The sequence below is a fragment of the Paenibacillus tengchongensis genome (assembly GCF_008973665.1).
GTDB classification, from domain to species: domain Bacteria; phylum Bacillota; class Bacilli; order Paenibacillales; family Paenibacillaceae; genus Paenibacillus_AQ; species Paenibacillus_AQ tengchongensis.
The window spans coordinates 1-57671 of the sequence record NZ_WACP01000007.1; the positions used below are offsets into that span (position 1 = coordinate 1).

The window sequence follows — 57671 nt, forward strand, 5'->3', positions numbered from 1 at the left end:
ACCGAACGACGTGGCCGGCGTGCTGGAGAACGGCGGCGAAGGCGTCGGCCTGTACCGGACGGAGTTCCTGTACATGGGCCGCGACAAGCTGCCGTCCGAAGACGTGCAGTACAATGCGTACCGCACGGTGCTGGAGAGCATGAACGGCAAGCCGGTCGTGGTGCGCACGCTCGATATCGGCGGCGACAAGGAGCTGCCGTATCTGGAATTGCCGAAGGAGATGAATCCGTTCCTCGGCTTCCGGGCGATCCGGCTGTGCCTGGACCGGCAGGACATCTTCCGCACACAGCTGCGGGCCTTGCTGAGAGCCAGCGCGCACGGCGATCTGCGGATCATGTTCCCGATGATCGCCACGCTGGGCGAGTTCCGCGCGGCACGCGACCTGCTGCTGGAGGAGAAAGCCAAGCTGCGCGCAGAGGGTCACGAAGTGTCAGAGAGCATTCAGCTCGGAATCATGGTGGAGATTCCGTCGACGGCGGTACTGGCCGACCAGTTCGCCAAGGAAGTGGACTTTTTCAGCATCGGCACGAACGATCTGATCCAGTACACGATGGCGGCGGACCGGATGAACGAGCAGGTATCGTACCTGTACCAGCCGTACAACCCGGCGATTCTGCGCCTGGTGAAGAACGTCATCGACGCGGCTCATGCGGAAGGCAAATGGGCGGGCATGTGCGGCGAGATGGCCGGAGACGCTACGGCGATTCCGCTGCTGCTGGGCCTGGGGCTCGATGAGTTCAGCATGAGCGCGACCTCGATCCTGCCGGCGCGCAGCCAGATTGCGAAGCTGTCGGCCGCCGAGATGAAGGAGCTGGCCGCGAAGGCGCTGCAGCTCGGCACCGCCGAGGAAGTCGCCGCGCTGGTGCAGAGCATCACACAGTAATTTTTGCATGGAACGATGGTTCCTTGCTGAAAATGTTAAAGTTGTGGTGCGGTAGGCATGAATTCGTTTTCGTTACCGCAGGTTCCCTTTTCCAACTACACTTGCCGGTCTCCCCGAAGGGAGGCCGTTTTTTTTGGGTTTAAACGTTTGCGGGGAATGATTGCGCAAGCCTGGAACAGCCGCCGGAGAACGTCTATAATTCTGCTGGCCGTTGCGCCGGATTTTGCCTGGGCTCTGGTGTCTGTATTAGCTCTGGGCACTCTGCAGGAGATTGCTGCACCCGTGCATACCGCCTGGCTGAACCGGAGGCTGGAAAGCGGCAGCAGGGCGACCGTGCTGTCCATGGTCAGCGGGGCCGATGCGCTGGGACAGGCCGCCGGGGGACCGGCGGTCGGCTGGATCGGCACCCGGTTCTCGCTTCGTGTCTCTTTGCTGGCCGCCGGTGTGCTGCTGGTGCCCGTAGCTGCACTCTGCGCCAGGGGAATGCACAGGGAAAAATAACTATAATGCAGTAATTTAGAGTTGTTGTCTGCCTCAAGCGGCGCTATACTGCGTACATGCTGTCAATTTCATGTCGTTATTTGCCGATATACAGGTTAGGGAAGGCGGAAATGCCGCGATACCCAAACCTGTGAACATCGTGTTACATATTATAGAATTGTAACGAAGATAGACAGGACTCTATGGACTTGGCTTGCAGACAGAGGCAAGTATGCTACTGGACGAATGTGGAAATACCTTTAGACAACGTAAGGCGAACCGTTTTCTGCAGCAGTCCGGCAGAAAGCACAGGATGGTGATTAAATGATGAATGGAAATTATAGAAATGCAGAACCGCTGATAGAAACCTATGATGGCAATGATCTTGGTCTTACCTACACCCCCGGGTCCAGCCAGTTCAAGGTATGGGCGCCGACTGCGTTCGCGGTCTCGCTGGTCCTGTATGAGACGGGCGGGAACGGAGAGGATGCAGGCAGTCTGGGGTACCGGGACAGCGGGCGTGTGGTGCCGATGCAACTGCAGGCGGGCGGAATCTGGTCCGTGTGTTTTCCCGGCGATCTGCAGGGCCGGTATTATATGTACCGTGCGGTGTATGCCGACGGCAGCATCCGTGAGGCTGCAGATCCTTATGCGAAGGCTGTATCGGCCAACGGGATGCGTTCGGCAATCATTGATTTGCGCGCTACCGATCCGGACGGTTGGGCTGAAGACAGCTGTCCCGTTCTGCCGCATCCGCTTGATGCGGTCCTTTACGAGCTGCATGTCCGCGATTTCTCCGTTCACGAGAGCTCCGGGCTGCAGGCAAAAGGCAAATATAAAGCGTTCACCGAAGGCGGCGTCAAGGATTCCTCCGGCCATGCACTTGGCATTGACCACCTGGTTGAGCTCGGCGTAACGCATGTGCATTTATTGCCGGTATTTGATTTTCAGACGGTGGATGAATTGAAAGCGTCTCCTGACGACGGCTTAGGTGCAAGTGCTGACAACAGCTATAATTGGGGGTATGATCCGCAGCATTACAATGTTCCTGAAGGCTCCTATAGCAGCGATCCGGCAGACCCAGCAGTCCGCATCCGCGAGTTCAAAGAGATGATTCAGGCCCTGCACAGCCGTGGAATCTCCGTCATAATGGATGTGGTGTACAATCACACGTACTCTGTGGAAGAGGGGCCGTTTGAGCCGCTGGCGCCCGGATATTTCTACCGCCGTGACTACTCGGGCAAGCTGTCCGACGGCTCGGGCGTCGGCAATGAGCTGGCGACGGAACGCCCGATGGTGCGCAAATATATCAAGGACTCTCTGGCATACTGGGCCCAGGAATATCATATCGACGGCTTCCGCTTTGATCTGATGGGGCTGATCGACAGTGTCACGATCCGCGAAATCACGGAAGAGCTGCGGCTGCAGGTTAACCCTTCGCTGCTGATTTACGGGGAGCCGTGGACGGGCGGAGATTCTCCGCTGGTCTCCAAGACGCTTAAGGGCGTACAGCGCGGTAAGGGCTACGCTGTATTTAATGATCATTTCCGCTCTGCGCTCAAAGGCGACAGCGACGGATGGGGCAGAGGCTTCGCCACAGGCGAGCCCGGCAAAGAGGGCGCCGTCGCCTCCGGCATCATGGGGGCGATTCATGAATTCACCGATTCGCCGGCGGAAACGGTGAATTATGTGACCGCGCACGACAATCTTAACCTGTGGGATAAAGTGCTGGCTACCCAAGGGCTGCGGCAAGCGGCCGGGCTGCCGGTTCTCGACAACGGACGGCTCAAGGACGGCGGGAATCTTGAAGCGGCGCTGGCTGCCGCTGATCCGTATTTCGCCGTCGACCCTGCGGATGTGCTCGGGAATGAGACGGTGCGCCGCAGCCTTCTGGCCAACGGGGTGATCCTGACCTCCCAGGGCATACCGTTTCTGCACGCCGGAGATGAGCTGCTGCGCAGCAAATTCGGCGACCATAACAGCTACCGCAGCGGAGATGCCGTCAATGCCATCCGCTGGGGGAACAAGGCCGGCTTTGCACCGGTGTTTGCCTATTACAAAGGGCTTATCGAGCTGCGGCGCAAGCATCCGGCGTTCCGTCTGCGCGGCCGGCAGGAGATCGAGCGCTCGCTGGAGTTTCTCCGCTGCGACGGCGGCGTGGTTGCCTATCGCCTGAAGGATCATGCCGGGGGCGATGCCTGGAGCAATATCGTCGTGATCTTCAACGCCAATCGGGAGCCGGTATCCCAGCCGCTGCCGGATACCGGCCGCTGCTGGAACATCGTGGTCGACCATACGCGGGCCGGCAGCGAGGCCTTCCGCTTGGCCGAGGGCAATGCTGTTGTATTGGAAGGCCTGTCGATGATGGTCCTGTATGACAGCTACGGGGAGCCTGGACCTGCGCGCAAGACTGTGGAATTTCTGTATGAGCGCCAGGACGGAGATTACCGGGGCTGGAACCTCTGGGTTTGGGGTACAGGCATTCAGGACGGCCAGCATGATTTCAAGCAATTGCAGAAAGGGCGTGCGGTTGCCAAGATTGACGTTCATCCCGGCAACACGCTGGTCGGCTATATTCTGCGGCGGAATGACTGGGAAGAGCGGGCCGGCAGCGAGGACCGTTTTGTCGACTGTTCCGGGGAAGCACAGTCCGTCCGGGTGCTGCTGAGTGAGCAGGAACGCAGCGGAACGGCAAGAAATCCATTGGAGCTGACCAGCTAAACCAGCCCCACAAAGTGGGGTGACACGGAGAAGCAGATTCAGGTACTTTGCGGGGACCCCGAAACCGAAACAGCCCCACAAAGTGGGGCAACACACAGAATGGGATTCAGGTGCTATGAATTATTCTGGCAGATCTAATTAAAAGGCTGTACCCGGGAGTGCTGCTTACCGCAGCTTCCGGGTACAGCCTTTTGCCGTTTAGCCTTCACGATGGCCTGCGTATTCTTCATCCAGAATTTCATTGTAGAGGCTTGCCTGATTGCCGCCGTGTTTCTTGGAATGGTACATGGCCAAATCCGCTGCATGAAGCAATTCATTGATGCCGGTGCCATGCTCGGGGTACAGGGCGACGCCGATACTGGCCGAAGTGTGGAAGCTTGCCCCGCCGGTGACCGACCACGTCTTGCTGAACAGACGGAGCAGCCGGTCCAAAATTTCATGCAGCATGTCCAGGCTGTCATAATGGTGCAGGACTACGGCAAATTCGTCGCCGCCGATGCGGAAGGCCTGTCCGAAGCCCTTCACGGTCTGCTGCAGCTCTCTGGAGAGCAGCTGCAGGAACTCATCCCCGGCCAGATGCCCCAGCGTATCATTAAGCTGCTTGAACCGGTCGCAATCCAGCAGGGCCAGCGCCAGGTGATGCCGGCGTTCCTCCGGCTGGGTAATCAGGTTCTCCATATACATTTTGAAATGTGCCCGGTTGGGAATGGAGGTAAGATGGTCGTAGAAGGCAAGCTTGTGGAGCCGTTCCTCGTATTGCTTGCGCTGGGTGATTTCACGTGAGACGAGCATGAATTGAACAGGCAGTGCGCCGCTGCCGCCGATCTGCGATATCTTTGTCTCCAGCCAGACCCAGTAGCCTTCTTTGGCGCGCATCCGCAGCTCCACAATGCGCGGCGCATCCTGTAGCTGATTCTTCAGTTTGCCCCAGGAGATCTCTGCTTCGCGGATGTAATTGGAGAGCGGAGCACCCTTCTGCGGAACGTAGCCGAGCACACTTCCATGCGACGGGGACGCGTACTGGATGAATCCGCTCGGATTCGTCAGGATAATAAAGTCGGACATGGTCTCGCCGATCAGGTGGTAATGCGACTTCTCCTCCAGCATTTCATTCTGCTGTGCAGCCAGCTTACGGCACAGATAAAGAATGACCAGGAAGAGTAGGGACAGTAAGATGGTATAAAGCGCGTATAGTGAGCTCTTATGCTCCGTTAGCTCAAGATTATGCTGCCGCGCGTAATCATCCAGGAGCAACCCGGAGCGGTCCAGATGGTTGTGAACCTCGTCAATCCTGCCCTGAATCAGATCTGTGCGGGCATCGCCGGGGTCCCAGCCGCTTTGCGACCGCAGTGTTAACAGCTCCTGGCCGGCGCTTCTCCATTCAACGAGTCTTTGATGCGCGCGCTCCATCTCCTGGTGCAATTCGGAAAGAATCCGGCGGGCGGGGACAGAGCCGCTGTTACTCTCCGCCAGCCCGGCGATAGTGTAGCCGGCCATATCAATACGCTGCTGAGCCTGGCTTGTATTATCACCAAAGTCCTGCGCATGGCGGAGAACATCGCTGCCTGTAGCCTCCGCATCCAGTGCCTCCCGCAGGGCAAGCGCCGCCTGGTACAGATCGCGGTCGGCATTCAGAATCAGCTCGGAATTCTGATAGACACCGTTATACAGGGAACGGGTCAGCTTGTTGGTTGAATGATCCAGATACAGCAGGCAGGAGACGCTGATCCCGATCAGAAGGATAGAGCTCGAAACAAAGCACATAATCAGTCTGCGTGTTTTTTTTCTCTCGGATGAACCTGCCATGAAAATCCTCTCCCCGCATCGTACTTTACGAAACCATCGTTGCTGTTATGTGTCTGGCATGCGGAAGCAGGCCTGCCATAATCATTCCAATGCCTGTGGGAGACCGGTGAAGATGCTTCATCTATTCGCTTCTGCCGCCTTCTGTCTGCCTATTTCCCGAATCGAGCAGCAGAAGAAGGAGATGCCTTACTGATACCCAGGTCAAACATTATGTATGTCCCTGCAACTGAACAGGATGAAATTACGGCTCTTAAATGCTATTACCCAACTTTTTCGCAAACGATACCGCTTTTTGAGAGGTGTAAAAAAAACAACAAGCCGCAAATCTCCTTGTGGAAGACTTGCGGCTATATTACTGGGCACAGTGATGAAGTTTAGGGATGGGCTAATCGTTGCGAAGCGCGTTGATCGGACGCATCCGGGCTGCTTTGTTAGCGGGCATCATGCCGAACACCACGCCAATAAAGAGGGAAAAGATAAAAGAAATCGCAACCATGTTCCAGTCGGTCGCCACGTTCATGGTGCTGTAATGTCCGACAGCCCAGCTGATAAAGAGGCCAAGACCTACACCGATGAGGCCCCCGAATCCGCTCAGAACTACGGACTCAATCATAAACTGCAGCAGAATGTTAAGCTTCTTGGCGCCGATCGCTTTGCGGATGCCGATTTCGCGGGTGCGTTCATTGACGGAAACAATCATGATATTCATGATGCCGATGCCGCCGACCAGCAGAGAGATGCCGGCAATGCCCGCCAGAGCCATGGAGAGGGTATCGCTGGTCTCCGATACGGTCTCAAGCATTTCCTGCGAGTCAAATACGGAATAGGAATTATCCGCGTAATTGAACTTCTTGTCCAGCGAGGCTTCCAGTCTGGCTTTGACATCGGTTACGATGTCGGCTGAGTCTGTCGTGACGGTAATCGAACGGACACCCTTGCTCTGCAGAAAACGTTCGGCGGTCGAAATGGGAATCAGAATCTTCTCATCGTTGGAACCGCCGAGGCTGGAGCCTTTGGATTCCAGCAGCCCGACAATCTTGAAGCTCCTGCCGTTAAGCTGGACGTTTTGCCCCACCGGGTCCTCGGTGCCGAACAGCGTCTCGGCGGTGTCCGAGCCGATCAAGGCTACCTTCTGCCGGTATTCGGTGTCGATATCCAGCAGGAAGCGGCCGGACTGCACATGGAAGTCCTGAACGGTCTCATAGGACGGTGTGATACCTTCAACGGATACTGTAGTGTTCTCCGTACCTTTCTTGGCCGTCACATTGCCGCTGATGACCGGAGACACACCGTCCACACCCTCAATCTCTCCCAGCGCCAGCGCTTCCTCGTAGGTGAGCGAAGTGGTAGCCCCGCGTCCCGTTATATTAACGGTCAACTGGTTGGTGCCGAGCGAATTGAGCGATTCGGTTATTTGCGAGGTGGTTCCCTGGCCGATCGAGACGAGGGCAATCACCGAGGAGACGCCGATGATGATCCCCAGCATGGTTAAAAAGGATCTGATCTTGCTGCTGAGGATGCTCTTCATGGCCATTTTCATGCTTTGGAACAGCATCATAGGGCATTCCTCCGGTCCTCTACCAGATTGCCGTCCTGGATGCGGATAATCCGCTTCGCCTGCTGGGCGATTTCCAGATCATGCGTAATCAGGATGATCGTGTGGCCCTGCTGGTTCAGTTCGCGGATCATCTGCAGTACTTCCTGGCCGGTCTTGGTATCCAGTGCTCCCGTCGGCTCGTCAGCGAGCAGGATCGGCGGGGTGCCCGCCAGCGCCCGCGCGATGGCGACGCGCTGCTGCTGGCCCCCGGACAGCTCCGAGGGGCGGTGGTCCATCCGCTCCTCCAGGCCTACCCGGATCAGGGAGTTACGTGCGGCCTCCCGCCGCTCTTTATGGGTCAGCCCGCGATAGATCAGCGGGAGCTCCACGTTCTCGATGGCCGACAGCTTCGGCAGCAGGTTGAAATTCTGAAAGATAAAGCCGATCTTCTCATTGCGGATCTGGGCCAGCTTATTGTCCGACAGCTTGCGGATCTCCTGGCCGTCGAGAAAATAGTCGCCTTCATTGGCCACATCCAGACAGCCCAGCATATTCATTAACGTGGATTTGCCGGAGCCGGAGGGGCCGATGATGGCGACAAATTCGCCATGCTCGATGGTGAAGCTCAGTCCCTTGAGAATAGTCATAGATTCACCGGCCATTGTATACCGGTGAATCATATTCTCGACCCGGATGAGCGGTGCAGCACTGCTCATGGTCTGCCACCTCCGCCTCCGGGCATGCCACCTCCGCCGGAGAAGCCGCCTCCGGCACCGCCGCCTGTAATGCCACCGCCTGTAAAGCCGCCGCCCATGCCTCCCATACCGCCCATTTGTCCTTGCACGGCCTGGGATGAGGATGAATTAGTGGAGATTACAGTAGGAATGACCACTTCATCGCCTTCGCTGAGACCGCTGACGATTTCAATGGTGCTCTCATCATGGATGCCGACCTCTACGGCAACCCGTGTCTGGCTGGTTGCGGTGCTGGTTCCGCTGCCGCCGCTGCGTCCGCCGGCTGCGCGCGTGCCCCGTCCGCCGCCGTAGCCGCCTTCGCCGCCATAACCGCCGCCCGTGAACCCGCTTGGCATGTCGCCACTAGGCATGTCGCCGCCTGCCGGAAAATCCCCGCCCGGCATGTCGCCGCCGCCCGGGAATCCGCCCTCCGGCATATCACCTTGTGCCGGAGCCCCGCCCTGCGCTGTATCGCCGGACGCCGGGGCTTCGCCTTGCCCTGCATCGCCCGCCGGAGCTGCACCTTCCGGCGCCTGCCCGCGTCCGGCTGCATCGCCGGCGGCTGCTTTGTCTGCGCTGCCCTCCGCACTGGCGGGCACGTTGACGTAATATTTGCCGTTCACTTCACTCACCGCCTCGATCGGCACGGTAAGCACATCCTTTTTCTCCTCAATGGTAATGGCCACTTCCGCAGACATGCCGACAAGCACGCCGTCCGATTCGTCGAGGCCCACAGTGACATCAAACAGGGATACCCCATTGCTTGAGGAGCCTTCTTTGGCGATTTCGATGACCTTGCCGCTGAACTCCTGGTCTTCCAGGGCATCGAGCGTAATTGTGGCCGCCTGGCCCAGCTCGACGCTCGGAATGTCCAGCTCATCGACCTGAACGGTGACGCTCAGGTTCTCGTAGTCGGTCATGGTGAAGAGCTCGGCGCCGTTCTGAGCCTGCTCGCCGTCTGTTATATTGACCGCAGTAATCGTTCCGCCGATCGGGGCGGTCAGCGGATCAGGAGGCAGCATATCCTCTTCGAGATCAGCGATGGATTCCTCCTGGTCGGCAATGTCGCTCTGCGCTTTTTCAATCGCTTGCTTGGCGTTCTTCAGCTCCTCTTCGCTGGCATTATTCATGGCGAGCGTCTTATAGCTCTCCTGTTTGTCAGCAAGCTCGGTCTTCAGGCTCTCCAGCGATTTCTCGGCTTGCTTCATCTGATCGCTCATGTCGTTTGGGGTAAAGGTGATCAGCACATCGCCGGCCTTGACGACATCGCCTTTCTTCACCATTACCTGATCGACTTCTCCGGCTTCTTTGGTGCGGACCGATTCGGAGTTGATGGCCGATACCGAGCCGGAGCCTGAGACACCGACCAGAATATTGCCCCTCGTCACCCTGGCGGTATTCAGTTGTACCGCTCCAGCCGTGTTGTTCTGGTCAGGCCACAGCACATAGGTTAGTATTCCGGCAACTGCAGCGACGACAACGATACTTGACGTCCAAATCACTTTCTTCTTGTTCATTCCGATCCTCCATCTTGCTAAAATAATAATATGAGGCATGACTTTTGCCTGCTTAAGAACCGTTGCCAGAACCGCTGCCGGAACCGTTATCTGTACCGCTTTCCTCTGTATCGTCTGCTGCCGGTGTTGTGGTTTTTACCGTCACGTTAATGGCATAGGTCTGGCTGCCGAGCAGAACGCGCTGGCCCTGGAACTCGTCGTACAGCTCCAGCCTGTAAGATCCGCCGCTCAGGCTCTTGAACAAGGAATTGCTGAGCGTTGTTGTATAGGTGTTATAACTGCCGGCTGTAAGGTCTGTGCCCAGAGTGAGTGTTTTATCAAAATATTGGCCGAACGGATCGATTACACGCATGACAAGCTTATGCTGGTAGGTTCCCATTTGATAGGTGGTATCCTGATCAAGCTTGTAATTAAACGAAATGGCCAAGCTGCTGCTGCCAAGGGTCATTTCGCCGGATGAACTGTTGATAGCAAGCGTGTAAGGATACATGGAAACGGATGTGAGCGCAGACGCGGCGGTGATCTCTGCCGGATTCAGCGTCAGCGCGGAAGTGTTGACATAACCGGTAGCTTCCGTCCCTGCGTTAGTCAGCTTGCCGCCCGCAATGGCTTGGCTGACATAGAGCTGCAGGCCCGAGGTTCCCGCCGAAGCCGGGATTTTGGCCCAGAAGCTGACAATCGTCTTGCCTCCAGGACTGGTGGCGGCCTCCGACTGGTTGACTGCTGCTTCATACACTTTGCCGTCCGCAGTTCTGAACTGCGCATACAGCCGCGATAAATCCGCTTGCCGTGTTTCCTGGCTGTTCATTTCAAATTCGGTGTAGACGACATTGGTGTCGGTTCCCTTATAAATGGTCGTCAAACGTTCTTTCACTTCCGCCTTCTTACCGGTGGAGGCAATCGTGAAGGATGAGCCCGCTGCCAGCGGCGCAATGCCGGTTACAGCACTGTCGGAGGTGCTGAGGGACAGGAACGGCTTCGTTTCGCTGCCGCTTGCGGCCTGCAGAAGGATTTTGGCCTGACCGAAGCTTAGGGTATACGGCATGCTGGCCAGGACAGTGAGCTCCGTAGTCGCTCCCGGCGACAATGTTGTGCTTGAATCACCAGTGTAGACCTGGGAGGACGAAGTGAGATCCGTCTGGTCAACCTTCAGAATGCCGGTCAGTTCGGGCAGTGTTACTGTCTTGGCGGTGGAATTCCGGATGGTCAGCTTGGCTTGGAGCAGATCCTTGCTGCCCCACGGCAAGCGCTGCAGCGAATTCAGGGTAACGCCGAAGGTGCCGTAACTGTTGGTCACGCTGGTCTCTGAGGCCACATGGGAATTGGTCTGCAGAGTATAAGGAATGCTGAAATAGGCGACAGGCAGGACCATTTTGTTTGTACTGGCACTGTCGGTACCCGCCGGAGGAACAACCTGAAGCTGCAGCTTGTCCTGGTTCAATTCCAGCGGGATGCTGGCGTCCAGGGCGATAACCTGCTCTTCCAGCGGTTTCAGTGTCAGATTGCTGAAGGCTGTGGTTGTGACCGGGAAAGTGTAGCCCTCGGCCGATTTTACAGAGAATTCATAGGCCGGTACCGCAACAGCTTTGCTGCCGGTATTCTTGATGCGAAACTGGTAGCTCCACATGGCATTGCCGTTATCCGCAGAGACCTCCGATTTCAGCAGCTGCATCTCCACAATGTTGCTGTCGATGGAGACCTTTTTCGTGTAGCCGGCCGCAACGGTGAAGGAAGCGGTGCCTGCGGCCGGCAGCGCATAAGAGACTACAGGCAGGTACAGCTTCAGCGTTTCATCCAGCTTGGCGATCTGCAGGGTCATGTTCTTGGTATTCATGTATGCCGGAATTTCGGTCATGAAATAGAGGGTCTTCTTCTCCTGCGGCTGGATTTTGAATTCGGAGCTGCTCTCGTCAAGAGCCAGTGTGAACACGGAGCCGCCGGCAGATTTCAGATACAGGCTGTAACCGGGATCGGTCAGCACCTTGGTGCCCTGGTTGGTAATGGTAAGGCCCACTTTGGCATAGGCTTTGCCGTTATAATTGTAGATTTGCAGCCCAGAGGCTTGAGTGGCGGCCGCAACACTGCCCAGCGAGATTTTCTTGCTTTCTCCCTGCAGTGCGGCAAGCGAATAGTTGGCCGGCACCGTGAACGTTCCGATCCGCTGCTCGTAATCGGCTGCATTGAAGTTCCAGCCATACATATTGACTTTGAGCCCCTTAACACTTGAGGCCTGTCCGATATTGGCGTAATATGTAATGCTTTTCGTTTCCTTGCCGGCAATCTTCTTCGTCTGGGCATCCGCCGATACGGTGACCCCTTTAATAATGCTGCCGCCAGGGGTGACCACTTTGGAGAAGTAGTTGGCCAGATTGACGCTGGTGCCGGCTGTATTGGTGTATGTCAATGTATACGTGAGGATATTTCCGCCCTCCTGGGCAAAAATGCCGACATCGCTCAGCTTTACGCTGAACGAAGAGCCCAGCTTCATGGCGCTAAGGCCCGCCAGCGTAGAGACCTGAGTCTGCACCGCCGATTGGACTGCGGCGGCTGACGCGGCTTCGGCTACTGTCCCGGTGGTCAAGCCCGGGAATGGACTGACGGCAAATGTACTGAGCAGCAGCAATACAAATGCCTTACTTCGTTTGTGCATGAATTTCCCTCCCTGTTAACAAGCCTTTGCTATCCGGAGCACAGTGTGCATTGTGCGGATCATCCGGCTTTTTCCATTTCAAAAAATAGCAAAGCCGGCTGAACGTAAGCTGAAAAAAAGCCGGCGTACGTCTTCTGAAACTTAAAGGGAGCTTAAAACCAGATAAAAAATGCTTTAAATTTTATTAGGGCAGCTATAATACGGTCAAAAATACAAGTTAGGAGCCTCTTGAAGGTGTCTAGGGGAGAAACGCCGCATGGGACGGCAATTTACTTGTCAAACCGGTGTTTTTTGCATATAATGAGTAGCATATCTTAAACTGCTTTGTCCGCTCCTGGCGGACAATATCAAATACATGCAGTGATGGAGACAAGTACGCAGCGACTGGCCCGACAGGGAGGAAACGCCGGAGATTGAGAGCGTTTCTGGGCAATAAGCGCTGCCGAAATTCACTCCGGAGCAGTTCCCTGAACCCCGTTCAGCAGTAAGCTTGAAGGTGTAAAGTAGGGGATACCGGCCGCAGACCGTTATTTCTGGCAAAAGTGAGACAGGTGCATTTTCGTAAGGGCGGCCATTTGCTCTTAAGGTGCAAGAAGCCTGTCTAATTAGGGTGGTACCACGGTCTCTTCGTCCCTTTGCGGATGAAGAGGCCTTTTTGCTTTTTAACGGATAGATGAAGATGCGGTTGCCTGCGGAGCGGTTTGTAGGTGTGGAAATTTACAAATGGATAGAAGGGGGCAGAACAAAAGTCATGAAAGAAAAGCTGGAAGCACTAAAAGTGGAGGCGCTGGCGAAGCTGCAGGAAGTTACTGATCCGCAGACGCTGAATGATCTGCGCGTCAAGTATTTGGGCAAGAAGGGTGAGCTGACTGAGGTATTGCGGGGAATGGGCGGACTGAGCGCCGAGGAGCGTCCGGTTATCGGCCAGGTGGCGAACCTGGTGCGCAGCGCCATAGAAGACGTAATCGCCGTCAAGCAGGAGGCATTTGTCCAGCAGGAAACGCAGGCGCGTCTGCAGGCGGAGAAGGTGGACGTTACGCTGCCGGGGCGCGCTTTGCCGCAGGGCGGGCTGCATCCGCTGAGCCGGGTCATCCGCGAAATCGAGGATATCTTCATCGGCATGGGCTACAAAGTTGCTGAAGGCCCGGAAGTGGAGACGGATTACTATAACTTTGAAGCGCTGAATCTGCCGAAGAACCACCCGGCGCGCGATATGCAGGATTCCTTCTATTTAACTGAAGACCTGCTGATGCGCACGCAGACTTCTCCGGTACAGGTCCGCACGATGCTGGAAATGAACGGGGAAACGCCGGTCAAGATCATCTGCCCGGGCAAGGTATTCCGCCGCGACGACGACGATGCGACACATTCCTTCCAGTTCCACCAGATCGAAGGCTTGGTGATCGGCCGCAATATCCGCATGAGCGATCTGAAAGGTACGCTGCAGCAGTTCGTCTCCGAAATGTTCGGTCCGAACACCCGCATCCGTCTGCGGCCGAGCTTCTTCCCGTTCACGGAGCCGAGCGTAGAGGTTGATGTCAGCTGCTTCAAATGCGGCGGCGACGGCTGCCGGCTGTGCAAGCAGAGCGGATGGCTGGAAATTCTCGGCTCCGGTATGGTGCATCCGAATGTGCTGCGGGCGGGCGGCTATGATCCGGAGGTTTACAGCGGGTTTGCCTTCGGCATGGGCGTGGAGCGGATTGCCATGCTGAAATACGGCATTGACGATATCCGTAACTTCTATATCAACGATATGGGATTCGTGAAGCAATTCAAGGGAATTTGAGGCGTAATACCAAATACAGGAATGTAAAGGAAGTGTGCGGACATGAAAGTATCAACCGAATGGCTCGGTGATTATATATCGCTGGAAGGCGTCGCCACCGAGGAGCTGGCGGATCAAATCACTTCTGCCGGCATTGAAATCGACGGTGTGGAACGCCGCAATAAAGGGCTGTCCGGCATTGTAGTCGGTTATGTCAAGTCCAAAGAGAAGCATCCCGACGCCGACAAGCTGAATGTATGTGTGGTCGATGCAGGCCAGGGCGAGGATCTGCAAATTGTGTGCGGCGCAAAGAATGTGGCGGCGGGCCAGAAGGTTCCGGTCGCACTCGTCGGCGCCAAGCTGCCGGGTCTGGAGATCAAGAAGGCCAAGCTGCGCGGCGTATTGTCCCAGGGCATGATCTGCTCTGCCAAAGAGCTGGGCCTGAACGACAAGCTGCTGCCCAAGGAGCAGCAGGAAGGTATTCTTGTGCTGCCCGAGAATACACAGATCGGCCAGGATATCCTGAACGTGCTGGGTCTGGGCGATGAGGTTATGGAATTCGATCTGACGCCGAACCGCTCTGACTGTCTCAGCATGATCGGGGCTGCTTATGAAGTCAGTGCGATCCTGGGCCGCGACCTGAAGCTGCCGGACCCGGCGGCAGAACTCGTGGAAGCCGGCGGACCGGCGGCGGAGCTGGCCGGTGCCAAGATTGAAAGCGAGGACCAGTGCACACATTACGCGCTGCGCTATATCTCCGGTGTGAAGCCTGCGCCATCCCCGCTGTGGATACAGAACCGCCTGATGGCTGCCGGTGTGCGGCCGATCAACAACATCGTGGACATCACCAACTATGTGATGCTGGAGTACGGCCAGCCGCTGCATGCGTTCGATGCGGATAAAGTAGCCGGCGGCGTGCTGGGTGTGCGTCTTGCCCGTGTAGGTGAAACGCTGGTCACACTGGACGGCCAGGAGCGTAAGCTAGAGCCGCATATGCTGGTCATTGCCGATGCCGAGAAGGCGGTTGCCCTCGCAGGTGTGATGGGCGGACAAGAGACGGAAGTAACTGCGGAGACAGTGAACATTATGCTGGAATCCGCCAGATTCGACGGAGGCACGGTCCGCAAAACTTCGCGTCAGCTCGGCTTGCGCTCGGAGGCTTCGTTGCGCTTTGAGAAGGAAGTAGATCCGAACGCAGTCATTCCGGCCCTCAACCGCGCGGCGGCGCTCATCGCCCGTTATGCCGGAGGCTCGGTGCACGAGGGTGTCGTCCAGGCTGGCGGCGCCGGGGTGCAGGAGAAAATTCTGACGCTGTCGCTGGAGAAGCTGAACAACTATCTGGGTACACAGCTGTCGCTTCTGGAAGTGAAGACGCTGTTTAACCGTCTGCATTTCAAATGCGGCGATGCGGCCCAGGGAGTAATCGAAGTGCAGGTTCCGACCCGGCGCGGCGATATTACGGCGGACGTTGATCTGATTGAAGAGATCGCCCGGTTGTACGGCTATGACAACATTCCAACGACGCTGATTGAAGGAGTGACCACTCCGGGGGCGCTGTCGCGGGAGCAATCGGTGCGCCGTGAGCTGCGCAAGCTGCTGGCAAGCGGCGGATATCAGGAGGTTATGGGTTATTCCTTCATCCAGCCGGAGCAAAGCAAGCTGTTCCCGGCTCTGCACCAGGGCCATCACGCTGTGAAGCTGGCCATGCCGATGAGCGAGGAGCGCAGTGTGCTGCGTACGACGCTGATTCCGCAGCTGCTGGATATCGCCCTCTACAACAGCAACCGCCGGCAAAGCGATCTGGCGCTCTTCGAGATCGGCAATATCTTCTTCTCCGAGGCGGAGGAGCTTAAAGCCCAGCCGCAGGAGCATCCTGTGCTGGGACTGCTGCTCACCGGCAGCCAGGCGGCGAAGCAATGGAACGGCACCGTGCGCCCGGTGGATTTCTTCGACATCAAGGGCGCTCTGGAAGCTGTGTTTGCTTACCTTGGACTGGCGGACCGGATCGTCTACGAAGGCGATGCGCCGCAGGACTATCATCCGGGCCGCTCGGCCTCCGTATACCTGCTCGGCGCGCAAGGCCGCCTGAAGCTCGGAACGGTCGGCCAGGTGCATCCGGAGCTGACCCGCAAGCTGGACCTCGAGGATACTTATGTGGCCGAACTGCTGCTGCAGCCGCTGTATGATCATGCGCGGACGTCGCTCCAGTACAGCGAGCTCTACCGCTTCCCGGGCATGGAACGGGATATTGCGGTGGTGGTCGGTTCGGAAGTGCCGGCAGGCCACTTGCTGGCGGCGATCCGCGAGCATGGCGGGACGCTGCTGCAGAATGCCCAGGTGTTCGACGTGTATACAGGCGGTAAGATGGAAAGCGGCAAGAAGAGCGTGGCGATCTCGCTGCTTTACCGTCATACGGAGCGTACCTTGACCGATGAGGAAGTCGGAGAGGTGCATGACGGCGTGGTCGCGGCGCTTGAGCAAACTTTTGGTGCGGAATTGAGAAAATAGCAGGAAAAGGGCAAAGCCGCAGCGAATCCTTAACAACCGGGATTGCTGCGGCTTTGTTTGCTTATGTTTGACGCCGGACCTATCCTGGCGAATGCCATTTTTGCCAAAACTTCAGAATTGACGCTACAATAGAAAAGTATAAGACAGCTTAGAATCCGCACACATCTAAAGGAGGGCACAACTGTGGCTATGGACCGGACCAGTGTCGCCGTGGAGATATACGGAACTTCCTATAAACTTGTCGGTAGCAGTACAGAATATATGAAACAGGTAGCCCGCTATGTGGACGAGCACATGCGGACGATTTCGAAATCCCATTCCAGACTGGACACCCCGCGCATTGCCGTGCTGGCTGCGGTGCATATGGCCGAGCAGGCGATCCAGGTTCAGGACTTGCGGAATGAGCTGAATATGCTGACCGGCGAGCGGACGGAGCTGCGGACCGAGGTGTCACGCCTCCAGGAAGGGCAGAAACAGCGGCAGGAAGAGATGGAGCGGCTCAACGCAGCCGCCAAAGAAGAGGCGGCGCGCCTGATCGCCGCTGCCGAAGAAGAGCGCAAGGTTTATTTGAATGAGCAGGAGCAGGCTCGCAAGCTGCATGCCCAGCAGCTGCGGGAAGCGGAGCTTGCCGCTGCCGCTGCGCGTGACAAGCTGACCGCCGACCTGCGGTCACGGGAGGCGGAGGTCAGCGAGCTGCGTGCGGATGCGGAGAGAGAGCAGGCGGAACTGCGCGAATCCCACCGGCAAGAGCTGAAATCGCTTGAAGAGAAGCGGCTCCGGCAGCTGGAGGAGCTGAAGGCGGCGCATGCTGCGGAGCTGGAGCAGCTGCGCACAACGCTGGAACAGGAGAAGGCGGAGCGGGTCAACCTGCTGGAGTCGGAGCTTACCGGGACGCGCGAGACGCTCACGTCCGAGCTGGTGGAGACCCGCAGCGCGCTGAGCAAGGAGCTTGCGGATACCAAGACAGCGCTGGAGAAGGAGCTCGCGGACACCAAGGCGGAGCTGGACAAGACGCTTGCCGAGGAACGGGAGGCGCTGGCCAAGGAACAGGCGAAGAACCGGGAGCTGCGCCAGTCCCAGGGCAACCAGGAGCACCGGCACAAGCAGCAGCTGCAGGAGCTGGAGAAGCAGCTCGGCGAGCTGCGCGGCGGAAGCAGCCAGCTGCAGTCCCGCCTGCGCGCGGCAGAAGCGGCGCTGAAGAGCGAGCGCGAGGCCGGAGCGACGCTGCTGGCGCAATACGAAGCGGTGCTGCAGCGCGAGGAGCAACTGACTCAGCAGGCGCAGACTGCAGAAGGCCGGGAGGCGCTTCTGCAGGAAGAGCTTCAGGGGCTTACCCGCAAGTACGGAGAAGCCCGGTCGGAGGCGGACACGCTGAGACTGGCATTGCAGGAGGCGCAGGACAGCCTGGCCGGACTGAAAGAGGAGCTGCACACCAGCGAGGAGCTTGGCGCTCTGCTGAGCGAGGAGCTCGAAGAGCTGCAGCAGCGGCAGGAGCAGGCGGAGCAGGAAGCCGCTTCGCTGCGCGCACAGCTTGAGGATAGCCGCGGGAAGCTGCGTCAGGCGCAGGAAGAACTGCAGGCAGCCGGCGAAACCGCCGGCCAGCTCAGCGAAGAGCTGGAGGGGCTGCGGCTCCGCGCCGGCGAATCGCGGCAGGAAGCGGAGGCTCTCCGCGCGGAGCTGGAGGACAGCAAGGAGCTGCTGGAGCGGATGCGCAGCGAGCTGACCCAGGCGGCCGCCGATTCGGCCCGCTGGCGCGAGCAGGCGGAGCGGCAGCTCGGCGATATCGGCGAGCTGGAAATGAGCCTGCTGGAAGCGGAAGAGAAGGCTTCGGGCCTGCAGCGGGAGCTGGAAGAGCTGCAGAAGGCCGCCGCCGAGGGAGCGGAGCACCTTGCGCGGGAAACGGCGCTGCGCGCCGAAGCCCAGCGCGAGAGCGAAGTCCACGCAGCCGCGGCGGACCAGGCGCGGGCAGAGCTTGCCGGTCTGCGCGGGCGCTACGAAGAGCTGATTGCGCAGTATGACGAGGTGCTCCAGGAGGGTGAACGGCTCAAGGAGCGGTATGAGCTGCTGGAGGCGGACAGCGAGGAAGCGGCCCGCCGGATGGAGGAGCTGGCCGAGGCCGGCCGGGAAGCGGCCGCAGCGGCTGCAGACCAGCAGGAAGCGCTGCGGGAGAGCCGGCAGCTTGAAACGGCCTGGAAGCAGCAGGTGGAGGAGCTGAAGCAGCGGGAGCGGCAATGGAGCGAGGCCGAGGCCAAGCTGCGCGAGGAAATTGAAATCTGGCAGGAGGAAGCCAGCGCGGCCGAAACCGAAAGCGAATCGCTGAGCCGTGCCCGCAGCGATGCCCTGCAGCAGCTGGCGGAAATCGGTGAGAATTTCGAGCTGGCGCAAGGCCAGCTGCGGCTCCTGCAGGCGCAATTTGAGCTCCGCGAAGGCGAATTGGAGCAATTGACCCAGGAACACCGCAGCCTGCAGGCGGAATATGCCAAGCTGCAAACGGAATATAATGAATGGATTCAACTGATCGAACAGGACAGTTGAATGGCGGACGCAGGACAGTTGAGAGCGGCCCCGGCAGTGAGATACTGCCGGGGCCGCTTTCACTTAGCGCTGATTCTGATGAGTCTCGGGGACGGGAAGCGGTCCTAAAGCCCTGGTTAGCTGCGGTCATCCCGTGTCCAAATCACCGGCATTACAGGAGCAGGACCAAAGAACGAAGTTTGTCGAAAAATGAAAAATGTTGATGCGGTAATACTTAAAATTCATTATAATTAAAGCGATTATATCAACGGTCAGAAGTAGGGGATTTCCATCAATTTCGTTAACGAGGCACAAAATGCGGAGGTTTGGCACCGCAGGATATTAACCGGTTACTGGGTGCTGGTCATGGTGATGATGGCTGCCCAGCTTGTATTTGTGCTGGCAGGTGGAGCCGTTGAAGTGAGAACTGTTCTGGTCGCGAGCCAGGGGCATTTATTTATTGCCTGCAATGCGGTAATTATCATTGCCATGATCTCCGCAGAGATGTGGCTGCGTTCCTCCTGGCAATACCATAAGCAGGCTGTTGCCGGCTGCGGATTCGCGGTGTCGTATCTGATGTATTTTGTGCTGGAGCCCTTTGTCGACGGCGCACAAATGACCTTGATGATGCCGATTATGATCGCGCTTGTCTATTTTGACCAGAAGCTGTTAAATATTCTGGGTGTGTTCAGCCTGATGTTTTATACCGCTGTCTACTTTGGACTGGAGCGTCCGCTGCTCGGCAAATCGCTGCTGGAATTTCTGCTGGTGGAGTGCGTTTTTATTGTCTTTGTGCTGCTGGCCCAGGCCGTCATCATCCGCGCACGCGAGGTGCGCAGCCATGTGGAGCAGCTGACGAAATCGGAGCAGGAGCTGATGGTGGAGCGGGCCATCTCGGACAAGCTGCTGAAGGTGGACGCGTTGACCGGCCTTTACAATCATAAATCGTTTCATGAATACCTGGATTCGCTGCTGGAGCAGTGCGAAAGCAACGGCCTGCGGCTTCAGCTGGCGCTGTTTGATATCGACAGCTTCAAGCAGATTAATGACACTTATGGTCACTGGGTCGGAGATTTAGTGCTGAAGGAGCTCGCGGGCAAGGTGGGAGGGATGATCGCTCCCAATGATTTTGCCGCACGCTATGGCGGAGAAGAATTTGCTGTCATCTTTACGGATAAAAGCTTTCATGAAGCACTCAGCACCGCTGAAGAGCTGCGGGCAGGCATTGCCCGGATGGAGCACCCTTATGCGGGCGGCAAGCAGATCACGGTAAGTATCGGCATCTGCGACTATGTAGCCGGCGACGGCAAAGAGCTGCTGTTCCGCAAGACAGACCGCGCCCTGTATATAGCGAAGCACCGCGGCAAAAATAAAGTTGTAGCCGCCGCAGACATCCCCGATTCGGAATCGCTGATGTCTTACGCCTAGTGTACTGAAGCAAAACCCCCTGCTCTCCGCAGTTCCGGGAGCAGGGGGTTTTATTGCGTATACGGGATCAGCGCAGTTCTTATATTCCGGTATCCCGCTGGCTTGCGTGTTATCTGGACTTGCCTGCTTCAAACGGTGTGGACACCGGCAGGAAGAGGTCGATGATTCCGATGACAAGCGCCGCCAGCAGGGCGCCGAGAATCGAGACGCTTACGCCGCTGACTACAAACTGCGCGATCCAGATGACGAGGGCGCTGACCAGAAAGCCGACGATGCCGCGCCCGAAGGGCGTTGTTTTTTTGCCGAAGATGCCTTCAATGATCCAGCCGAGCAGAGCGATGACGAGGGCGAGCATCAGCGCGCTCCAGAATCCGCCGACAGTAAACTGCGGCACAATCCAGCCTACGACGAGCAGCACAATTGCTGCCACGATAAAACGGACGACATGACCGAGAAATTTCACTGTTCGTAACCTCCTTTGACCTTTCTCGCTTTAGGATATGTGCAATGGTTATTGTGGTCTGAGCGTCGCCTCTTTATGCCCAGCAATCATGCCCAAATAGCGTAAAAGGGCTATATTAGGTATAATGGAAGCATCTATGAAGGGAGCAGTGACGTTAATTGGACGATAAAATTCTGCACACGCTTGAATACCGCAAAATTTTAAATAAATTAGTACAGCATGCGCAGACCTCAATGGGAAAGCAGGCTGCGGAGGAGCTGCGCCCGTCGGGTGATTTCGAAGGGGTCAAGAAGCTGCTGCAGGCTACCGACGAAGGGGCTACAGTTGACCGGCTGAAGGGCATCCCGACGTTCGGCGGGATCAGCGATATCCGCCCTGCGCTCAAGCGGGCCTCGATCGGCGGCATGCTCGGCACGCATGAGCTGCTGGCCGTAGGGAACACCATTCACGGGGGGCGCCGGATCAAGCGTTTCGTGGCGGCGATGCACGAGGAGGAGAAGGTTGAGATCCTGTACGCTTTAAGCGATCTGCTCTCCGAGCAAAAGCCGGTGGAGGATGCGATCAAAGCGTGCATCAGCGAAGATGCCGACATTCTGGATACGGCAAGCCAGGAGCTCGCCACAATCCGCCGGGAGCTGCGCGGGGGCGAGGCCCGTATCCGCGAGAAGCTGGACGCGATGATCCGCTCTTCTTCGGTATCGAAGATGCTCCAGGATCAGCTGATCACCATCCGCGGCGACCGCTTCGTCATTCCGGTAAAGGCGGAGTACCGTTCCCATTTCGGCGGCATTGTACATGACCAGTCCGGTTCGGGGGCGACTCTGTTCATTGAACCGGAATCCATTGTGGCGATGAACAATAAACTGCGGGAGACGCGGCTGCGCGAGGAGCGCGAGATTGAGATCATCCTGCACCGCCTGAGTGCGCTGGTCGGCGGCATCGCCGAAGAGACAGCCTACGATATCGATATCCTCGGCGAGCTGGATTTCATCTTCGCCAAAGCGCGGCTGGCCCGCGAGATGAAGGCGACCCAGCCGCGGATGAATGACCGCGGCTACCTGAAGCTGCGCAAGGGCCGGCATCCGCTGATCCCGGCCGAGGCCGTCGTGCCGCTGGATGTGGAGCTGGGCAATCAATACAGCTCGATTATTGTCACCGGACCGAATACGGGCGGGAAGACCGTAACGCTCAAGACGATCGGGCTGCTCAGCCTGATGTCGATGTCGGGCTTATTCATTCCGGCCGAAGAAGGCAGCCAGATGTGCGTATTTGACGCCATCTATGCCGATATCGGCGATGAGCAGAGCATCGAGCAGAGCCTCAGTACCTTCTCCAGCCATATGACCAATATTATCTCCATTCTAAAGCGGATGACGCCGAAGAGTCTGATTCTGCTGGATGAAGTGGGCGCGGGAACCGACCCGGCGGAGGGTTCGGCGCTGGCGATTGCCATTCTGGAGCATATCCACCGTCTGGAATGCCGCATGGTGGCGACGACGCATTACAGCGAGCTGAAGGCTTATGCCTATGAACGCAAGAACGTCATCAATGCGAGCATGGAATTTGACGTAGAGACACTCAGCCCGACTTACCGGCTGCTCGTTGGCGTACCGGGCCGCAGTAACGCCTTTGCAATTGCCGAACGTCTGGGCATGCCGGGCTCCATTCTGGAGCATGCCCGCGGCGAAGTGAAGGAAGAGGATCTGCGCGTCGAGCATATGATCGCTTCGCTGGAAGAGAACCGCCTGAAGGCGGAGAGCGAACGCGAGAAGGCGGAAGTAAGCCGCCGCGAGGCGGAGGAATTCAAGCGCCGGCAGCAACAGGAGCTGGAGAAGCTGGAGAGCCAGCGCGACAAGCGGCTGGAGAAAGCCGAGAAGGAGGCCGCCGACCTCGTGGCCAAGGCCCGCAAGGAGGCCGAGGAGATCATCAGCGATCTGCGGCGTCTGGCGATGGAGGAGGGTGCCTCTGTCAAGGAGCATAAGCTGATTGAAGCGCGCCGCCGCTTGGATGAAGCGCAGCCCGCCCCGCGCCAGAAACAGCCTGTCCGCAGCTCCAAGGCTCCTCGGCAGCTGCAGCCCGGCGATGAGGTGCGGCTGCCGAGCGTCAATCAGAAGGGCTATGTGGTGGAGCTCAGCGGAACGAAGGAGGCCGTTGTGCAATTCGGTATCATGAAGATGAAGGTCAATATTGCCGACCTTGAATTTATGGCTTCGGCCCCGGACCATCCGGCGCCGGTCAAGCGGGCCACGACGCTCAAGCGCACGCGTGACGAGAATACCCGCTCGGAGCTGGATTTGCGCGGCGCGAATTTGGAAGAAGCGCTGCTGGAGACGGACCGTTTTATCGACGAGGCGTTCCTCGGCAATCTGGGTCAGATTTATATCATCCATGGCAAGGGAACGGGTGTCTTGCGTTCCGGAATCCAGGATTATCTGCGCAAGCACAAGCATGTCAAAAGCTACCGGCTCGGTAATTACAATGAGGGCGGCGCCGGTGTTACCGTCGCCGAACTGAAGTAGCGGCTGGGAATCCGGCAGAAAGAGGGAACGATGCAAGAGAATATCGACCATTTGCTGGCTCATCCGCTTGGATCGCTGCTGGGGTATTTTGCCGTGGCCGTGCTGGGGCTTGTGGTATTCCTGTCTTTTTTCGAAATGGTGACCAAATATAATTGCTGGGAAGAAATCCGCAAGGGGAACCTCGCAGTGGCGATGGCTACCGGCGGCAAGATATTCGGCATCTGCAATATTCTGCGCTTCAGCATCGAGTCGGGCGTGACGATATACGATACGATGAAATGGGCGGTGGTCGGGTTTCTGCTGCTGCTGCTGGCTTACTTTCTCTTTGAATTTTTGACCCCGGTCTTCTCCATAGACGATGAGATCGCGCAGGATAACCGGGCGGTCGGGTTGACGGCGATGCTGATCTCGGTGTCGCTGTCTTATGTGATCGGGGCCGCCATTTTTTAGAACATAGACAGATTATTTGATACGATAAATCAGAAGGAGATTATGGAAATATGGATACAACAGTATGCCCTTGGTGCCATACGGAAATTGTATGGGACGAGGAATTTGGACCTGAAGAAACCTGCCCGCACTGCAACAACGAGCTTACCGGTTACCGGACGATTACCGTCGGGCCGGAAGATCTGGGGGACGAAGACATCGAGGACGCTGATGATGACGCAGATGAGCATGAAGCTGAGGATGCCGGCGATGACAAGCTGTGGGATGACGAGGACAAGGAAGCGGTCGTACCGATCTTTAATACCGTCACCCAGTTCGGGGACGACTATGATCCGGCAGCTTATGAGCTGAATGTCGCCACTGTGCTTGCTGCCCAGCTGGAAGCTCCGGAATGCCCGCAATGCCACGAATTGATGGTGATGTCCGGAAAGCAGCCGGTTCCGTCTTTTGAGCCTGCAGCCCCGGAAGCCTTGAACGGCCAGCTTGTGCTGGAGGCCCCGTTCGCGCTGAATCTGTACGTATGCCCTTCCTGTTTCCATGTGCAGCACAGCCTGGGCCAGGAAGACCGCATCCGGTTCGTCCGTAATTTGAGCGGTAAAGGAAAAGAGTAACACATGCTTGCCTCTGCTTCAGGGCATATTAAAGCGGATATGTCCTGAAGGAAGGGGAGAAGAGTCGCCATGAAAGGCTCAAACCGCAGCCAAGCGACGCTGCTGCTCGGCGTCAACGGGCTGTTTGTGCTGGCGAATGCGCTGGCAGGCACATTTGTGAACGTATATTTGTGGAAAAGCCGGCAGGACTTCGCCATGATCGGCTGGTTTGCCGTCAGCCAGCAAATCGCCGTCGGCCTCAGCTTCTGGCTGGGCGGAAAATGGGTGAAAGAGCACAGCAAAATGAACGCCCTGCGGCTGGGAATCGCCGTTGCGGGCTTTTTTTATTTGCTGGTGCTCTGGCTGGGAGCGCATGCCGCTGCCTATGTATGGCCGCTCGGCTTTACGCTGGGCGTCTCCACCGGAATGTTCTGGCTCGCGTTTAATACCTTATATTTCGAAATTACGGACAGGGCGAACCGGGATTTCTTTAACGGCTGGATGGGGCTGATCGGTTCGTTCACCGGCATTGCCGGGCCGTGGGTCTCGGGAAGGATGATTACTTGGCTGCAGGGTGAGCGCGGCTATCGCATGGTATTTATCGTTGCTTTATGCATTTATGGCTTGGCGGCGGTGCTGAGTTTTTTTCTGAGCAAGCGCAAAACTGGCGGCGCTTACCTATGGGGCGAGCCGTGGCGTGAACTGCGCCGGAAGGACAGCCCGTGGCGGACAGCGGCGGCGGCCCTGCTGTTTGAAGGGATGCGGGAAGGCGTGTTTTCGTTTCTGATCGGCCTGCTGGTCTATATCGCGACCCGGGAAGAAAGCAAGCTGGGACAATTCGCGCTGCTGACCTCGGCGGTATCGCTTGTCAGCTATTATCTGGCCGGTAAATATTTCAAGCCCCGTTTCCGCGCTGCGGGGATGCTGGCCGGCGGGCTGCTGCTCGTTGCCGTAATCGTCCCGCTGCTCTGGAAAGTAAGCTACGCGATGCTTCTATTCATGGGCCTTGGCACCTCGCTGTTTCTTCCGCTGTACGTGCTGCCGATTACTTCGATCAGCTTCGATCTGATGGGCACGGACGCGGCAAGTGTGGACAAACGGGTGGAGCTGGTGGTCCTGAGGGAGCTCAGTCTGATGTGCGGGCGGCTGGCCGGGATGTTCATCTTTATCATCGTCTTGTCGGTTAATGACTCCCGGCAAGTCATTACGCTACTGCTGCTCGGACTGGGGGCCGCTCCGCTGGGCAGCTGGCTGGTGCTGCGGCGGCCGCTGAAAGCGGAAAAACATAATTAAACGGGCGGCTTTCTTATGAACAGACACAAGCCCGGGCGAACCTATCCGCCCGGGCTTGTGTCTGTTCTGTTCTTATCATTTAAGAAAATAGATAACGGGTATTTTATAATACCGTCTGATGCGGTGACGGTTTGGAAGTACGGGTCAGCGAGAACAGCTCCAGCTCGGGCCTGGTTTTGCCGGCCAGCGTATCGCCCAGCAGCTCGGCAGCAATCATGCTGTAGACCGTTCCGTTGCCCCCGTAGCCTTCGATAAAATAACAGTGCGGATACTCGGGATGCTGCCCGATATAGGGCAGACCGTCCCGGGTGGTGCCGAACACGGCCCCCCAGGCATATTCGGCTTCCACGCCCTTTACCTCGGGAAACAAGGCTTCGATCTCTTCAAGCAGCCGTTTGCATTGCGACAGCACACGCGCCTCCCGGCGCTCCGGAGCGGTTAAGGATTCGTCCTTGCCCCCGGCGATGATCCGTCCGTCGTGGGTCATCCGCAAATACAGGTACGGGCGTGCGGTCTCCCAAATAAGGCTGCGTTCATGCCACTTGGGAAGCACGGAGAGGGGATGGGTCATAACTGCGTATGTATTGATTAGCTCAGCCCCCCGGTCCTTCTTCATTTCCTGGGTTTCATAGCCCATGGCGAACACGATATTCCGCGCATAGATGCGTCCATGGCCGGTATGGCAGACGACGCCGGTCTCGCCGAATTCATAGCGGCGGGCTTCAGTGTGCTCATACACGCGTACTCCGGAAGCATGGGCTTTAGCGATCAGCGCATGAACCAACCGGAACGGATTGGCCTCGGCGTCGCCGCGGGAGTACAGACCGGCCGGCTTCGAAAAGGAATACCGCCTGGCAATATCGGCCTTCTCCCAGAACTCGGAGTCAAAGCCGTGGGCGAGCAATTGCTCATGCTCCTGCCGCAGCATTCCAACATCCTCCGGGGTGCTGGCGTAGAGCAAGCTTGAACGGGGAACAATATAAGGATCAATGTCCAGCTTACCCGGAAGCTCGAGAATTCCCTTAATGCTGTTCTGGCACAGACGGTAGAACAGCACTCCTCTGTCTTCCCCGAAGGTATGGATACAGGAGGTCAGCGATTTGTCGTTGGCTGTCTGCAGCAGTCCGGTATTGGCCTGCGAGCTGCCGCCGGCGACCGTTCTTTTCTCAATAACCACGGTGTTTGCCCCGCTCCCCGACAAACGGTGGGCCAGCATCGCCCCGCCCATGCCCGCTCCGACAATCAGACAATCGCAATGAATGTCTTCGTCAAGAACAGGATAAGCCGGAAATTCCGGCAAGGTGTATTTCCAAGGAAGCTGTCCGCTGACTAAATTCATCTCATCTTCTCTCCTTTGAGGCCGTTCGCTCCGGTAGTATTGGCGGCTCCTATTACTCTCATGCGTCTATGCGGGCGAGTGTTTACAGCGGCTTATACGGGCGGCTTGGCACATAAAGATGGATGCCGCGCGGCATAATAAGGGCTGCTTGAACATTTTGAAGGAGGGATTTACGCACATGCATTCTGCACAAATGCAGCCGCTAAGCGGCAAGGAGCTGGAATATATCGCCGATTCCATTTCCAACGAGGATTTGCTGATCAAGCAGCTGGCCGCAACGGCCGGAGTGACCCAAAATGCGACCGTCCACCAAATCTGCCTGCAGCAAATCAGCAGCCATACCCACCATATGAATGCTTTGATCCAGCTGATGCAGCAGCATCAGCAGTACGCGCCGACACAGCCGCAATAATCATACTCACTACACCATAGGAGGTAATCTCGTGTACGCACAAAACGGTTCCGCTTTTATGGCGGATGAAGATTTGCTCAATACGGTGCTGGCGGATTTGAAACGGACGGTACGCGAATATACAACCGCCGCTACGGAATCGAATTGTCCTTCCGTCCGCCGGACGTTCACTGATCTGACCATGGATACACTCCGTCTGCAAGGGGAGCTGTATAACCAAATGTCTCAGCTTAACATGTATACCGCTCCCGGCAAGGCACTCCGGCAGGATATCGACAAGCAGCTGCAGACCGCCCAGCAGACACAAACGAAATGCCAGCAGTTCGTCCAGCAGAAGACCGGCGGTGCCGGGGCTTATGCCCAGGCAGGCAACATTCAGGCACATCAGCCGAATGTGCACAGTCAGAACCCTTACTATATGTAACCCTGCGTCCTGCGGGGTGAAGCATTGATACTTGTTTATGAGCCGGTATTCTTGTCCGGCGTTACAGCTGAATCAACGTCCGTTCTTACCGGGAATCCGGAAAGGGCGGGCGTTTTTTGTACGCTTCCGGAGGATTCAATTGGTTAACGGCACATTGTCTAGGAGGCAGGCCGCGGCATATTTTAGTTTGCAGAGTTGCAATTTTCATGTCATATTAATAATAAACTCTTTTCGCGGTGCTGTGGTGTGGTGCAGCTCTGCTGCATGAACACAGGCGCCAAGACGAATGATCCGGAGGGAAGGCATGCGGGAAATGGATGAACTGAAGCAAAAGGTGCTGGAACTGCTCAAGGAGGATGCGCGTACCTCCACGGAGCTGATGGCGACGCTGCTTGGAGCCGAAGAAGAGGATATCAAGACGGCGGTCGAACAAATGGAGCAGGATCATGTCATCGTCAAATATACGACGGTGGTCAACTGGGACAAGGTGGACGACGAGCGCGTAACGGCGCTGATTGAGGTGCAGATTACCCCGGAACGCGGCCGTGGCTTCGAGGGCATTGCCGAACGGATTTATATGTATCCGCAGGTCAAATCAGTGTATCTGATGTCCGGCGCCTTCGATCTGCTGGTAGAGGTGGAAGGGCGCAATCTGCGTGAAGTGGCGAATTTCGTCTCCGAGAAGCTGTCGCCCATTGATTCGGTGCTCTCCACGAAGACCAACTTCACGCTTAAGAAATACAAGCAAGACGGCATTATCTTCGAAGAGCATGAAGAAGACAACCGCCTGATGATATCTCCGTAAAGGAAGTCATTCTATGATTACAAATAAATCACAACACAGCGGAGATGCGGAGAAATCGATGAAGTCCTACCTGGCTCCGCTGGTGCAGCAGATTCAGCCGTCCGGTATCCGTAAGTTTTTTGATCTGGCGGCAGGCAGCAAGGATATTATTTCACTCGGTGTCGGCGAGCCTGATTTCAAGACGCCCTGGCATGTGCGCGAAGCCTGCGTCTATTCGCTGGAGCGCGGCTTTACCGGCTATACCTCCAATGCGGGAATGCCTGAGCTGCGCGAAGGCATCGCCCAATATTTGCACAGCCGCTTCGCGGTGGATTACAATCCGGCGGACGAGATTATCGCCACCGTCGGCGGGAGCGAGGCCATTGATCTGGCGCTGCGCGCGCTGATTACGCCCGGGGATGAGATCCTGATCCCTGAACCGTGCTATATCTCATACTCTCCGATCACCTCGATCGGCGGGGGCGTCCCGGTCGGCATTGAGACCTTCGGCGAGAACCAGTTCAAGCTGAATGCTGCGGATCTGGAGGCGAAGATTACGCCCCGCTCCAAAATTCTGATCCTCTGTTACCCGAGCAATCCGACAGGGGCGATCATGAACCGCGAGGATTGGGAGCCGATTGCCCGGATTGTCGAGAAGCACGACCTGATCGTCATCTCCGACGAAATCTATGCCGAATTGACTTACGGCAGCAATCATGTCAGCTTCCCGTCGCTGCCGGGAATGAAGGACCGGACGATCCTCGTCAGCGGCTTCTCCAAGGCGTTCGCCATGACCGGCTGGCGGATGGGGTATGCCTGCGGCCACCCCGATCTGATTGCCGCCATGCTGAAGATTCACCAGTACACAGTGATGTGCGCTCCGTCGATGGGCCAGGTGGCAGCGCTGGAGGCGCTGAACAACGGCATGGAGGAGAAAGACCGGATGGTCGAATCCTACAATCAGCGGCGGCGTCTGATCGTTAAGGGTCTGCGCGACGCCGGACTGGAGTGCCACGAGCCTCAGGGCGCGTTCTACGCATTCCCGAGCATTGCCGCCACGGGATTGACCTCCGATGAATTCGCCCAGCGGCTGCTCTTCGAATACAAGGTAGCAGCGGTACCGGGCAGCGTCTTCGGCCTGGGCGGCGAAGGCTACCTGCGCTGCTCCTATGCAACATCGGTCTCGCAGCTAAACGAGGCGATTGAGCGGATCGGCGCCTTCGTGCGGAAGCTGGAGCAAGAGCGGCTGGGATGAGCTGCCGGCTCCAGGACAAATCCCTTTTATTGAAGAAAGAAGCCAGAGGAACCGCTTCACTTGGAATGGCTGCAGGAGCAGCCTTTTCAGGGCTGAAGCGGTTTTGTTTGCCTATTGAACCTTTGTGTTCATATTACATTTATTTACATTCCAGAAACCGGGAAGGCATTTGCCTAATCTCTACCGGAACGATTAAACTATATCTATGTGACTGATGTTGTGGAGGGGAAACTATGGCGATTTATACGCGAACAGGCGATAAAGGAGAAACTTCAGTGATCGGCGGCCGGGTCGGCAAGGATGACGTCCGCGTCGAAGCCTACGGCACCATCGACGAGCTGAACTGCTTTGTCGGGCAGGCCCGCAGCCTGATGGAGGGCGACGAACGGTTCGGGGATGTCCGGGAGCAGCTGCTGGAGATTCAACATGAGCTGTTCGACTGCGGCTCCGACCTCGCTTTCGTCAAGCTGAGCGAGAACAAATACAAGGTCAAAGCGGAAATGGCCGTGCGCCTGGAGGGCTGGATCGACGCGCTGCAGGCGGAGAATCCGGTGCTTGAGCGGTTCATTCTGCCGGGCGGCAGTCAGCTGTCGTCGGTGCTGCATGTATGCCGTACGGTCTGCCGGCGGGCGGAGCGCCGTGCCGTAACGCTCGGACGAAGCGCGGATATCAATCCGGAGGCTGTGATTTATCTCAACCGGCTCTCCGATTATTTCTTTGCATTGGCCCGTACGGCCAACACGCGGCTGGATGTAGCTGATGTCGAATATGTGCGCAGCAAAAAGGTGTTCCGTCACTGATATGACCTCCTACTATCCGCCCATTACCTATATTGTGCCGCCGGCCGAGGACGGCTGGCTGCTGAAGACGATCCTGCAGAAGCGGATGGATGTATCGCGCAAGCTGCTGTCCCGCCTGAAGCTGACCGAAGAAGGCATAAAGCTGAACGGAGTACGCGTCTATATCAGCGAGAAGGTCAGCGCCGGAGACCTTGTGGAGATCCGCATGGAGGAAGAGACCTCCGAGGATATTATGCCGCAGGACATTCCGTTTGAGATCCTATATGAGGATGACCAGCTGCTGGCCGTGAACAAGGCAGCCGGGATGATCGTGCATCCGACGCACGGGCACTACACCGATACGCTGGCCAACGGCGTGGTCCATTACTGGGCGGCGAAGGGGGAGCGCTACCGCTTCCGTCCCGTCCACCGGCTGGACCAGGAGACGTCGGGCGTGCTGGTCATCGCCAAGAATCCGTACAGCCATCAGCATATTTCCGAGCAGATGATTGCCGGAACGGTGGACAAGCGGTACGCTGCATTTGTCCATGGCGCGCCGCCTGCCCCGCGCGGCGACATTGACGGCCCGATCGACCGCGATCCGGCGGAGCCGCACCGGCGGATCGTGACGCCGGACGGGTATCCCTCGCTGACCCGCTATGAGGTCAAGGCCCGGTACCCGGGCGCGTCGCTGGTGGAGCTGAAGCTGGAGAGCGGGCGCACCCACCAGATCCGGGTGCATATGGGCTCGGTCGGCTGCCCGCTGGTCGGCGACCGGATGTACCGGCACCCGCTGTACAGCAAGGGGGAGCTGGTGCCGGCGGAAGAGGCACAGCTTGCCCGGGTGGCTGCGCTCGACGCCGCCATTGCCCGGCAGGCGCTGCACGCCGTGCGGCTGAGCTTCCGCCACCCGATCTCGCGGGAGCAGCTCGTGTTCGAAGCGCCGCTGCCGCCGGATATGGCGCTGCTGCAGCGCGTGCTGGAGCAGTAGCACCACGCCAATATCAACAGTTCAGTTACAGAAACGGAGTTAATATCGATGAGCCAATTAAAGGTATATCAATATCCGAAGTGCGGCACTTGCCGCAGCGCCGTCAAATGGCTGAAGGAAGCGGGCCATGAGCTGGAGCTGCAGCATATTGCCGAGCAGCCGCCGACCGTGGCGGAGCTGCGCAAGCTGGTAGCCGACAGCGGGCTGCCGCTGAAGAAGTTCTTCAACACCAGCGGGGAAGTATACAAGGAGCTGGGGCTCAAGGACAAGCTGGCGAGCCTCAGCGAAGAGGAGCAGCTTGAGCTTTTGTCGCAGCATGGAATGCTGATTAAAAGGCCGATAGTTACTGACGGCAAGAAGGTTACTGTAGGCTTTAAGGAAGAGCAGTACAGCGAGGCTTGGAGCAACGCCTGACGAACTATGGTATAGTTAAGGATAGTTGTTTTCAAAACTAATATAGATGGATTTTGGCACACTAATTTAGCCGTTTTTACGGATTGGAAACATCTAAGTGGATTACCGCATCTTAATTTGGACGATATCGGCGTATCATTGATTTTCGTTCCTGCTTAAGTGGAGGATACCCAACTAGATTTGCAATAAGCGACATATTGGTGGAATTAGGTGGCGATTTTCCAACTATATAAGTTGAACATAAGAGCCACACAATAAGGCAGAAGTGTGCTCAAGTTTCATACAGATTACACACTTAAAGGAGAGGTTACACATGAGTTCAGAACTGAAGGGCCGGGTAATGCTTGTCGATGGAATGGCTCTGCTGTTCCGGGCCTTTTATGCAACCTCATATGGAGGATATATCCGCAAGACGAAGGCCGGGCTGCCGACGAATGCGGTATACGGCTTTCTGCAGTATTTCTTCGACGCGGTAAGCACGTTCGAGCCTTCCCATGTGGTCTGCTGCTGGGATATGGGCAAAGGCACCTTCCGTACCGAGAAATACGACGGCTACAAATCGAACCGGATCGAGGCTCCGCTGGAGCTCATTCCCCAGTTCGACCTGGTCAAAGAGGTGGTCGCCGAGCTGGGCGTACCGAATATCGGGCTGGCCGGTTATGAGGCCGATGATTGCATCGGGACCTTGTCGGCTTGCTTCAGCGAGGAATCCGAGGTCTACATCTTGACCGGTGACCATGATATGCTGCAACTGGTGAGCGACCGCGTGAAAGTTGTCATTATGAAAAAAGGTCGCTCCAACTACAAAGTATACGATCCTGCCGAGCTCATGGCCGAGAAGGGCCTAACGCCTCCGCAGGTGATCGACCTGAAGGGCTTCATGGGCGACACCAGCGATAATTATCCCGGCGTGAAGGGCATCGGCGAGAAAACGGCGCTGAAGCTGCTGACCGAATACGGCACCGTCGAAGGCGTAATTGAGAATCTGCATGCACTCCCGAAGGGCGTTCGCGCCAAAATCGAGGCCGACCTTGATATGCTGCATCTCTCGCGCGAGCTGGCGGAAATCCGCCGCGATGTGCCGGTGGTCTGTACGCTGACGGAGTGCCTGTGGGAGCTGCAGCGCGAGAATGCCGCCCGCAAGTTCCAGGAGCTGGAGTTCGGCAGCCTGCTGCATCTGCTCGGTTCCGTGCCGGATGAGCGGGGAATTGTGCAGATTGAGCTGGGCGAGCTGGGCTGAAACGAAGCTACAGGGAACAATATCATTGACAAAATATTTTATTTATGCTATAATTTACAGTTAAGTAAATTTGGTGTATATTAAGATTCTCCTGGCCAGGGAGGATCTTATTTTTTTGCAAGGAAGATTTGCAGAAATAAGGTTCATGCAGTTCGGGGTCCCGCAATCGTCTGAAATCAACCGGTCTTATACTGCCCTGCCGTGGCGGGGCAACAATTGCGGAGGGGGATTTATGAAACAGAATGAGTCGAGTATTACTTCCATGGTAGCGGCCTTTGGCCGCGCCTATCACAGCCGGTATGACGAGCCGAAAATTTTTGACGACAATATAGCGGTCAAGCTGATCACTGAGGAGGAGTTTGCCGGCATCAGCCGTAATATGGTGGAGGGGATTGATTTCTTCAATCCGGAATTCGGGCGGGAGCACCGGGATCAGCCGGATGAGATTTTGAAATGGGTTACCCAGGTACAGCTGTCGTCGACTCCCTTGGCAAGAGCCGCGTTCTGTGAGTCTGTGCTGCTGAATGAGGTGAAGCTGGGGACGGGACGGTATGTGATCCTCGGTGCGGGTCTGGACAGCTTTGCCTACCGGTATCCGGAGCTGCAGGGCAGCCTGAATATTATCGAGGCAGATCACCCGGCAACCCAGCAGTTCAAACGGAACAGACTGGCGGAAGCCGGTTTGGAAGTGCCTGACCATGTACAGTTTATACCGGTAGATTTCACCCGCGGTATGGATGATCTGGAACTGTCCGGTGCTGCAGGGGGTGGGTCATGCCGAACCTTTTTCAGCCTGCTGGGCGTTTCTTATTATTTGACACAGGCGGAACTGGAGGATCTGCTGCGGCATTTGTTCGCGGAAGTTCCGGCGGGAAGCTCCATTGTGTTCGATTATGCCGATGAAACGTTGTTTGAAACCAGAGGGCTAGACGGCCGCGTGGAGCATATGCTGAGTATGACCGCCGCAGCCGGTGAACCGATGAAAGCCTGTTATGCTTATCCTGAGCTGGAGCGGCTATTGTCCCGGGCGGGGCTGCTCATTTATGAGCATTTGACGCCGGAGGATATTCAGCAGCGCTATTTCAAACACCGGGACGACTATTTGTCGGCCTTCGAGACGATTCATTATATTCATGCGGTAAAAGCTTAAGCGCTGACAGCCGGTTCCTGCTCTGGGGACCGGCTGTTGGTGCGGGATAAAGTGCGGGCTCCGCTATTTGAGGCGCTCGTCAAATTTTCGCCGGCTCATCACCCAAAGATAGGAAACCGCAAGCATGATTATGTACAAGGCCAGATACCAAATTCCTTGCGGAGGGGCTGCAAGCTCCGCCTGCGGGTGGTCGTTCAGTACGTACATAATGGCCGGGTAAGGCGGAATGACCCAGGACATGGCCGGAAACGTGCGGTTAATGATCCCCTGGCCTCCGAGCGCAACGGCAAGCACAGTGCACAGACTTAGAAAGGAGATCAGGCCCGTCCGGAATAATTTGGCGTTGAACCAGGCAGCCAGCGTTATTCCCAGCAGGGCCGCAAGCTGATGGCAGCCCAAGGCGGTCAGCGCCTGCCGGAGACTTGGAGTGTAAGCAAATTTGTCAAAAATAATCGGGTAGACAATGGCGAATACGGAAAGAGGCACCGTAAAGAGCCATACATAGATTAGCTTTGCAGTATACAACAGGGCAAGCTTGCCGGAATGGAGAAATGTGATCACCTGCTGGGTGTCATCCTCCAGGTCGACAAATCCGTAGCACAGCCACGCTGCAATCAGAAAGAGCAAAGTGGCCGACGCAGCATAGCTGTCCATGACCGGATTGGGAACCACCCCGTAGAGGAAGAACATGGCGATCAGAAAGACAGTCAGAGGTGCGGTATAACGGTAGGAACGCAGATAGTACCGGTGATAGTAAAACAAAATTGACAGCATAGGGTTATGCTCCTCTCCGGGTAACTTCCAGAATGGAACCGCCGGCCTGCAGAATCTGCAGCAGAAGCTGGTCGCAGACGTCCGCCCGGACAGTCAGCCGGGTCTGTCCGCCTGCTCGGACAGCCGATAATAATCCCGGATGGGCAGCAGGATCAGGGTGCAGCGCTCCGCCGGGCAGCCGGCATACCACCTGAATAGAAGCTTCCTCCGGCCCCGGTGCTTCGGGTTTCTTTTCGAGCAACGAGGCATTCTGCACAGTGATGATCCGGTCCGCAATGCCGGTTAGCGCCGCCGGTTCATGTGTGGATATGACAATGGCTACGTTCTGCTCCTTCAGTTCCTGCAGCGCGCCGCACAATTCCTGCACCGACGGGTCATCCAGACCCGACAGCGGCTCGTCCAGAAGCAGCAGATCGGGGGCTGTCAGCACGGCCTGCATCAGGTTGACTTTTTGCAGCATCCCTTTGGAGAAGGAACGCATCGGCTGAGAAGCCAGCGGCAGCCCATAAAGCGCATGTAAGTCATGGATACGCCTGCCCAGGCCTTCTTTCGGCAAGCCTTGAATCCGGCCCATGTGCATCAGATACTCCTCGGATGTGAATTTATGCTTCGGGAAGCGGTCAGGCATAAAGCCGATCTTGGGCGGCCGGGCTTCATGGACCTGGCGGCTGCCGGAAGTAGGGGCGGTGAATCCGCCGATGAGCCGGATCAGGGTGCTCTTACCTGAGCCGTTGCCGCCTACCAGCAGCATTGCCTCCCCGCGGCGGATGGCCAGTGAGACGGATGAGAGTACAAGTTTGCCGGGATAACTTTTGGTTACCTGCTTCAGTTCTACGATGGGTTCCTGCATAATTCTGAGTCCTCCCTATGAACAGGTGCGTTTATTGCGGAATGCTGCCACTTATTCTAACTTGATTCTAGCAGAATGTCACTTTGTTGTTAGTAATTCTCAAATGGTTATCCGATAGGAGGCTGTACATGCGCAAGCCGAAACGGCTATTGGCGGTTCTCTATCCCTGCTTAAAGATTGACGCGGCGGCGGTGAACTGCTTATAATGTTAATGTCTGAATTACTTTATTAATATTGATATTAACCATTATGGGAAGGTGGCTTTTTACATGGCTCAACGCGCCGTACTTAACGCGGATATCCGCAAAGGGAAGATTGACAGAAATATTTACGGGCATTTCTCCGAGCATCTGGGTCGCTGCATTTATGAAGGAATCTGGGTAGGCGAGGATTCGCCGATTCCCAATACGAAAGGAATCCGCAACGATGTTGTGGAAGCGCTTAAGGAAATCAGAATACCCGTGCTCCGCTGGCCGGGCGGCTGTTTCGCCGACGAGTACCACTGGAAGGACGGCATCGGCCCGCGCGAAGGCCGCAAACGGATGATCAATACGCACTGGGGCGGTGTGGTAGAGAACAACCATTTCGGCACCCATGAGTTCATGGAGCTGTGCGCGATGCTGGAATGCGAGCCGTACATCAACGGCAATGTCGGCAGCGGAACCGTACAGGAAATGTCGGAGTGGGTGGAATATCTGACCTTTGACGGTGTATCCCCGATGGCAGAGCTGCGCCGGGAGAACGGCCGGGAAGAAGCGTGGGCGGTCAAATATTTTGGCGTGGGCAATGAGAACTGGGGCTGCGGCGGCAACATGCGTCCGGAATATTATGCCGATCTGTACCGGCGTTATCAGACCTACGTGCGCAACTACGGCGACAACAAGATTCACCGCATTGCCTGCGGGGCGAATGTCGACGACTATAACTGGACGGAAGTGCTGATGCGCGAAGCAGGACGCTTTATGGATGCGCTGACACTGCATTACTATACACTCCCGCTGCCAAGCTGGGAGAACAAGGGCGCGGCAACCGGCTTTGCGCCGGCGGAGTGGTTCTCGACGCTGGAGAAGGCGCTGCGCATGGATGAGCTGATTACCCGCCACAGTACGATTATGGATAAGTACGATCCGGAGAAAAGAGTCGGCCTGATCGTCGATGAATGGGGCACCTGGTACGATGTCGAGCCGGGGACCAACCCGGGCTTCCTGTACCAGCAGAACAGCATCCGCGACGCGCTGGTGGCCGGCCTCACGTTCAACATCTTCCACAAGCACTCTGACCGGGTGCGGATGGCGAATATCGCCCAGACCGTTAACGTACTGCAGGCTGTCATTCTGACCGAAGGAGAGAAAATGCTGCTGACCCCGACGTATCATGTGTTCAACATGTACAAAGTGCATCAGGATGCGGAGCTGCTGGAGCTGACCGTAGATTGCGGCAATTACAGCTTCGACGGCCGGGAAATTCCCGAGATCTCCGCGTCGGCATCAGTTACGGCCGAAGGCGTCATCCATATCAGCCTGTGCAATCTGAACCATATTGCCGCAGTGTCGGTGCCGCTTGAGCTGCGGGGACTCGCCGGGAAGGCGGGGGTGACCGGTACGGTTCTGGCCGGCGATGCTATGGATGCGCACAATACCTTCAGTCAGCCGGAGAACGTGGCGCCTAAGGCCTTCACGGACTTCACGCTGGAAGGCGATATCCTGACGGCAGTACTGCCCCCGATGTCGGTCCTTGTGCTGGAAATTACACCACAGGCGTAAGGGGCAGCGGACATGGCGACAACATCGGCCTGCAAGGGATGCCGGGATGACTACAAGGTTACGGAAGCGCAGATTGCCCGGATTTTGGCCTCTTCCATGTTTAACGCGCATAATACCGCATCTGACGAAGTATATGCCCGGCGGGTTGCGATCTGCGCGGCATGCCCGAAGCTGCAGGACGGCGTGACCTGCAGGGCCTGCGGCTGTATCATTCCCGTTGTAGCGAAGCTTAAGGACCGCGGCTGCCCGCTGCCCGGCGGCGGCTTGTGGCAGCCGGTGGCGGAGTGAGTCATGGTGTGAGTCATGGTGTGAGTCATGGAGTGAGTCATACAGGGCCGGACGTTCCGCGAGGTTATATCAGAAGGGCGGGGCATTGCCCTCGCGGAGCCCTCTGCAAAGGCCGTCGCAGATCATGCATAGAATGAAAAAACCGTATCGGACAAGGAAATCTTTCCTTGCCTGATACGGTTTGTTTGCTTTGTACTGTCTTAAGATTCAAGACACTGCCCGGCGTCATTTCTGCACTTCTGCGCCGGAATCGGCGGAGGCGTCGGTATAGAACAGCTCGAAGGCCATATCTTCGTTATAGTTGCCGAACCCCTTGCCGAACAGGGTCAGACCGCCGATATGCTCGGCGTCATCCTCCACCGACATTCGGAAGGTCCATTGCTTATCGCGGATACCCACCTGTGCCAGTGTTACATCGGAGAGCTTATGCCCGTCCATGAATGTCCCCTGCGGGGTGATGCGCAGCTGCTTGAGCAGCCCGTACTGATTCGTATACGCCGGCCACCAGGCGGGCGTATATTTGCCGCGGCTGTCGCCGTAGTCGCCCGGACTGGTCCAGTATCCGAGCCGGACGCCGTTCAAGGTGAACGTAATATCCGACGGCCAGTTGTTGTTGATCGACGGCGCTTCCGAGGCGATTTCCATCGTGATGCAGAGCTCCTCCGGCCGCTGGCTGGAGAGCAGGAAATTGGGGATTTTGTATTCGACATATCCTTTGCCGAACCAGAGAATGCCGGCGTTCATCCGTTCCAGGTCCCAGAAATAACGCGGGTCGTCAAAGCTGCCGACAATCCGCTCGGCGGTTGCCAGTCCGCAGGTCGGTTCGATCCGGAAATCGGAATAATGCCCGACCGGGATCTCTTTGCGGTGAGATCTGCGAGCTTCCAGCACATGGCCGGGAAACTCAATTTCGGCGCGGTCGGCGGCCAGGGAGCAGATTTTTTGCAGTCCGCTGCGTCCGGGAGCCATGTGGGTGGAGATCAGACCGGCGGCTTCCAGCTTGCGTACATGCATGGTCATGATGGCGCTGCTGAGGTTGGCCGCTGCGGCGAGCTCCTTGACATTCATCGGGCGCAGCGCCAGCAGGCGGAGCATGCGCAGACGTACGGTACTCGCCAGCGCTTCGTAGACCGGCAAAGATTGTTCGGTAAGATCAAGTTTCATGCTATGCCTCCGGTTCATCTTTATATAGTTAATAATTATATTATTTGAGTGGCTTTCTTACAAGCTTCATGGTGTGGAAGTTCCCGGCTGCAAGACGGCTACTTTTGTCATAGACGCCTAACAGCTTGTTCCCATATAATATCCAAGATTATTAAGCGGTCAAACAAGGTGCCCTTGCATTCATTGCACAGGGGTAACAGGGAATCGGGTGCAACTCCCGAGCGGTCCCGCCACTGTAAGGAAAAGCCGGCTTCAGATGCCACTCGGTCCAGTAGGTTCCGGGGAAGGGGAAGCAGCGGCGCTTGTATTCCGAGCCAGGAGACCTACCTTGTCTGCGCACACCAGGACTCTTCGCGGATAGGAGCGGTGTACGGAACAGCATAGGGGATACAGGCATTCGCATGGTCACGGAAAGTAAGGAATTGCCATTTATGGGCGCTTTTCTATCCGGAGAGGACAGTTTGCGGGTGTTTTGGCAGCGGCTACTCCCTTTATGCTGAGTATGACGTACATGGCTTTCACCCCCGAGGGTGAGAGTTTTTTTGTTTTCGGGATGTCTATTTATCAAAAGCTTGGAGGAGAGGGAATGAAAGGTCGGAGAAAGTGGAAGCTGGCGGTGCTGGTCTGCGGGTTTGCCGTTTATTTTCTGGTGAACGAGCCGGGGACCGCCCATGCGATGCACATTATGGAAGGCTTTTTGCCGCTGGGCTGGGCGGTCTTCTGGTGGGCGGCGTTCCTGCCGTTTTTCGGGCTGGGGATATGGAAGCTGAACCGGATGACGAAGGACAATCCGGATCTGAAGCTGCTGCTCGGGCTTTCCGGAGCGTTCACCTTTGTACTGTCGGCGCTGAAGCTGCCGTCGGTGACGGGCAGCAGCTCGCATCCGACCGGCACCGGACTCGGCGCTGTGATGCTGGGACCGCTGCCGATGAGTGTCATTGGATCAATAGTGCTGGTGTTTCAGGCACTGCTGCTGGCCCATGGCGGGCTGACTACACTCGGCGCGAATGCTTTTTCGATGGCGGTGGCAGGACCCTTGGCCGGTTACGGAGTTTACAAACTGATTATGCGAACTTCAGAGCGTGAGCGTCTGGCTGTATTTATGGCTGCGGCCATCGCCGACCTGACCACCTATGTGGTGACTTCGGTGCAATTGGCTGCCGCTTTTCCGGCGGCGGACGGCGGCTTTGCCGCATCGTTACTGAAGTTTGGCGGGATCTTTGCCGTGACGCAAATCCCGCTGGCCATCAGTGAGGGGCTGCTGACCGTTCTGCTCTGGAACTGGCTGAAATCGTACAGTCCGGGCGAGCTGGCGCTTTTGAAGCGTGAGGCCAAAGGAGGTTTCTCCAAATGAGTAAATGGAAAAATGCAGCGATGCTGCTGGTTGTGGTTCTGCTGATTATTTTACCGCTGCTGCTGGTAAACGGCGAATTCGGCGGAGCGGACGATGCAGCCGAAGGGGCCATCGGTGAGATTGCCCCGGCCTATGAGCCCTGGTTCCAGCCGCTGACCGAGCTGCCGGGCGAGACCGAAAGCATGCTGTTCGCCCTGCAGGCGGCTGTCGGCGCCGGAGTAATCGGCTATGCCGCCGGACTGTGGAAGGGCAGAGGCGAACGGCGCAGTGCCCATGCTAAGAAGAATTGACGACCTGTCCTACCGCAACGCCCTGCGGGCCGTGCCGCCGCTGTGGAAAAGCCTGTTCACCGCCGTGATGCTTGTGCTTTCCTATACACTTCATCCGGCGCTGCAGCTGGTGATTTGCGGGTGGATGATGCACTGGTGCCTGCGCCATGCGGGGATTCCGCTGCGCGCCTACGGAATGCTCTTCGGCACGGCGCTGCTCTTCTACGCGCTCAGCCTGCCGGCATTGCTGGTAGAGCTGGGACAGCCGGGAAATGCCGGGACGGCCATGGGTCTTCCGCTGACGGGCGGACTTCAGCTGTATGTTACAGCAGAAGGTGTCAGCCGCGCAGGGCTGCTGCTGGCCAGAGTGATGGCCTGCCTGTCCTGCTTCCTGTTCCTGATGCTGACGACACCGTTCATGGAACTGCTGCAGGTGCTGCGCAGACTGCGGCTGCCGCAGCTTGTGCTGGAGCTGATGCTGGTCACGTACCGCTTTCTGTTCCTGCTGAGCGACACGGCGCATGGTCTCCTGCTGGCAAGGCGGCTGCGCGGCGGCGGGCGCAGAATTACGCTGAAGGAGACGGCGGGGCTGGGCAGCGCGCTCCTGGCCGGCGCGATGCGCCGTTACCGCGGACTCGCGCAGGGGATGACAGTGCGCGGATATACGGGCGAAATCGCCCTGCCGCCGGCAGAGCAGCGCAAGCTGCCGTCCGGCCTTGCAGCGCGGGCGGCAGCCGGCATTGCTGTGTTGCTGGTGGCCCAGCTGTGGCTCCTTCCAGCCTTGGCGTCTGAGGGATTCAGAAGCTGCGGGCTTTAAGCTCTGCGGGCGTGACAGATAGTGAAATGGGTAAGCGAGCAGGCAATTGTTACAGCAAAGACCGGCAACTTGTTCATGCGCGCCGGCGGTGAAGGAGACAGATGAATATGGAAGCCAGCTTGACCTTTGAAAATGTCGTATACCAATACCCGGATGCTGCAGAGCCGGCGCTGAACCATTTGACTGTGACGATCCCCAAAGGGCTCAAAACGGCGGTGATCGGCCATAACGGCTCCGGCAAATCGACTTTTTTTCTGCATGCCGTCGGGGTATTGCGCCCGCAGCACGGCCAGATTCTTAAGGCGGGAGAAGTTCTCGGCTATTCCAAAAAAGAACTCGCCGGCCTGCGCCGCGCCGTCGGCCTGGTGCTGCAGGACCCTGAGCAGCAGCTCATTTTGGGCACACCGCTGGAAGATGTGTCATTCGGGCTGCGGGGTGCCGGCCTGGAGGAAGGAGAGATACGCAGCCGCTGCCTGGAGGTACTGGAGCAGCTCGGACTGGCCGGGCTGCGCGACCGGCCCATCCATCAGCTCAGCATGGGACAGAAGAAGCGCGTCTCCCTTGCCGGTGTGCTGGCGATGCGGCCGGAGCTCCTTCTGCTCGACGAGCCGACCTCTTACCTCGATCCGCTATCGGAGACTCAGCTGCTAGCCGGTCTGGAGACCGCCTGCAGCGAAGGCGCCACACTGGTGATGGCAACCCATGACATGAACCTGGCTTACCGCTGGGCGGACTGGATTATTGTGCTCGATCATGGTACTTGCCGGGCGTCCGGGCGTCCGGAGGAGATCTTCGCCGGCGGGGATAACCGGTTACCGGCTGGACTTGCCATGCCGCTGCTTGCCGATCTGTGGGCCGGCTTGCCCCGGCACTATGTCGCCGGCCGGCCGGCGCCCCGGGACGCCGAACAATTCCTGGGAGTGCTGACGGAGCTGCTCGCACAGAGCGGCACACCGGAATGCCGGGAAGATGGGATGGAGATACCGGACAAAGCATGAGCAGATTACGCGGGGGGATCGCGGAGACGAGGAGTAAAGCTGTCCACAGGCATGAAGGCTGAGGGAGCTGTGCTAGGTACAATCAGGTGCGGACCAAGTGGGAATCAAGTGGGGATTAAGTGCGGATCAAGGCCAGAGGGTGCTCCTTCGAACAGAAAATAAATACAAAAGTATTGTTGTCGCTAGGCAGGCTGGGTTTACAGTGCTTGCTAAAAACGTTGATGCCACTGGTAGGTGCAATAGAGGTAAAAACTGCCTCTGATTTTTGCTGGCACCCAGGTCCAAGAAAATAGAGGTAAAAACTACTCTTAATTCCCCATATATGGACTAAATAGATAAATTTAATAGGATTAGAGGTAGGAAATACCACTAATCTGCTGAAATTGGATTACAGGCTGAAATTAGAGGTAGTAAATGCCTTTATTTTAGAATTAGCCTTTCCGGTGTGCTTCAGAATAGCATGGGTCCGGCTGATCAACCGATGCGTGTCGAGATACAGGCTGGCTGGCATGAGCTGTTTTGGTGCCTGAGCCGGTAAGTTTGCTTAAGCGATATGGCAATGTACCAGATACATTTAGAGTTGCGCCCTGTCCATTAGGAGACACGAAGGCATGCGAATAGTCCAGCGGAACAGCGGAAACGGAGGAACAGTACATGAACAAACAAGGAAAGCTGATGGTGGTCGGCTTCGGGCCGGGGGCGCTGGAGCATATTACCGGCCGGGCGCTGGCCGCCATTGAAGAAAGTGAAGCGGTGATCGGTTATAACACCTATGTTGAACTGATCAGGCCGCTTTTGAAACACCAGGAGATTGTGGGAACCGGCATGACCGAGGAGGTCAGCCGTGCGCAGGAGGCCGTGCGCAGAGCGGAAGCTGGACAGGCGGTGGCCGTCATTTCCAGCGGCGACGCGGGGGTGTACGGCATGGCAGGCCTGGTCTATGAAGTGCTTATGGAGCGGGGCTGGAAGCCGGAGACCGGGGTCCGGGTCGAAGTGATTCCCGGTATTTCGGCCATGCAATCCTGCGCTTCGCTGCTTGGCGCCCCGGTCATGCACGATGCCTGCAGCATCAGTCTCAGCGACCACCTGACTCCATGGGAGAGCATTGCGGCACGGGTTGAAGCTGCGGCTGCGGCGGACTTCGTCATCGCTTTCTACAATCCGCGCAGCGGCAAGCGCACGCGACAGATTGAGGAGGCGCGCGAGATTCTGCTGCGCTACCGCGATCCGTCGACTCCGGTCGGCATTGTCAAAAGCGCCTACCGCGAGCGTCAGCAGACCGTGGTTACCACGCTGCAGGAGATGTTTACGGAGGAGATCGGCATGCTGTCCACGGTGATTATAGGCAATTCTGCGACCAGAGTCTACGAAGGGCTTATGGTCACTCCGCGCGGTTACGAGCGCAAATATAGCCTAAGCGAGGAAGTGCAGGCGCTGAAGCCGCATGAGCGGCTGCGCGCGGCGGCCGAGCCGTGGGCGCTGGCTTCGGCTCAGCCGCGGAGCGGAAGAGCTGTCTCGCCGGTGCCGGAGAATGCGGATATCGTAGCCGGTACAAATGTCGTAGCCGGGCCAGAGGGTGCTGCACGGGCATGGGCGGCTGTACAAGACAAAGCGGGTGCAGATTCGCAGACAGACGGCCGGCAGGACGCTACACTGGCGTGCTCGGCAGTACAAGATAAAGCGGGTGCAGATTCGCAGACAGACGGCCGGCAGAGCGCGGTGCTGCTGGTCGGACACGGCAGCCGGGTGACAGAAGGGAACGAGGAGCTGCGCAGGTTTACAGCTGGGTTGGCGGAGCGCAGACCCGGACTGCACATCGAGACTTGTTTTATCGAGCTCGCTTCCCCATCCATTGCCGAGGGGGTTGAGCTCTGCGTGCGGGCAGGGGCGGGGCGGATCTATATAGTGCCGATCATCCTGTTTGCCGCAGGCCATGCCAAGCTGGATATTCCTGCAGCTCTGGACTGGGCCCGGAAGAACTATCCCGCTGTGGAATTTGTATACGGACGGCCTGTCGGTGTACAGGAGCGGGCGGTGCAAATTCTGCTGGACCGGATTGCGGAAGCGGTCCGGCTGCAGCCGGAGATGGCGAAGCAGACACGCCGTTTGCCGGGAAGCGGTGATTTTGGACAAGACGGATTACCGGCCTCCGCTATAGATGAGTCAGGTCCTGCAAGTGAGGCAATGGGATCAGGGAGCAAGAACTATACAGAAGAAACCGCAGGAAAAGATGATGTCAGTGCGGAGATTGCTGCGGGATTGACCGGTCCGAAGCGGTCCGGGACTGCAACAGCTTACGCAGGAAAGGCAGATTTGGCGGGAGTACTGAGCTTTCCTGACGGGATAAGCTCCGGAGACGAACCATATGCCGTGAACCATGCGGGCGTTTCCGTCCGGGACCAGGATACGGTTGTGCTGCTGATGGGCCGCGGAGGCAGTGATCCCGATGCCAACAGCGATCTCTGCAAGCTGGGCAGGATGCTGTGGGAGCAGACCTCCTATTTAAGCGTGGAAAGCTGCTTTATCGCTGTGGCGAAGCCTTCCTTGCCGGAAGGCCTTGCCCGCTGCCTGACGCTCGGGGCACGCCGCATCATCGTGCTGCCGTACCTGCTCTTTACCGGAGTGCTGATGAGGCAGTTTGAGGCGGCGGTACAAGCCTTCGCCGATGCTCATCCGGAAATAGCCGTCGAGCTCGGCAGTTATATCGGCACCCATCCGCTATTCACCGATATCCTGGATGAACGGATCGGAGAGACACTCGCCGGGCAGGCCGGAATGAACTGCGATACCTGCGGCTACCGTTCCGCTGCGGCTGCGAACCGTCAACATAACCATGGGCATAGCCATAGCCATAATCACAGCCACGGGCATGATCACGACCACGATCATGGGCATAGTCACAGCCACGATCACGGCTTCGGGCATGCGCACGGTCACGATCACAGTCATAGCCATAGCCATATCCATGGGCATGAGCATGATAACAGTCACCGCCATGACGAAGATCAAGGAGCAGCGGCCGCAGTCTCACCGGCTGCGGCAGTGCAGCACGGGGACGCGGAGACACCCGTCCGATGATTCTGATGCTATGCGGAACCAGCGATGCCCGGGAGCTGGCGGTGATGCTTCACGGGCATGGTCTGCCGCTGCTCGCGTCCGTGGTGACGCCGAGCGCTTCAGACAGGCTGGCCGAGGCCGGTATCCGCGCGATCACGGGCAGACTGGACCGTGAGGGCATGGTCCGCGTGCTGCGCGAAGGCGGATTCCGCGCAGTCGTGGATGCCAGCCATCCTTACGCGGAGGAGGCGCATGCCAATGCTGCCGCAGCCGCAGCGGCACTCGGCCTGCCCTGCTACCGTTATGAACGGCGCAGCCAGTCCTATGCCGATCATCCCCGGCTGATCCGGGTTCCTACTTATGAGGCCGCAGCGCTCCAGGCCAAGGCGCTGAAAGGCTCGGTGATGCTGACGACCGGAGGCAAGACGCTGGAGATTTTCGCCGCGCAGCTGCTCGGGGACCCGCAGATCCGCCTGACGGTGCGGCTCCTGCCCTGCCTGGAGAACATTGCCCGCTGTCTCGAGCTTGGCATTGAGCAGCGTAATATTATTGCGCTGCAGGGACCTTTTTCACGGGAGTTGAATGAAGCCATGTTCCGCCAGTACGGGACAGAGGTGATGATTACCAAAGAGAGCGGGGCGGAAGGCTCGCTCGACGAGAAGCTGTATGCCGCACTGGACATGGGGCTGCAGGTGATTCTCATCTCCCGGCCCCGGACGGCTTATGAAGCGGTGCGTACATTTGATAATTTCGGGGAACTGACGGAGGCGCTTCTGGCCGCGCCGGAGCTGCGATCGGCGGAATAGAGCGTGGAGCTTACGGCACTGGCAGCACGCCGATGAACCTTCTGATAACCGCCGCCCGAGTGATCCTCGCGCTTAACTGTATTGTGTACACTTATTTTTCGGAGCTTAGCATATTTTTTGGCGTTAACTGTACTTGCTGCAACTATAATCCTGCTCAAGCGCCATATAGCAGAAACGTGCCGTTTATAGCTGTACAGCATGCAATTATCTTAATAATACGGGGCTACAGCGGGATTATAGCTGCACGAATTGCAATTATTATGCCGGTCGGCTGCAGTAGTAAAGCGGGAAGAACCTGCAAGCGGGGTTCGCTGCCGTAAGCGCGCATGCCAGAGGAGGAAGAATCAATGGATTTTGGTACAGAATTCAAGCCGCTGACGGTGGAGCCGCAGCAAATCGAGAATCTGAGCTTTGAGATTATTGCGCAGGAACTGGGTGCGCATCCTTTTACTGCCGACCAGTTTCCGGTCGTGCAGCGGATTATTCATGCTTCGGCCGATTTTGAGCTGGGGCGCAGCATGGTATTTCACCCCGAAGCAATCACGGCAGGGATTGCCGCTATCCATGCCGGGCAGCCGGTGATTGCCGATGTGCGGATGGTGGAGGCGGGAATTTCGAAGCCGCGCCTGGCACAGTATGGGTGTGAGGTCAGGGTGCATATCAGCGACCCGGATGTCGTGCAGGAAGCGCGGGAGCTGGGCGCTACCCGCGCCATCACGGCAATGCGCAAAGCTTGCCGGGCGGAGCCGGGCGGCATTTACGCCATCGGCAACGCCCCGACGGCGCTGCTGGAGCTGATCCGCCTGATCAAGGAAGGCGCAGCCAAGCCCGGCCTCGTGATCGGCATGCCGGTCGGCTTCGTCTCGGCTGCGGAATCGAAGGACGAGCTGCGCCGGCTGGATATTCCATATATCACGAATATCGGACGCAAGGGCGGCAGCACGGTGGTAGTGGCCGCGCTCAACGCGCTCAGCCTGCTTGCCGTCCGGCAGGAGGCTTAGGATGGGCGGAGAGCGCGGCAGCAGAGCAAGCGCGGCGGCCCGGCAGGAAGGCCGCCCGGAGAGCCCCGCAGGCCAGCCGGAACCTCCGGCCGCCGGCTATGGCGGCGAGTCCCCGGCGGCCGGGGCTCCGCCGGGCCCGCTGCGCCGGGGCTACACCACCGGCGCCTGCGCGGCAGCAGCGGCCAAAGGCGCGGCGCTGCTGCTGCTCACCGGCGAAGCGCCGCCATCGGTTGAGCTGGAGCTGCCGGCCGGGTTCCGGCACCGCTTCACGCTGGCCGGGTGGCGGCGGGAGGCTTGCGGAGCGGTGACCTGCACCACGGTCAAGGACGGCGGCGACGATCCGGACGCCACCCATGGGGCGCTGATCGAGGCCACCGTCAGCTGGCGGGCGGAGCCGGGCGTTGCGATCGACGGCGGCCGGGGCGTCGGCCGGGTGACGAAGCCCGGCCTGCCGCTGCCGCCCGGCGAAGCGGCGATCAATCCCGTGCCGCGGCGGATGATCCGCGAGGCGGTAGAGGAAGCGCTGGACGAATACGGAACGGCGCAGGGCATGCGGGTGATCATCAGCGTGCCGGAGGGCGAGGCGATTGCCGTCAGGACGCTGAATCCGCGCCTTGGAATCGTCGGCGGCATCTCGATCCTCGGCACACGCGGCGTGGTGACGCCGTTCTCGACCGAGGCGTACAAGGCAAGCGTCGTGCAGGCGATTTCCGTCGCCGCCGCATCGGGCGGCCGCCGGATTGTGCTGACCACGGGCGGCAGCAGCGAGAAAGCTGCGCAGGCCATGTTTGGGGAGCTGCCGGAGGAGGCTTTTGTCCAGATGGGCGAATATGTCGGGTTCTCCCTCCGCCACGCCAAGGCTCACGGCATCCGCAAAGTGACGCTGGTGGGCATGGCCGGCAAGTTCTCCAAGGTCGCGAAGGGAGCGATGCTGATTCATTCCAGGAATGCCCCGGTCGATTTCGGCTTTCTGGCTGCTGTTGCCGCTGAGACTGGAGCAGAGCCGGAGGTGCTGGAAGCTATAGCCGCCGCCAATACGGCCGCCCAGGTGGTGGATATGATGACGGAGGCGGGGAACGGGCTGTTTTTTGAGCGAATATGCGAGCATGCCTGCCGCCATTGCCTGGACCATGTGAGCGGGGGGATGACGGTGGAAATGGTGCTCATTACGATGAAGGGCCGCGTGCTGGGAAGGGCGGAAATCTGTGGATAATATCATCTATGTCATTGGCATCGGCGAGGACGGCGCGGGGGGACTATCTCCGAGAAGCCTCGGGCTCATTCAGGACAGCGAAGTATTGCTGGGCGGAGAGCGCCAGCTGGCTTTCTTTACAAATTACGGCGGGCAAAAAATCGCCCTGCAGGGCGGGCTGGCCGCTTTTGCCGGCAGGCTGGAGGAGGTGCGGCTGACGCGGCGTGCGGTGGTGCTGGCATCGGGCGACCCGCTGTTCTTCGGCATCGGCGGTTATCTGGTGCAGAGATTTGGACCGGAGCAGGTCGAGATCATTCCGCATTACAGCAGTGTGCAGCTGGCGTTTGCCAGGCTGGGTGACAGCTGGCAGGATGCCGAGCTGATTAGCCTCCACGGCCGGCCGATCAGGGGATTGGCCCAACGCATCGACGGCAGGCGCAAAGTGGCGCTTCTGACCGATGACCGGAACTCTCCGGCACGGATCGCCGCTTATTTGCTGGAATTCGGCATGACGGAGTACGAGGCTTTTGTCTGTGAAGAGCTGGGCGGACCGGGGGAGAGCTGCGGCTTCTGGGAGCTGGCTGAGCTGGCTGAGCAGGCGGACGGGGCGTTCTCCGGGCTGAATACCGTGATTTTGCGGCAAAAAAACATGGAGCACCGTCTCCGGCGCGGCTTTGCCTACCCGGATGAGGCGTTCGCGCAGCGGCGTCCGGATAAAGGACTGATTACGAAGCGCGAGGTGCGCGCTTTGGCGCTGTCGGAGCTGAATTTGAGCGCGGCGGCAGTGGTTTGGGACATCGGCTCCGGTTCCGGGGCCGTGGCGGCGGAATGTGCGCGGATTGCCTGTCAGGGCCGGGTGTACGCCGTGGAAAAAGAAGCGGTAAATCTGCCGAACATGGAATCCAACCGGCTGAAATTCCGTGCGGATTATGAGATTATCCGCGCCAAAGCGCCGGAGGGGCTGGAGCGGCTGCCCGATCCGGACGCGATATTTGTCGGAGGCAGCGGCGGGGAGCTGGCGAATATCGTCGCCCTCAGTGCGGTCCGGCTGCGGCCCGGCGGCAGAATTGTCGTTACGGCGATTACCGTCGAGACGCTGCACGGCGCCATGAAGGCGATGGAAGCGGCCGGACTTATGCCGGAGGTTACCATGCTGCAGGCCTCACGGGGCAAGCCGATCGGCGGAATGACCCGCTTCGAAGGGCTGAATCCGGTTTATGTCGTCAAGGGTGAGAAACCGGGCGTGGAGCATCATGCTGCGGATGATATTCAAAGGGGGATATAACAGTGGGCAAACATGCTGCGGAAACCGTTAAGGTTTCCCTACACACAGAGCAGGCGGCTGGAAGCGCCGGCGCTGAACAACAGACACCCGAATCGAGCCGGGACAGTATTCACGGGCAAGGAGAGCTGTCCAGCCCGGTGAAGTCCGGTATCCTGTACGGAATTGGCGTCGGACCCGGCGATCCGGAGCTGATTACACTCAAGGCTTGCCGCCTGCTGATGGAATGTCCGGTGATCGCCTATCCGGCAGCGCAGAAGGGCGGTAAATCCTACGCCCAGGAAATCATTGAGCTGCATGTGAATGCAGCGGAGAAGACGATGTTGGGACTCGTTTTTCCGATGACCAAGGACCCGCTGCAGCTGGCGAACGGCTGGAATTGGACGGCTGAGCTGTGCTGGGATGAGCTGCGCCGGGGTAACGACATTGCGTTTGTGACCGAGGGCGATCCGCATCTGTACAGCACGTTTATCCATTTGGCCCGGCTGATGCAGGAGTTGCATCCCGAAGTGCCTATTGTGTCTGTGCCAGGCATCTCCTCCGTCCTGGGCGCCGCCGCTTCGCTCGGCCGCCCGCTGGCCGACAGCGACCAGCGGGTCGGCATCATTCCGGCGACGGAGGACCGCGCGGCGCTGCAGGAAGCGCTGCTCCATCATGATACGGTCGTATTCCTCAAGGTGGCGAAGGTGCTGGATCTGGTGCTTGATGTACTGGACGAAATGGGCCTGGCGGACAAAGCCTCGGTGGTGACCAAGGCAACCTCAGGCAGCGAGCGGGTATGGCACGACGCAAGGGAGCTGCGCGGCGCCAAGCTGGAGTATTTAAGCCTGATGGTGGTGAGCAAATGACGGAAATACTGCTGGAACCGAAGGTATATATTGTCGGCGCCGGTCCCGGTGACCCGGAGTTGATTACGGTGAAGGGCCGGCGGATCCTGCGGGCGGCCGATCTCGTATTGTACGCCGATTCGCTGGTCAGCGAGGACCTGATCGCGCAGGCGAAGGCAGGCGCGAAGGTGCTGCAGAGCTCGGGCATGGATCTGGAGCACCAGATCGCCGTGATGGCGGAAGCGGTGCAGGCCGGGAGAAGCGTCGCCCGGGTGCATACCGGCGATCCGGCCATGTACGGGGCGATTCTGGAGCAGATCTCGCTGCTGAAGCTGCTGGGCATCGGCTGCGAGATCGTGCCCGGCGTCAGCTCCGTATTCGCGGCGGCTGCGGCGGTCGGCGCAGAGCTGACGGTGCCTGAGCTGACGCAGACGGTCATCCTGACGCGCGCCGGAGGACGCACTCCGGTGCCGGAGCGGGAGCGGCTGCGGGAGCTGGCCGCGCATCACTGCACGGTGGCGCTGTTCCTCAGCGCCTCGCTGGCCGGGCAGGCCGCGGCAGAATTCCTCGCCGCCGGCTGGAGCCCGGACACGCCGGTGGCCGTCGTTGAGCGGGCCACCTGGCCGGATCAGCGGATCGTGCGTACCACCGTATCCGGGCTGGAGGGCGACCTGAAGGCGGCCGGGATCACCCGGCAGGCGATGATTCTGGCCGGCTGGGCGCTTGATCCCGGACTGTCAGACCGGGATGCCCACCGCTCGAAGCTGTACGATCAAGCCTTCACCCACGGCTACCGGGAAGGAACCGAACGGCCATGACTAAGAAATACGCCGCCGTCGCCATTACGCGGGGAGGCATCCGGCTGGCGCTTGCGCTGGCCGGGCGCATGAAGGATACGGAAGTATACTGCTTCGCCAAATACTGCGAGGATCTGGCGGAGGTGCCGGGAGAGCGGCGGGTGTTCGCCGGACCGGTTAAGGCGCTGCTGCCGGAATTATTCCGGCGGTATGAGGGGCTGATCCTGTTCTTCTCGCTCGGCGCAGCCGTGCGGCTGATCGCTCCGCTGCTGCAGCACAAGACGGCCGATCCCGCCGTCGTCGTCATCGACGAGCGCGGAGAGCATGTGATCAGCATGCTCTCCGGACATCTCGGCGGGGCCAACCGGCTGACGCTGCGCATTGCGGAGCTGCTCGGCAGCCATCCGGTTATTACGACTGCCTCGGATGTGCAGGGCAGCTTCGCGGTGGACCTGCTGGGCCGTGAATTCGGCTGGCAGGCGGAGCCGTCCGCGCCGCTGAAGGCAGTGAGCGCCGCGCTGGTGAACGGCGGACCGCTTGCTATTGTGCAGACCTGCGGGGAGCGGGACTGGCTGCCTCCCGGCGCCCGGCTGCCGGAGCATGCGGCGCTGTTTACAGGGCTGGCCGAAATGGCCGCTGCCGGCACAGACTGGGCGGCCGCGATTGTCATCACCGACCGGGTGCTCAGCGCCGGGGAGCGGGCGCTGCTGCCGGAACAGACGGTGATCTACCGCCCGCGCAGCCTGGTGCTGGGGCTCGGCTGCAACCGCGGCAGCGCGGCGGCGGAGCTTGAAGCTGTGGCGGCGGATACGCTGGCCGGGCTGGGGCTGTCCCTGCGGAGCGTACGGAATGTAGCTACCGCTTCGATCAAGGGCGATGAGGCCGGTCTGCTTGCGTTATGCGCCAAGTACGGCTGGGAGCTGCAGCTGTATACACCCGAGGAGCTGAACCGGGTCACTCTAGCGGCGCCGTCCGATGTCGTATTCCGGGCGACGGGCGCCTACGGGGTCTGCGAGCCGGCGGCGCTGCTGTCGGCGGGCGCGGCGGAGCTGGTACAGCCGAAGCTGAAGAGCGGCAATGTAACGGTCGCCGTAGCCCGGATTCCTTGGACGGATGGAGAGGAGCCGTGTTATGAATGCGATTAACGGCAGCGGGGAACAGCGTGCCCGGCTGATTGTGGCCGGAACCGGCAGCGGCACCGGCAAAACGACAGTCACCCTGGGTCTGATGCGCGCTTACGCGCGGCGCGGCCTGCGGGTGCAGGGCTTTAAGTGCGGGCCGGATTACATCGATCCTGCCTATCACAGCGCGGCCGCGGGCTGCGAGGCCCGCAATCTTGATTCATGGATGACCCCGGAGGGGTATCTGCAGAATTATTTTCTGCGTTCCTCCGCCGGGGCGGATCTGGCCATCATCGAGGGTGTCATGGGGCTCTACGACGGCAAAGAAGCCACCGGGCTGGCCGGCTCCACCGCCGAGATTGCCATTCTGACAGCGGCTCCGGTGCTGCTTGTGGTCGATGCGCGCAGCATGGGGCGCAGCGCCGCTGCGGTGGTGCTGGGCTTTCAGCGGCTGGAGCCGCGCGTCCATATCGCAGCGGTGATCGTCAACCGCTGCGGCAGCCTGGAGCACTTCCGCCTGGTGCGGACGGCGATCGAGGCCGCCTGCGGCATCCCCGTCCTCGGCTGGCTCGCGCGGGACGGGGCGCTGCAGATTCCCGAGCGCCATCTGGGGCTGCTGCCGGCGGTGGAAAGGGGCGAGCTGGAGAGCCTGTTCGGGCTCGCCGCCGATGCGCTGGAAGCCGGCACGGATCTCGGCCGGCTTCTGGAGATTGCCCGGGCCGCGCCGCCGCTCCCGTGGCCTGCGGCCTTCGCCTCCGCTGCGGAGGCGCGTCAGCCGGTGGGCGGCCCGGCTGCGCCGCCGGAAGCAGCCCTCGCCGCCGGAGCAGCGAGCGCTCCCGGAAAGCCTGCTGCGCCCGCGGCAATTGGCGCAGCGAGCGCTTCCGATGATCCCGCTGCGCCCACGGCATCTGACGCAGCGAGCGCTCCACTTAAACGGCCGGTACTTTCCGATGCCGCCGCTCATCCGTCCGCATTGCAGCCTGCCGCTGAAGCGGCCTGCCCTGTCCTGGCCGTCGCCCGCGATGCGGCGTTCAATTTCTATTACGCCGATAACCTGGAGCTGCTGGCAGCAGCCGGCGCACGCCTCGTCTTCTTCAGCCCGCTGGCCGGCGAGGGAATTCCGCCGGGCGCGGACGGCATTATGCTCGGCGGCGGCTTTCCCGAAGAATTCGCCGCAGCGATTGCCAGTAATGCCGCTTTCCTTGAGGGGCTGCGCCGCGCCGCTGCCGCCGGGATGCCGCTGTACGCCGAATGCGGCGGCTACATGGTGCTGGCCCGCAGTCTGAGCGACCGGGCCGGCGTACGGCATGAGATGGCGGGGGTTATTCCCGCCGATACCGTCATGCGCGCGCGCCGCTCCGCGCTTGGCTACCGCGAGGTGACCGCGCTTCAGGACCACCTCCTGCTGCGGGCAGGGGAGCGTCTGCGCGGCCATGAGTTCCATTACTCGGAGATGATGTACGCCGGGGAAGCGCCGGACCACCCGGCCTATGAGAGCACAGGCCGGTCGGGAACGCGGCCGGAGGGCTACGCAGCCGGCAATGTGCTGGCGTCCTATACGCATATTCACCTGGCTTCTAACCGGCAGGCGGCGCTGCGGCTTGTGGAAGTCTGCCGGACCTATGCCGGACGGAAGAATAACGGCGGGTTGTAGTTTGCTTTATCAGCATCGCCCCCGTGATTTCAGCAATCTTGCTTCAAATGCTGCTTTAACAGGCAGGCCTATAACCGCAGGATTCCCCGCTTGTTATGGCAGATCAGCCCACGTATAATGTTACCGTGTGAGCGCTGTCTTGCCTGAATCGGCAGACACGTAAGATGGCCGGACAGGCCTGCGAAGGGAGTGTGCTGCGCTTGAAATTACTGGGAGCGATTGAAGCGGGAGGAACGAAATTTGTATGCGGCATCGGCCATGAGGACGGAGAGGTCCTCGACCGGGTGAGCTTTCCGACCACTACGCCTGCAGAGACGATGGGGCATGTGCTGGACTATTTTGCCGGAAAACAGGTGGAAGCGCTGGGGATCGGTTCGTTTGGTCCGATAGACCCCGTTATTGGCAGTCCTACCTATGGATATATTACAACAACTCCGAAACCGCACTGGGGAAGCTTTAATCTGGTGGGGGCTGTGGCCGGACATCTTTCTGTACCAATCGGCTTCGATACGGATGTCAATGGCGCAGCGCTGGGCGAATATACCTGGGGGGCGGCAAAAGGGCTGGACAGCTGCCTCTATATTACAGTCGGCACCGGCATCGGGGCGGGTGCGGTGGCCGGCGGTGAACTCATCCACGGCTTGTCCCATCCCGAAATGGGCCACATTGTTGTCCGGCGTCATCCGGAGGACCCGTACGAGGGCTTCTGCCCGTATCACGGCGACTGTCTGGAGGGACTGGCGGCCGGACCGGCGATCGGCAAGCGCTGGGGACGACCGGCGGGCGAGCTGCCGGAGGATCATCCGGCATGGGAAATGGAAGCACACTATCTCGCGCATGCCCTCATGAATTATGTGCTGATCCTCTCGCCGCAGAAGATTGTTATGGGCGGAGGCGTTATGAAGCAAAGCCAGCTGTACCCGCTGATCCACCGCAAGTTGCAAGAGCTGCTGGCCGGTTATGTGCAGCATTCCGCGCTGAATGCGGGTATCGGAAGTTATGTGGTGCCGCCGGCGCTGGGCGACAATGCCGGACTGGCCGGGGCGCTCGGGCTGGCCAGGCTGGCGCTCCGAAAGAGCGCTGACTAAAAAGAGATTGACTCTTCGGCAATATATGGTATCCTAGGATTTAACAGTATAGCATGAATGAGGGAGCACCTCTTTTACGCCAAGCGGCGTGGAAGGGGTGCTTTTTTTTGTGCGCGGAAGGAAGAAGCTGCGGGGAGCATCAAATCCGGCCTTCTTGGCTTCAGCCCGGCGCGCAGGCGATGCTTGCTGCAAGACAAGGAAGGTAGGGATCGGGATGCAGATCGTATTTATGAACCGTTTGAGCAGAACGTCAGGGGAGGAGGAACGTGAGGTATTTGCCCAGCTGTGGATCGGCGAGGAGGAAGGCGTGTGGCATCTGGGCTGGCGCGACTTCTCGGGAATGTCGGAGACAGGGGACAGTATCTGGTATGAGGGCGGCTCCTGGAATGAAATGCTCTGTGTGTACAGGCATGAACTGGCCATCAAGATGGGCGACGGGTACCGGCCGCTGATCGACGGTGTATTTCATGAGGAGGACAGTCTCGGTGCCCGCAGTCAGGAGCAGCTCAAGCTGCAGTATTACAGCGAGCTGTACAGCCACGAGGCGGTGTATGAGGAGCTGTGCGCCTGGCGCAGAGGCAAGGCCTCAAGCGAACGCAAAGCACCTTATATTCTGGCGAGCAACCGGCTGCTGCGCATGCTCAGTGCGTTCTTGCCGCGTACAGAGGAAGAGCTGCTGCAGCTGCCGGGCGTCGGTGAAGCCAAGGCGGCCCAGTACGGCAGCGAGTGGCTCGCCGTTACCGCTGCTGTAGAGCGCGGGCATGATTTTCCGCTGCAGTGGGTTAAGGCTGCGGTAGACGAGACGGACTTCACTTCCTGGCTGTACAGGCAGAAGGAGCAGAAATATAAGAAGCAGCTCGAGCGGCTGCGGCTGCGGCGCGTGCTGCTGCAGGGGATCGGGAGCGGGCAGGGTATGGAGGAGCTGAAGGCGGCCAGCGGGGTCAGCCGCCGCGAAGTGCTGGAGGCGGTTGAAGAACTTGAGAAGGAAGGCTACTCCGTCGACAAGCTTATTGAGCATGAACTGCGCGATGTGCCGCCCGCTGAACAGGCGGACATCATGACCGGGTTTGAGCTGCTGGGCGACACTTTTCTAAAGCCTGTGCTTCATAAGGTATACGGAGAGAGCTTCGCACCTGCGGAGGGGCTGGATCTTTATTATGAACGCCTGCGGCTGCTGCGCATCCGGTTCCGGAGGGAGCAGGATGCTTCTTTAACAATGGCTAGCTCTTCTTAAGTTTATGCATTTTTCTCAAAGAATGCCGCAGCACTAAAGATCCTCTGGGTGCTTTTTAAAGCAAGAGGATATGTTATGCCGGTTCAGCTAATATTGCTGACTTGAGATGAATCCGAAGTGAGTTGCAGAGCCCGAACGATACAAACAGGGTATTATTTTCAGGCGTTCATTCATGATCAGCCCAAAGTAATACCCTTGAACTTTATCGCATTGATGAATGCCATCCAATTCAATAATATGGAAATATATAAAATATAATAGGGGATGGTTTAGTGAAGGGGATAAAACCTGTATTGTTAATAAGTTCTGTACTATTGGCTGGATCTATATTGTTCTCAGGAATCTGGATCGCACGAAGCATTAAAGAACGGTCATATGTTGTTAAGACGGATGGCTTTTCCTTATATGAAAAAGGATTGTTAACTCTTGAAGAGGCCGCGCATTATCTAAGTATGCAAGAAGGGGAATTTTATTTTATTATTAAAGACTTGGAAATCGAGAAGAATACTGAAAAAGCCTCATGGAACCCTGAACAATCCCTGAAGTATTTAACCTACAATGGTGTAAATTATTTCAGTAAAGAAGAACTTGATCGCTGGATCAGATTTAATATAAATCTTTCTGGAGAGAGGCAGTAGTGCAGGGAGAAGCGTTATAACTGCAACAAGGACGAAGCTTCCCATGCCTTC

At 58.3% G+C, this 57671-nt stretch carries 48 protein-coding genes, 1 pseudogene, 1 riboswitch and 1 other annotated feature; of the genes and pseudogenes, 39 read left to right on the forward strand and 10 right to left on the reverse strand.

Annotation, left to right across the window (positions count from 1 at the left end; genetic code table 11):
• The 3 genes from ptsP to pulA all read left to right on the forward strand — a co-directional run.
• A partial coding sequence (gene ptsP, locus F1381_RS13025) for a phosphoenolpyruvate--protein phosphotransferase (RefSeq protein ID WP_151735295.1) occupies positions 1 to 883 on the forward strand: 883 nt, incomplete at its 5' end.
• Positions 884 to 1039: 156 nt separating this feature from the next.
• The gene (locus tag F1381_RS13030; RefSeq protein WP_151735296.1) at positions 1040 to 1384 is read left to right on the forward strand and encodes an MFS transporter; all 345 of its coding nucleotides are present in this window, start codon (positions 1040 to 1042) and stop codon (positions 1382 to 1384) included.
• 306 nt (positions 1385 to 1690) lie between these two features.
• Entirely contained in the window at positions 1691 to 4084 is a 2394-nt protein-coding gene (pulA, locus tag F1381_RS13035) for a type I pullulanase (protein WP_151735520.1), read from the forward strand.
• Positions 4085 to 4282: 198 nt separating this feature from the next.
• Here pulA and F1381_RS13040 read toward each other — a convergent pair whose 3' ends face one another.
• The 5 genes from F1381_RS13040 to F1381_RS13060 form a co-directional block, all read right to left on the reverse strand.
• A complete protein-coding gene (locus F1381_RS13040) occupies positions 4283 to 5890 on the reverse strand; it encodes a sensor domain-containing diguanylate cyclase (protein ID WP_151735297.1) in 1608 nt (535 codons plus the stop codon).
• Positions 5891 to 6275: 385 nt separating this feature from the next.
• The gene (locus F1381_RS13045; protein WP_151735298.1) at positions 6276 to 7448 is read right to left on the reverse strand and encodes an ABC transporter permease; all 1173 of its coding nucleotides are present in this window, start codon (positions 7446 to 7448) and stop codon (positions 6276 to 6278) included.
• Positions 7445 to 8143, reverse strand: a complete 699-nt coding sequence (locus F1381_RS13050; RefSeq protein WP_151735299.1) for an ABC transporter ATP-binding protein — start codon at positions 8141 to 8143, stop codon at positions 7445 to 7447. The genes F1381_RS13045 and F1381_RS13050 overlap by 4 nt, the downstream gene beginning before the upstream one ends.
• On the reverse strand, positions 8140 to 9678 hold the full coding sequence (locus F1381_RS29070; protein ID WP_187355331.1) for an efflux RND transporter periplasmic adaptor subunit: 1539 nt from the start codon (positions 9676 to 9678) through the stop codon (positions 8140 to 8142). Before F1381_RS29070 ends, F1381_RS13050 begins: the two co-directional genes overlap by 4 nt.
• Before the next feature lie 52 nt (positions 9679 to 9730).
• A complete protein-coding gene (locus F1381_RS13060; protein WP_151735301.1) occupies positions 9731 to 12328 on the reverse strand; it encodes a hypothetical protein in 2598 nt (865 codons plus the stop codon).
• A gap of 351 nt (positions 12329 to 12679) precedes the next feature.
• Positions 12680 to 12966, forward strand: a binding site (T-box leader).
• A 113-nt stretch (positions 12967 to 13079) separates the two neighbouring features.
• Between F1381_RS13060 and pheS the strand changes: the two genes are divergently transcribed.
• From pheS to F1381_RS13080, 4 genes are all read left to right on the forward strand, one after another.
• Positions 13080 to 14114 (forward strand): phenylalanine--tRNA ligase subunit alpha, encoded by a 1035-nt coding sequence (gene pheS, locus F1381_RS13065; protein WP_151735302.1) that lies wholly within the window; start codon positions 13080 to 13082, stop codon positions 14112 to 14114.
• Between the two features lie 42 nt (positions 14115 to 14156).
• Entirely contained in the window at positions 14157 to 16601 is a 2445-nt protein-coding gene (pheT, locus tag F1381_RS13070; RefSeq protein ID WP_151735303.1) for a phenylalanine--tRNA ligase subunit beta, read from the forward strand.
• A gap of 189 nt (positions 16602 to 16790) precedes the next feature.
• Complete coding sequence (locus F1381_RS13075) at positions 16791 to 19136, forward strand: cell division protein ZapA (RefSeq protein ID WP_246188029.1); 2346 nt, start codon at positions 16791 to 16793, stop codon at positions 19134 to 19136.
• Positions 19137 to 19481: 345 nt separating this feature from the next.
• Positions 19482 to 20543 (forward strand): GGDEF domain-containing protein, encoded by a 1062-nt coding sequence (locus F1381_RS13080; RefSeq protein ID WP_151735305.1) that lies wholly within the window; start codon positions 19482 to 19484, stop codon positions 20541 to 20543.
• 109 nt (positions 20544 to 20652) lie between these two features.
• On the opposite strand, the gene F1381_RS13085 is transcribed toward F1381_RS13080, so the two are convergent.
• Positions 20653 to 21006 (reverse strand): phage holin family protein, encoded by a 354-nt coding sequence (locus F1381_RS13085; protein ID WP_151735306.1) that lies wholly within the window; start codon positions 21004 to 21006, stop codon positions 20653 to 20655.
• 158 nt (positions 21007 to 21164) lie between these two features.
• Here F1381_RS13085 and F1381_RS13090 point away from each other — a divergent pair, with 158 nt between their 5' ends.
• The 4 genes from F1381_RS13090 to F1381_RS13105 all read left to right on the forward strand — a co-directional run bounded on the left by F1381_RS13090 (position 21165) and on the right by F1381_RS13105 (position 25858).
• On the forward strand, positions 21165 to 23525 hold the full coding sequence (locus tag F1381_RS13090) for an endonuclease MutS2 (RefSeq protein WP_151735307.1): 2361 nt from the start codon (positions 21165 to 21167) through the stop codon (positions 23523 to 23525).
• 30 nt (positions 23526 to 23555) lie between these two features.
• Positions 23556 to 23975 carry a DUF350 domain-containing protein gene (locus tag F1381_RS13095; RefSeq protein ID WP_151735308.1) on the forward strand — a complete coding sequence of 140 codons (420 nt, stop codon included), beginning with the start codon at positions 23556 to 23558 and terminating at the stop codon, positions 23973 to 23975.
• A 50-nt stretch (positions 23976 to 24025) separates the two neighbouring features.
• A complete protein-coding gene (locus F1381_RS13100; protein ID WP_151735309.1) occupies positions 24026 to 24586 on the forward strand; it encodes a hypothetical protein in 561 nt (186 codons plus the stop codon).
• Between the two features lie 69 nt (positions 24587 to 24655).
• Positions 24656 to 25858, forward strand: a complete 1203-nt coding sequence (locus F1381_RS13105; RefSeq protein ID WP_151735310.1) for an MFS transporter — start codon at positions 24656 to 24658, stop codon at positions 25856 to 25858.
• 103 nt (positions 25859 to 25961) lie between these two features.
• Here the strand turns inward: F1381_RS13105 and F1381_RS13110 are convergent, their stop codons facing one another.
• Positions 25962 to 27197: an NAD(P)/FAD-dependent oxidoreductase gene (locus F1381_RS13110; protein ID WP_151735311.1), complete on the reverse strand. Its 1236-nt coding sequence runs from the start codon at positions 27195 to 27197 to the stop codon at positions 25962 to 25964.
• Between the two features lie 178 nt (positions 27198 to 27375).
• Between F1381_RS13110 and F1381_RS13115 the strand changes: the two genes are divergently transcribed.
• The 9 genes from F1381_RS13115 (at position 27376) to F1381_RS13155 (ending at position 34646) form a co-directional block, all read left to right on the forward strand.
• Complete coding sequence (locus F1381_RS13115) at positions 27376 to 27609, forward strand: hypothetical protein (protein ID WP_151735312.1); 234 nt, start codon at positions 27376 to 27378, stop codon at positions 27607 to 27609.
• A 31-nt stretch (positions 27610 to 27640) separates the two neighbouring features.
• Positions 27641 to 28033 carry a spore coat protein gene (locus F1381_RS13120; RefSeq protein ID WP_151735313.1) on the forward strand — a complete coding sequence of 131 codons (393 nt, stop codon included), beginning with the start codon at positions 27641 to 27643 and terminating at the stop codon, positions 28031 to 28033.
• A 304-nt stretch (positions 28034 to 28337) separates the two neighbouring features.
• The gene (locus F1381_RS13125) at positions 28338 to 28838 is read left to right on the forward strand and encodes an Lrp/AsnC family transcriptional regulator (protein WP_151735314.1); all 501 of its coding nucleotides are present in this window, start codon (positions 28338 to 28340) and stop codon (positions 28836 to 28838) included.
• 13 nt (positions 28839 to 28851) lie between these two features.
• Positions 28852 to 30072: an aminotransferase class I/II-fold pyridoxal phosphate-dependent enzyme gene (locus F1381_RS13130; protein ID WP_187355333.1), complete on the forward strand. Its 1221-nt coding sequence runs from the start codon at positions 28852 to 28854 to the stop codon at positions 30070 to 30072.
• Positions 30073 to 30305: 233 nt separating this feature from the next.
• A complete protein-coding gene (locus F1381_RS13135) occupies positions 30306 to 30872 on the forward strand; it encodes a cob(I)yrinic acid a,c-diamide adenosyltransferase (RefSeq protein ID WP_151735315.1) in 567 nt (188 codons plus the stop codon).
• Between the two features lies 1 nt (position 30873).
• Positions 30874 to 31842, forward strand: a complete 969-nt coding sequence (locus F1381_RS13140; protein ID WP_151735316.1) for an RluA family pseudouridine synthase — start codon at positions 30874 to 30876, stop codon at positions 31840 to 31842.
• A gap of 48 nt (positions 31843 to 31890) precedes the next feature.
• Positions 31891 to 32256: a Spx/MgsR family RNA polymerase-binding regulatory protein gene (locus F1381_RS13145; RefSeq protein ID WP_187355334.1), complete on the forward strand. Its 366-nt coding sequence runs from the start codon at positions 31891 to 31893 to the stop codon at positions 32254 to 32256.
• Positions 32257 to 32569: 313 nt separating this feature from the next.
• Complete coding sequence (locus F1381_RS13150; RefSeq protein ID WP_151735318.1) at positions 32570 to 33496, forward strand: 5'-3' exonuclease; 927 nt, start codon at positions 32570 to 32572, stop codon at positions 33494 to 33496.
• A gap of 232 nt (positions 33497 to 33728) precedes the next feature.
• Positions 33729 to 34646: a class I SAM-dependent methyltransferase gene (locus F1381_RS13155; protein ID WP_151735319.1), complete on the forward strand. Its 918-nt coding sequence runs from the start codon at positions 33729 to 33731 to the stop codon at positions 34644 to 34646.
• Between the two features lie 63 nt (positions 34647 to 34709).
• Here the strand turns inward: F1381_RS13155 and F1381_RS13160 are convergent, their stop codons facing one another.
• Together F1381_RS13160 and F1381_RS13165 are read right to left on the reverse strand one after the other, a co-directional pair.
• The gene (locus F1381_RS13160) at positions 34710 to 35420 is read right to left on the reverse strand and encodes a hypothetical protein (RefSeq protein ID WP_151735320.1); all 711 of its coding nucleotides are present in this window, start codon (positions 35418 to 35420) and stop codon (positions 34710 to 34712) included.
• A gap of 4 nt (positions 35421 to 35424) precedes the next feature.
• Positions 35425 to 36270: an ATP-binding cassette domain-containing protein gene (locus F1381_RS13165; protein WP_151735321.1), complete on the reverse strand. Its 846-nt coding sequence runs from the start codon at positions 36268 to 36270 to the stop codon at positions 35425 to 35427.
• Positions 36271 to 36539: 269 nt separating this feature from the next.
• On the opposite strand from F1381_RS13165, the gene F1381_RS13170 reads away from it, so the two are divergent.
• Both F1381_RS13170 and F1381_RS13175 read left to right on the forward strand, forming a co-directional pair.
• Positions 36540 to 38033, forward strand: a complete 1494-nt coding sequence (locus F1381_RS13170) for an alpha-N-arabinofuranosidase (protein ID WP_151735322.1) — start codon at positions 36540 to 36542, stop codon at positions 38031 to 38033.
• Between the two features lie 12 nt (positions 38034 to 38045).
• Positions 38046 to 38321, forward strand: a complete 276-nt coding sequence (locus F1381_RS13175; protein WP_151735323.1) for a DUF6171 family protein — start codon at positions 38046 to 38048, stop codon at positions 38319 to 38321.
• 225 nt (positions 38322 to 38546) lie between these two features.
• Here the strand turns inward: F1381_RS13175 and F1381_RS13180 are convergent, their stop codons facing one another.
• Positions 38547 to 39485 carry an ArsR/SmtB family transcription factor gene (locus F1381_RS13180; protein WP_151735324.1) on the reverse strand — a complete coding sequence of 313 codons (939 nt, stop codon included), beginning with the start codon at positions 39483 to 39485 and terminating at the stop codon, positions 38547 to 38549.
• Positions 39486 to 39634: 149 nt separating this feature from the next.
• Positions 39635 to 39830: riboswitch (cobalamin riboswitch) on the forward strand.
• Between the two features lie 241 nt (positions 39831 to 40071).
• Between F1381_RS13180 and F1381_RS13185 the strand changes: the two genes are divergently transcribed.
• From F1381_RS13185 to F1381_RS13260, 17 genes and pseudogenes are all read left to right on the forward strand, one after another.
• A complete protein-coding gene (locus F1381_RS13185) occupies positions 40072 to 40839 on the forward strand; it encodes an energy-coupling factor ABC transporter permease (RefSeq protein ID WP_151735325.1) in 768 nt (255 codons plus the stop codon).
• Complete coding sequence (locus tag F1381_RS13190; protein ID WP_151735326.1) at positions 40836 to 41129, forward strand: energy-coupling factor ABC transporter substrate-binding protein; 294 nt, start codon at positions 40836 to 40838, stop codon at positions 41127 to 41129. The genes F1381_RS13185 and F1381_RS13190 overlap by 4 nt, the downstream gene beginning before the upstream one ends.
• Positions 41113 to 41925, forward strand: coding sequence for a cobalt ECF transporter T component CbiQ (gene cbiQ, locus F1381_RS13195; RefSeq protein ID WP_187355335.1), 813 nt, complete (start codon positions 41113 to 41115; stop codon positions 41923 to 41925). The genes F1381_RS13190 and cbiQ overlap by 17 nt, the downstream gene beginning before the upstream one ends.
• Before the next feature lie 107 nt (positions 41926 to 42032).
• Positions 42033 to 42923, forward strand: a complete 891-nt coding sequence (locus F1381_RS13200; RefSeq protein WP_151735328.1) for an energy-coupling factor ABC transporter ATP-binding protein — start codon at positions 42033 to 42035, stop codon at positions 42921 to 42923.
• A gap of 654 nt (positions 42924 to 43577) precedes the next feature.
• Positions 43578 to 44406 (forward strand): annotated as a pseudogene (cobJ, locus tag F1381_RS29280) (precorrin-3B C(17)-methyltransferase); the annotation flags it as partial.
• Between the two features lie 263 nt (positions 44407 to 44669).
• Positions 44670 to 46001, forward strand: coding sequence for a sirohydrochlorin chelatase (locus tag F1381_RS29180; RefSeq protein ID WP_425495273.1), 1332 nt, complete (start codon positions 44670 to 44672; stop codon positions 45999 to 46001).
• On the forward strand, positions 45998 to 46786 hold the full coding sequence (gene cobK / locus F1381_RS13210; RefSeq protein ID WP_151735330.1) for a precorrin-6A reductase: 789 nt from the start codon (positions 45998 to 46000) through the stop codon (positions 46784 to 46786). The genes F1381_RS29180 and cobK overlap by 4 nt, the downstream gene beginning before the upstream one ends.
• A gap of 347 nt (positions 46787 to 47133) precedes the next feature.
• A complete protein-coding gene (locus F1381_RS13215) occupies positions 47134 to 47787 on the forward strand; it encodes a precorrin-8X methylmutase (RefSeq protein ID WP_151735331.1) in 654 nt (217 codons plus the stop codon).
• Position 47788: 1 nt separating this feature from the next.
• Positions 47789 to 49000 (forward strand): cobalt-precorrin-5B (C(1))-methyltransferase, encoded by a 1212-nt coding sequence (locus tag F1381_RS13220; RefSeq protein ID WP_151735332.1) that lies wholly within the window; start codon positions 47789 to 47791, stop codon positions 48998 to 49000.
• Positions 48993 to 50264 (forward strand): precorrin-6y C5,15-methyltransferase (decarboxylating) subunit CbiE, encoded by a 1272-nt coding sequence (cbiE, locus tag F1381_RS13225; RefSeq protein WP_151735333.1) that lies wholly within the window; start codon positions 48993 to 48995, stop codon positions 50262 to 50264. The genes F1381_RS13220 and cbiE overlap by 8 nt, the downstream gene beginning before the upstream one ends.
• Positions 50265 to 50401: 137 nt before the next feature.
• Positions 50402 to 51109 carry a precorrin-2 C(20)-methyltransferase gene (gene cobI, locus F1381_RS13230; RefSeq protein WP_151735522.1) on the forward strand — a complete coding sequence of 236 codons (708 nt, stop codon included), beginning with the start codon at positions 50402 to 50404 and terminating at the stop codon, positions 51107 to 51109.
• Positions 51110 to 51114: 5 nt separating this feature from the next.
• Positions 51115 to 51906, forward strand: a complete 792-nt coding sequence (cobM, locus tag F1381_RS13235) for a precorrin-4 C(11)-methyltransferase (protein WP_151735523.1) — start codon at positions 51115 to 51117, stop codon at positions 51904 to 51906.
• Positions 51903 to 53030 carry a cobalt-precorrin 5A hydrolase gene (locus F1381_RS13240; protein WP_151735334.1) on the forward strand — a complete coding sequence of 376 codons (1128 nt, stop codon included), beginning with the start codon at positions 51903 to 51905 and terminating at the stop codon, positions 53028 to 53030. Before cobM ends, F1381_RS13240 begins: the two co-directional genes overlap by 4 nt.
• Entirely contained in the window at positions 53017 to 54660 is a 1644-nt protein-coding gene (locus F1381_RS13245) for a cobyrinic acid a,c-diamide synthase CobB (protein ID WP_151735335.1), read from the forward strand. Before F1381_RS13240 ends, F1381_RS13245 begins: the two co-directional genes overlap by 14 nt.
• A 200-nt stretch (positions 54661 to 54860) precedes the next feature.
• Entirely contained in the window at positions 54861 to 55748 is an 888-nt protein-coding gene (locus tag F1381_RS13250) for an ROK family protein (RefSeq protein WP_246188016.1), read from the forward strand.
• Between the two features lie 214 nt (positions 55749 to 55962).
• The gene (locus F1381_RS13255; protein ID WP_151735337.1) at positions 55963 to 56982 is read left to right on the forward strand and encodes an HRDC domain-containing protein; all 1020 of its coding nucleotides are present in this window, start codon (positions 55963 to 55965) and stop codon (positions 56980 to 56982) included.
• Positions 56983 to 57254: 272 nt separating this feature from the next.
• Positions 57255 to 57620 (forward strand): hypothetical protein, encoded by a 366-nt coding sequence (locus F1381_RS13260; protein ID WP_151735338.1) that lies wholly within the window; start codon positions 57255 to 57257, stop codon positions 57618 to 57620.
• Positions 57621 to 57671: the final 51 nt, after the last annotated feature.

Bases quoted from the DNA above. Each gene is read 5' to 3' on its own strand.
- F1381_RS13030 (WP_151735296.1), top strand. From the start codon at position 1,040: ATGATTGCGCAAGCCTGGAACAGCCGCCGGAGAACGTCTATAATTCTG.
- pulA (WP_151735520.1), top strand. From the start codon at position 1,691: ATGAATGGAAATTATAGAAATGCAGAACCGCTGATAGAAACCTATGAT.
- F1381_RS13040 (WP_151735297.1), bottom strand. From the start codon at position 5,890: ATGGCAGGTTCATCCGAGAGAAAAAAAACACGCAGACTGATTATGTGC.
- F1381_RS13045 (WP_151735298.1), bottom strand. From the start codon at position 7,448: ATGATGCTGTTCCAAAGCATGAAAATGGCCATGAAGAGCATCCTCAGC.
- F1381_RS13050 (WP_151735299.1), bottom strand. From the start codon at position 8,143: ATGAGCAGTGCTGCACCGCTCATCCGGGTCGAGAATATGATTCACCGG.
- F1381_RS29070 (WP_187355331.1), bottom strand. From the start codon at position 9,678: ATGAACAAGAAGAAAGTGATTTGGACGTCAAGTATCGTTGTCGTCGCT.
- F1381_RS13060 (WP_151735301.1), bottom strand. From the start codon at position 12,328: ATGCACAAACGAAGTAAGGCATTTGTATTGCTGCTGCTCAGTACATTT.
- pheS (WP_151735302.1), top strand. From the start codon at position 13,080: ATGAAAGAAAAGCTGGAAGCACTAAAAGTGGAGGCGCTGGCGAAGCTG.
- pheT (WP_151735303.1), top strand. From the start codon at position 14,157: ATGAAAGTATCAACCGAATGGCTCGGTGATTATATATCGCTGGAAGGC.
- F1381_RS13075 (WP_246188029.1), top strand. From the start codon at position 16,791: ATGGACCGGACCAGTGTCGCCGTGGAGATATACGGAACTTCCTATAAA.
- F1381_RS13080 (WP_151735305.1), top strand. From the start codon at position 19,482: ATGGTGATGATGGCTGCCCAGCTTGTATTTGTGCTGGCAGGTGGAGCC.
- F1381_RS13095 (WP_151735308.1), top strand. From the start codon at position 23,556: ATGCAAGAGAATATCGACCATTTGCTGGCTCATCCGCTTGGATCGCTG.
- F1381_RS13100 (WP_151735309.1), top strand. From the start codon at position 24,026: ATGGATACAACAGTATGCCCTTGGTGCCATACGGAAATTGTATGGGAC.
- F1381_RS13105 (WP_151735310.1), top strand. From the start codon at position 24,656: ATGAAAGGCTCAAACCGCAGCCAAGCGACGCTGCTGCTCGGCGTCAAC.
- F1381_RS13110 (WP_151735311.1), bottom strand. From the start codon at position 27,197: ATGAATTTAGTCAGCGGACAGCTTCCTTGGAAATACACCTTGCCGGAA.
- F1381_RS13115 (WP_151735312.1), top strand. From the start codon at position 27,376: ATGCATTCTGCACAAATGCAGCCGCTAAGCGGCAAGGAGCTGGAATAT.
- F1381_RS13125 (WP_151735314.1), top strand. From the start codon at position 28,338: ATGCGGGAAATGGATGAACTGAAGCAAAAGGTGCTGGAACTGCTCAAG.
- F1381_RS13130 (WP_187355333.1), top strand. From the start codon at position 28,852: ATGATTACAAATAAATCACAACACAGCGGAGATGCGGAGAAATCGATG.
- F1381_RS13135 (WP_151735315.1), top strand. From the start codon at position 30,306: ATGGCGATTTATACGCGAACAGGCGATAAAGGAGAAACTTCAGTGATC.
- F1381_RS13140 (WP_151735316.1), top strand. From the start codon at position 30,874: ATGACCTCCTACTATCCGCCCATTACCTATATTGTGCCGCCGGCCGAG.
- F1381_RS13145 (WP_187355334.1), top strand. From the start codon at position 31,891: ATGAGCCAATTAAAGGTATATCAATATCCGAAGTGCGGCACTTGCCGC.
- F1381_RS13150 (WP_151735318.1), top strand. From the start codon at position 32,570: ATGAGTTCAGAACTGAAGGGCCGGGTAATGCTTGTCGATGGAATGGCT.
- F1381_RS13155 (WP_151735319.1), top strand. From the start codon at position 33,729: ATGAAACAGAATGAGTCGAGTATTACTTCCATGGTAGCGGCCTTTGGC.
- F1381_RS13160 (WP_151735320.1), bottom strand. From the start codon at position 35,420: ATGCTGTCAATTTTGTTTTACTATCACCGGTACTATCTGCGTTCCTAC.
- F1381_RS13165 (WP_151735321.1), bottom strand. From the start codon at position 36,270: ATGCAGGAACCCATCGTAGAACTGAAGCAGGTAACCAAAAGTTATCCC.
- F1381_RS13170 (WP_151735322.1), top strand. From the start codon at position 36,540: ATGGCTCAACGCGCCGTACTTAACGCGGATATCCGCAAAGGGAAGATT.
- F1381_RS13175 (WP_151735323.1), top strand. From the start codon at position 38,046: ATGGCGACAACATCGGCCTGCAAGGGATGCCGGGATGACTACAAGGTT.
- F1381_RS13180 (WP_151735324.1), bottom strand. From the start codon at position 39,485: ATGAAACTTGATCTTACCGAACAATCTTTGCCGGTCTACGAAGCGCTG.
- F1381_RS13185 (WP_151735325.1), top strand. From the start codon at position 40,072: ATGAAAGGTCGGAGAAAGTGGAAGCTGGCGGTGCTGGTCTGCGGGTTT.
- F1381_RS13190 (WP_151735326.1), top strand. From the start codon at position 40,836: ATGAGTAAATGGAAAAATGCAGCGATGCTGCTGGTTGTGGTTCTGCTG.
- cbiQ (WP_187355335.1), top strand. From the start codon at position 41,113: ATGCTAAGAAGAATTGACGACCTGTCCTACCGCAACGCCCTGCGGGCC.
- F1381_RS13200 (WP_151735328.1), top strand. From the start codon at position 42,033: ATGGAAGCCAGCTTGACCTTTGAAAATGTCGTATACCAATACCCGGAT.
- cobK (WP_151735330.1), top strand. From the start codon at position 45,998: ATGATTCTGATGCTATGCGGAACCAGCGATGCCCGGGAGCTGGCGGTG.
- F1381_RS13215 (WP_151735331.1), top strand. From the start codon at position 47,134: ATGGATTTTGGTACAGAATTCAAGCCGCTGACGGTGGAGCCGCAGCAA.
- F1381_RS13220 (WP_151735332.1), top strand. From the start codon at position 47,789: ATGGGCGGAGAGCGCGGCAGCAGAGCAAGCGCGGCGGCCCGGCAGGAA.
- F1381_RS13240 (WP_151735334.1), top strand. From the start codon at position 51,903: ATGACTAAGAAATACGCCGCCGTCGCCATTACGCGGGGAGGCATCCGG.
- F1381_RS13245 (WP_151735335.1), top strand. From the start codon at position 53,017: ATGAATGCGATTAACGGCAGCGGGGAACAGCGTGCCCGGCTGATTGTG.
- F1381_RS13255 (WP_151735337.1), top strand. From the start codon at position 55,963: ATGCAGATCGTATTTATGAACCGTTTGAGCAGAACGTCAGGGGAGGAG.